Source organism: Mucilaginibacter conchicola (genome assembly GCF_003432115.1).
GTDB classification, from domain to species: Bacteria; Bacteroidota; Bacteroidia; order Sphingobacteriales; family Sphingobacteriaceae; genus Mucilaginibacter; species Mucilaginibacter conchicola.
The window spans coordinates 1-43,693 of record NZ_QWDC01000006.1 but is presented as its reverse complement, the minus strand read 5'-3'; the positions used below and the strand labels follow the sequence as shown (position 1 = coordinate 43,693).

Genomic DNA, 43,693 nt, shown 5'->3' with positions numbered 1-43,693 from the left:
GCGGAATGGACGGGTCCGTTTATTTTTCCGCAATGGCTTTATTATCAATAATTTGACGTTTCTAAAAATCAAAAGGTAACCGATTAGGTAACCGAATAATTTGATCTGTTTTGATTGAGTTTGAAAGAACTAATTCAAATATAACAATTAAAATAGTTTTTTGCCATTAAAACAACACCCCTATTTTTTGGGCATATTAGTAAATGCAGGGTGCATATTCGGCTATCCTTATTGTAAACTTTCTGTTGCGGCTACTATAATTTTTGCAACTTCTTCAGGCTGCGACATGAAAATCACATGGCTGCCTTTAATTTCGGTGATCTTAGCCTTAGCACGTTCATACATTGCTCGTTCTGTGGATGGGTTCAAAGCTTTATCCTGTGTCGCGATAATACCATAACTCGGCTTGCTTCTCCAGGCTACATTATGCACGGGTTCTTCAAAGCATTTGCCAATAATTGGCACTTGCGAAGCGTTCATAAAGTCGCTTTGTGCTTTGGTTAAGTCACCGGCAAAGCCCCCATGAAATTTAGCCGGATCGAAGTAAACATAACCGTACTGATCAGGCGTAGTGAAACCGGCATCATGTGAAGCAGGTGCAGCGGCTACCCACTTTCCTGTTGTCTCTCCTTTATCGGGCATAAAAGCAGCAACGTACACTAATGCAGCTACCTTTTCATTTACTCCTGCTTCTGTGATTACGGTTCCACCCCAGGAATGGCCCACTAAAATCACCTTTCCGTCTTGACGGTCAATTACGCTGTTGGTAGCATCTACATCTGCTTTTAATGAGGTTAAAGGGTTTTGTACGATACTTACGTGATATCCTTTATTTACCAAAATATCATAAACTGGTTTCCAGCCTGAGCCGTCAGCAAAGGCACCATGCACTAATACAATGTTTTTTATCCTCTTGGGTTGTGCATTCGCTACATGGGTTCCTAAGCCCACAAGTGCTGCAATAAACAGAATGGTAAAAACTAAAAAGCGGAGATTGTCTGAAAATTTAATTGATGTTTTCATGATTTTATAAATGTTTTAATTGTTGAACAAGAGTTAGAGAATAGCAGAAGGTGAAGAAACAGATGCTTTGGCAGCGGCTAATATTTCGCCTGTATCCGGGTTCTGTATAAAGCCGATAAGCTCCCAATTTTGTGAATCAAATTCCTTCGGCAAAGCAATTGTCTCGTCGCCTTGTCCTTGGGGGCCTAAAGAAAATGCATGTAACTCCCGTACTAGCTGAGCATGACTAAGAGTTCGACCTTCGTTTTCACCGGCTCTAACCTTGTTTACCGCATGTTTTTGTACTAAGGCAACAACCAGTTGACCTTGTGTCGGCTGACCGGCTAACTGATAGTGAATGTTAATGCCTTGAGGTTTTTGTAGCGCCTTTAAGTTTAACGCAGTACTTGCTTTTTGATTTAATACTGTAGATAACGAATTTCTAATTGCTCCTTCATCTGAACCTACAAACTCCTGCGAGCCATTCACTATTAATTGGGGTGTATACACCTGACTGGTGAACTTGTTATGGTACCAGTATTGCCTTTTTGAAAAATCAGGTTTGCTGAATATATCTTTCCAGCCCAACCGGTTCCAATAATCTACATGGTAGGCCAAAATATAAACAGGTTTATCGCCTGCTTCTTTTTGAACGCGTTCCAAAAGCTCTTCAGCCGGCGGGCAACTTGAACAGCCCTCGGAAGTAAACAACTCTAACACGGCAAAACCCTCGCTCGAATCAGAATTCAAAGCTTTGCTATTGGTAGAATTCTGGCGGCTTACATACACAGCTGAAGTAAGCATCAGCACAATGGCGGCGCACATGGCTGAAATTTTTATCATCTTCATAGTTCTCATCTTTTTGATTTGATTCAAAATTATGGGCAGAAAGAGGCTGGGAAGAGTGAAACAAGGCTGAACCGGACACAACTGATCCTCAACCCCGAAAAATAGAAGGTGAAAGTTACTATATACCAGTTTTGGTAGTGTGAATTTAAACAACCTGATCCAGTGATATAACATACGAGTTGAATGGCTTCATCAATATGTTATTTTGGATACTTACAAACTCAGTACGGATACATGTATGGCGTTTCTGCTGCTGAACTTTGTGTTATAAAATCATTAAAAAAATGAGCAAAACAATTTTTATCACAGGCGCCTCAACAGGCTTAGGGAAAGTAACCGCTAAATTATTTCAAAGGAAGGGCTGGAATGTCATCGCAACCATGCGCAATCCGGACAACGATACAGAACTGCGCCAGCTGGAAAATGTCACCCTGCTTCCGCTGGACGTAACCAACACCGAACAGATCAACGATACCGTGGCCAAAGCTATTGCGACATACGATATTGATATTGTATTTAACAACGCCGGTTACGGATTGGTCGGCCCGCTGGAAGCGGTAAGCAACGAGCAACTGGCTCGTCAACTGAACACCAATCTTTTGGGTGTCATACAGGTGACCAGGGCCTTCATTCCTTACTTCAGGGAAAAGCAAAATGGCCTTTTTATTACCACCACTTCTATGGGCGGCTTTTTAACTTTTCCCTTAAACTCAATTTATCACGCCACAAAATGGGCATTAGAAGGCTGGAGTGAAAGTTTGTCATTCGAGTTAGGCCTGTTCAATATCGGGGTTAAAACCGTAGCCCCAGGTGGGATTAAAACGGACTTTATCGGCCGTTCCCTTGATCCGGTAACTCATCCGGCTTATGAAGCAGCTATGCAAAAAGTGTTTGGTTTATTCGTAGAGGATAACCTGTCTTCTGCAGAAGACATCGCTGACGTGGTTTATGAAGCGGCAACAGATGGTAAAGACCAAATACGCTACGTGGCTGGCGAAGACGCTAAACGGTTGTATGAAAGAAGAAATGCAATTGGCGCGGAAGCCTTTCGCAAGGAACTCGGAAGCATGGTTTTTGGCGACGGAAAGTTTTAAATTAGCAACATGAAAAAGTCCAATCAGCCACCTGTAACGATCCATAGCATCACGGAACTACACCGGCTGGTTGGCCTGCCCGGTCCTGCCCATCCGCTGATCAGTTTGGTAGATAATACCAAGTTGAATATTGAGAGGGAACGTTTCCCGGAAACCTTGATCCTGGACTTTTACAAGATCTCTTACAAGCAATCGCTGAACGGCAGGATCGGTTATGGCCAGGGCTATTACGACTTTGATGAGGGCGGTATGATCTTTACTGCACCTCATCAGCTTTTAGCCATTGATAAGGATACGGAATACTATGGGCTTTCTCTGCTAATTCATCCTGACTTTTTGCGCGGATATCAGCTGGGTACCAGTATCAGTAAATATGGTTTCTTCTCTTACGATACTAATGAAGCGCTGCACTTATCGGAAAAAGAGAAGGAGACTATTGTATCGGTGCTGGAAAACATCGGCCAGGAACTCACCAATAACATCGACGATTTTAGCCAGGATCTGCTCGTTTCTTATTTAGAGGTATTGCTGAACTACGGCAACCGTTTTTATAAACGGCAATTTGTTACCCGCAAAGCTGTTAATCATGATCTGCTTACCAAACTGGAAACGATGCTTACGCTTTATCTGGACAGCCGTCAGGGTTTGCAAAGTGGTTTGCCTACCGTAGAATATCTGGCAGATCAGCTTAACTTATCACCGCGTTACTTAAGCGATATGCTGCGATCTTTAACGGGGCAGAGCGCTCAGCAGCATATTCATCAAAAAGTGATCGACAAGGCGAAAGAGTATTTGACCAACACGAAGCTTTCTGTTGCGGAGATCGCCTATGAGTTAGGTTTCGAGTATCCGCAATCCTTTAACAAGTTGTTCAAGAACAAGACGACGCTTACGCCGGTAGCTTTTAAAGCGCAATTTTTCACCAATTAGTTCAATAAAAAACCCGGCTCGAAGGCCGGGAAGTGTAAGAATAAAAAGTGTTCGGTATTAAACTACCGTCGCACCCCTTTAAAGTAAGCACAGCACCGGAGAGACTGATGAATGATGAAGTTGCTGATATTTAAAGACTCATCCCGCCGTCCATCACAATTTCTGCACCGGTAATGAACTTAGCAGCATCGCTTGAAAAGTACGCAACCATTTTAGCTACGTCATCCGCTTCACCAAGCTGCTTTAAAGGAACACGTTCCAGCATCCAGGTATCCAGGTTTTTTCTTGCTTCTTCATCCAAACCTAATTTATTCAAGATCTCTGTCTGAGTTGGGCCCGGACTTACGGAGTTGACCCTGATCTTCCTTGGGGCCAATTCAATAGCAGCAGCTTTCATTACGGAGTTCAATGCTGCCTTGCTTGACGAATATACCGATGCATTGGCACCATGCATACTGGCTGTGTTTGATGACAAGAACACCACCGATGCGCCATCATTGAGTAATGGAATGAATTTGCTTAGGGTGAAGTAAGCTCCTTTGTAGTTAATATTAATGACCTGATCAAATACATCTTCGGTAGCTGTTTCAATAGAAGCACCGCCAACTATCCCTGCATTGATGAACAGGATATCTACCTTACCGTATTGCTCGCCGACTGTCGCAGCTAACTGTTCGATCGCCTGAACGTTGCCTTGATCGGCCACTAAGCCCGTAACGCCTAATTGTTGTGCAGCGGTTTCAACAGCTTCCTGTCTGCGCCCGGTGATGATCACCTGAGCGCCTTGTGCTTTTAATTCTTTTGCGGCAGCGTAGCCGATACCGCTATTGCCTCCGGTTACTACAGCAACCTTTCCTTCTAAATTTTTCATGATATTATTTTTTGTTTCTGCAAACGTATGCTATATTTGGTATAATATTGATACCAGTATCACAGAGTATACCAATATGGATGAGCATTTAGTTAAAGAGGTTCTATCGGAACCCCGGAATCAGAAGGAAGAGATCCAGGCTTTGCAGGACACTATTTATGTAATAGGAGGCAAGTGGAAACTGCCTATCATCAATTCGATATGTAATGGCAACAGGCGCTTCAGAGAGATCGAAAGAAGCATACCAGGGATTACAACCCGCATGTTATCGCGCGAACTGAAAGATATGGAAGCTAATAAATTGTTGAAACGTACGGTTACTCCAACCAGTCCGGTGACGGTCGAATATTCGCCCAGCGACTATTGCCATTCCTTTGCTGATATCATTTTACATATGATCAAATGGGGTAAGGAACACAGGCAACGTTTAAGGGAAGATTAATATGCAGATAGATTCGGTAGCCTTTGCATTTGGAAGTGCTTTTTTACCCATTTCTTAAGCTCAGATCGGTAAATGTCTAACTGGCGTTTCAGTATGTCCGGTTGAACCATTATCTGCTCATGGCGGGGTTTGATTTGCCACAACTTTGTGTCAACAATCAAAAACAAAACGTCATGAACTTAAAAACATCAAAAACAATTTACTGGGTAGGTGCCATCTTTATTTCACTTTGGTTTGGCGCAAGCGGTTTCTTTGAGCTGACTAAAAACCCTATCGTATGGGACATCACTGTAAAGCTGGGTTACCCGCCGCACTTCATTTACATTCTCGGCGTAGCTAAGCTTTTAGGCGTAGCTGTACTGCTTACCCCTGGTCGTTTCCTTCGTTTGAAAGAATGGGTATTTGCAGGCATCTTTTTCGATATCACTTTTGCCTTCTTCTCCAAACTGGCTGTACTTGGATTTGCGCCAACTGTTGATGCCATCATCGCCTTCACTGCCATTTCCATCACCTACATCATGTTCAGAAAACTTTACCCGGCTACCTACACCAAAGCCGGTACAGAACACGTGGTTAACAGTTTCGAAAGAGCATAACAAAGATCTTCCAACACAATACTATCAATATCAATTGCCATGAAAGAAATTACCACCACAGGTCGCCGCGTTTTGATGATCGCAGCGGCCATTATGATCGCCATAATCTTATTTAGCAGTTCAGATCTGTTACAAGCTCAGCCTGTTGTTAATCAAAATAATTATGCAGATACTTCTAATGTAGCTTTCAAAAAAATCAAGCAAATCAAGGCCGGTGTGCTTGATGTGGGTTACACTGAAGTTGGACCGGCAAACGGAAAACCGGTTATCTTACTGCATGGCTGGCCATATGATATCAACAGCTATGCGAAAGTTGCGCCGATACTCGCAGCGCTAGGATATCATGTTATTGTACCTTACTTAAGAGGTTACGGTAGTACTTCCTTTCTTTCAGCAAAGTCAGTACGAAACGGGCAACAGGCAGCATTAGCTGAAGATGTGATCGCATTAATGGATGCCTTGCATATACAAAAGGCTACGCTTGGCGGCTTTGACTGGGGGGCGCGAACTGCTGATATTGTTGCAGCGTTATATCCTCAACGGGTTAATGCGCTGGTGTCAGTAAGTGGTTATCTTATCGGTAGTCAGCAAGGTAATAAAGCTCCCCTGCCGCCAAAAGCAGAACAAGCCTGGTGGTATCAGTATTATTTTTCTACTGAACGTGGAAAAGCGGGTTATGCAGCCAATACTAAAGCCTTCAACAAGTTGATATGGCAGACCGCTTCACCAGATTGGAAATTTACTGAGGCCGATTACAATCGCTCTGCCACAGCTTTTGATAATCCGGATCATGTGGCCATTGTCATTCATAATTACAGATGGAGGCTTGGGCTTGCTAAAGGGGAAGCAAAATATGATGCCTTGGAAAAACAACTGGCTTTAGCGCCCGCCATTACCGTGCCCACGGTGACATTGGAAGGCGATGCGAACGGCGCGCCTCACCCGGCTCCTGCAGATTATGCAAAGCGCTTTACCGGCAAATACATTCATCATACCCTGACTGGCGGCATCGGCCATAACCTGCCGCAGGAGGCACCGCAAGCATTTGCCAATGCAATTATTGAAGCAGATAGCCTTGCCAAATAACATTCAACCAGAAAACTCAAGTAAACTTTAAATAAAATGGAAAATCAAAATGTAGTGAGCAGTGAAAACACTGCCAAAACAGCCATCACCAAAGTGCTGTATACCGCCAAAGTGCATATTACAGGTGGCAGGGAAGGTAATGCTACCAGCAATGATAACCGCTTAAACGTGAGCCTTTCCACACCCGGCGGGCCGGGCAATGGTACTAATCCCGAACAGTTGTTTGCCGCCGGCTGGTCAGCCTGTTTTATCGGGGCGATGCGACATAATGCCTTAAGCCTGCAAATACCGCTGCCCAAAGACCTTGCTGTTGATGCAGAAGTTGACCTGGGAACCGGCGAAGGTGGTTTTTATCTGCAAGCACGCTTGAATGTGAAGCTACCCGGCTTATTAGCAGAGCAAGCGAAAACCGTGGTAGAGGCTGCACACCAAACCTGTCCATACTCTAAAGCTACCAATGGGAATATCAACGTGGAGATCAATGTAGCCCTATAAGCATACGATCAAGAAAAATGCGGCGCATCAATGGAATGCTCCGCATTTTTTATTTGAACATCGTTCGCGTGATCAATTCCCTGCGTTCAGCGATCAGCTCATCGAATTGATGTTCATTCATCCCAAAGAATTGCCGGTATATGGGGGACATCATAATTGGGTAGGATAGTAATGAGAAAAGGTTGATCAGAAAATGTTTAGGATCTGTTTTTTCAATCGTTCCCAAATGCATTTCTTTTTCAATTTCATTCAAAAAGGACGATACCGGACCCTCATCAATTTTCGTCACCAGGTCGTGCCCGGCAGTATTGATCTCGGTAACCAGGAACACTTCCTGAAAAGGGTATTCCATCATTTCGTTTGTAAATACTTCGATCAATCCCTGTATTTTTTCCCTGAAAGGTAGCTCAGCCGACATTACCTTTCCCAATCGCAGGCTCAAGGCTTGCATAGATTCAGCGAAGATCAAAGCGATCAACTGATCCCTTGTTCTGAAATAATAATGGACAGCCGACCTGTTCATGCCAGCAGCATCAGCGATGTCCTGCGTGGTAGCGTGTAATTTTCCTTCTTTAAAGAATAGCTTTTTTGCGGTCGATCTAATAAGTTCTTCGGTCCCTGTATCTTTTGCTGGCATTATAATTTATTGTACTTTTTAAGTTCTGTTATTTTATCTACGGCAACTTCCTTTACAAAGTACTCGTCGTGTGAGATCACTAACAAAGTTCCTTCGAAATCCTTAACGGCGGCTGTCAGTACTTCCAGGCTTTTAATATCCAAGTTATTGGTCGGCTCATCCAGGATCAGCATATCAGGCGCATGATCCGATACGGATAAGCAGCATAATGCCAACTTCATCTTTTCACCACCACTTAAAACATCGCTCTTTTTGTTCCAGGCATTATTATCGAACTGGGCATATATCAACAGCGACCTGAGCTCATGCTCCTGCAATTGCCGGCTGTTGAAGTGCTGTACCTGTTCAAAAACGCTTTTCTCGGTATCTAGCATGGTGTAATCCTGGTCGAGATACAAATAATTGAAATTTGCCCGTTCTAGTCGCCCGTCCGTTGGTGGCAGTACCCCGGCAATGATCTTGAGTAAAGTTGTCTTTCCTGCACCATTAGCACCTTTGATGTGCATGCGGTCGCCCGAACGTATTTGAAACGTCAGCGCGTCCCATAAAGGATGGTTGTCAAATCCATACGTGATCTCCCGTGCGTCAACCAACACCTTGCCTTCATGCATTCCTGATGAGGTAATATCTATTTTGAGAACCTGATATTGCTGAATTTGACTGCGTATTTGCCTGATGGTGTCGCTGATATGATCCAGTTTTTCGTTTTGGGCGTTCAAGGCCTTTGCTGTACTGCCTTGAGCCTGGCTTTTCAGGCCACCCGCAATAATGCGGGGCAGCGAGCCGGATTTGCCTTCTGCCTTGCCGCGGCTCTCCATCCGCTGTCTTTTTTCTGTAACCTCTCTTGCTTTTGCCTGGCTTTGCTTCATTGTTTTGGTCTGCTCGTGCAGGTCACCTTCCAGGGCGTTTAACTTTAAGACTTTCTGTGCCCGGTAAAAATCAAAGTTGCCGCCGTAAATTTCTACGCCTCCTGCACTCAGCTCAAGCGTTACCGGTAATAGGTTAAGCAGGGCTCGGTCATGGCTTACAACCAGCATTGTTGCGCGACTATTACTGATCAACCGGTAAAGTTGATCGCGGCTGACTGTATCTAAATGGTTAGAAGGTTCGTCAAGTAAGATGATTTCCGGGTCATGAAGCGTGATCCCTGCTAAAAAAACCTTTGTCTTTTCGCCGCCGCTTAATTCATGCAGTCTTTGTGAAGGCGATAGATGCTCCAAATGCCATTCCGCCAGAGCTGAATGTAATTTACCTTCGATCTCCCAGTCATCGTTCAGCTCGTTAAAGTGTTGAATGTCGACGCTGCCCTCAGTTATAGCTTTCAGAGCCGCTAATATCAGGTCGACACCTAAAGCCTGGGCAATGGTCATCTCATCATATTGTCCCAAATGCTGCGGCACATACCATGGCTTAGCCGGGCTGATCACCTGGCCTGTTGTCGGAGCAAGAACACCTGCTGCAATTTGCAATAAAGTAGACTTACCTACGCCATTATTACCTACCAATGCAACTTTATCACCCTTGTTGATGGAGAATGCAATATCATGAAAGAGTAGCGTTCGGTCAGTATGACTATAACTTACTGAGTTGACAATGATGCTCATAAGACGCAAAAATATGTCATCTTTTTTGTTCAACAAAATTGTTTAAATAAATTAGTATAAATATATATATGCTTGATTGTCTAGTTCAAGATCCGATATGTCCACTTCGTGCTAATATTAGTAGCCTAAATTGATGCTGGGCTATAGCTTAGTTAAAAAATTACGCAGCATGGTAAGTTCAAAAAAACTAAGGCTTTGGCCGATAGCCGGAATACTGTTAGTGGGGATCATTTCCATACAGTTTATACAGGTTCCGGTGCAAAACGATAAAGTAACGCACCCGATCAATGCATCGGAAGAAGTGGCCAAAATTTTCAGGAAAGCCTGCTATGACTGTCATTCCAACGAATCGAAATTCAATTGGTATGATAAGGTAGCTCCGGTATCATGGCTGGTCAATCATGATGTTAAGGTAGCCCGGTCGCGCTTCAACTTTTCCACCTTCGACACGCTTAGCGCAACAGATCAGCAAGTGCGTTTATGGGAAATGGTGAACATGGTACTTGCAGGTAAAATGCCGCTGAACAGTTATACCATACTGCATCCGGAGGCTAAGCTTACCCCGCACGATGTAGAAGTACTTAAAAACTACGTAGTGAGCATCAGCCCGACAAGATACCATGATAGTTCGCAGATCAAAAGTGCTGAAGAAGAGCAAAAAGTTTTGGTAGACAAATCAACTGCTTCTAAAAATATAGCTGTGGCGCCCAATGGCGTCCGGTTTATTCCGGATTACAAAAACTGGGAAGTGATCAGTACGACCAGCCGCTTTGATAACCATACGATGCGTGTCATCTACGGGAACAAAGTAACCGTTAACGCCATCCAAAGCGGGCGTATCAAACCCTTTCCGGATGGTGCAGCAATTGTCAAAGTAGTTTACAACATCATTGAGGAAAAGAATGGTGAAGTTTACCCGGGAGCATTTAACAACATCCAGATCATGATCAAGGATGAAAAGCGTTTTCCTGAGAGTAAAGGCTGGGGATTTGGTAGATTTAATGGTAAGGGTCTTAAACCTTATGGTGAAACGGCGGCATTCAACACCACCTGTTACAATTGCCACAAGATAGCTGATGAAACGGGCTATGTATTCAGCATTCCCTTAGAAAATAAAGATCTAAAATAAAATGATACGCATGAAGATATTTGCAATGTTACTATTCGTAATTGCCGGATCATACGGATGCGCCAATGATACATCCAATGATGTCCACAAAAGAATCATTTACAACGCTCATGGCCTGAGAGTGATCACCTCTTTTTCTGACCGCAAACAGCAAACCATATCCCTTTTGTATGGTAATGCCCTTGCCTTACAAAGCGCTAAAACAGGCATACACGATAAAGGTGAGGTATTTGAATTGGTAACATTTAAGCAGGCCAATAATAAATACTGGTATGGCAGTTACATTAATGGTGCGGTTCAAAGTATTGAACTGGTCACTTCATATGCTGCAGATAAAAATGCCATCGCCTTCAAATATAAGATACCCCAAGGCCAAGTTACGGGTAATGCCGATATAAGAATAAAAGGTATTACCTCGCACCGGGCCTTGCTGTTTCCATAGCAGTTCTGTAAATAAAGCTAAATAAATAGCTTTGTTCATCTTCAGCCCGTTGGCTGATCAATATAATGTTAATGAAAAGATCACCACTGCATATATCACATACCACTATCTGGGTTAGCGCTGTTACCCTGGGTTTGCTTTCATCAGTACCGCAACTGGCCTCTCATAAATTTAACGTTGCCGAGGCGGCGGTAAACGCCGGCATTACTGCTGCATTTGCCGTATTGATGTGGTATTTCAATATCTATATGCTGTCACGAAAAAAAGACACCAGGCGTATACAAAGTATATCGTACACGAAATTGCTGAGTTCGCTGTCTTTTGGGTTGGTGGTCATGTTCGGGTTGGCATGGGTGCAGCAGCTGATACTGTCTCATATCAATTTCGGCCCCACTATGCTGATGGTCGAGGTACGGGGTATACTCATCAACCTGGTATTCTACATGTTTTTAAATCTTTTGCAGCAGAACTACGAAAACCAGCATGTCAGTATGGAATTAGACAGGATCAAAAGCGATAACCTGGCGGCTCAGTATGAATTATTGAAACAGCAGATCAATCCACATTTTCTATTTAATAGCCTTAATACCTTAAAGGCCATGGTCGAAACGGGAGACAAAGAAGCGGTTGACTTTATCCTCAAGCTTTCCAACTTTTACCGGTTTACACTGGAAAGCCGTAAGCTTGACCTGATACATGTGCATGAGGAAATGGAAATTATGAATGCCTACCTTTTTTTGCAAAAGGCCCGCTTTGAGGAAGGATTAAAATTCACTTCAACGCTTACCGAACGAACGCTAAAGACCCTGATACCACCATTTACTCTACAATTACTGATAGAAAATTGCATCAAGCATAATGTTGTTTCCTTAAGCCGCCCTTTATACATCACCATTTACGAAGACGGAGAGTACATCATTGTAGAAAATGTATTGCAGGTAAAAAAAGGAGATGTGAGCTCAACAGGTGTCGGGCTGAAAAATATAGGTTTACGTTACAGTCACCTGCTTGATAAGAATATTGAGATCACAAACGATGATAAAAATTTTAAAGTAAAATTGCCACTTATTTATGAACATCATAATCATTGAAGACGAGCTGCGGACAGCCCGCTCTCTAGAAACTATCATTAAAGAAATAAAGCCAAATGCCCGCATTACCGGCCAATACCAGAGCGTCGAAGATTCGGTTGCAGCGCTTTCGGAGACTGCACAACCCGATCTCATTTTTATGGATATTCAGCTGGCAGACGGTTTGTCTTTCGAAATCTTTAAATCAGTAAAGATTACCTGCCCGGTAGTATTTTGTACGGCATTTGATGAATATTCAATGGAAGCTTTTAAAAGTAATGGCGTTGACTACGTGTTAAAGCCTTTTTCTAAAGAGAATATTAAAGAAGCCTTACGAAAGGTGGATGATCTGAAGAATTTTTTTCAACAGAAGATAACGCCTGACATCGAAAGTTTGCTTCAGCGGCTTAGCCCGCAAAGCGGCAAAACGAGCTTTTTGGTTTTTAAGAATCAAAAGTACGCCACGGTCCAAACAGATAATATTGCTTTTTTCTACATACGTAATGATTCCACTTCTTTGATGTGTTTTGATGGGCAGGAATATACGCTGAGCCAGTCGCTTGATAATATTGCCGCTTCTGTTTCAGCAAAGCGATTTTTTCGGGTGAACCGCCAGTATCTGGTCAACTTCAAAGCAATTAAAGAGGTCGAGCATTATTTTCTGCGCAAACTTTATGTTAAACTCGTAATTGATACGCCTGAAAAGCTGCTGATCAATAAAGAAAAGTCACACAGTTTTTTGACCTGGATGGAAGAGCGCTGAAATTCCATGTCTGATTGAATAACATCGCCAATATTTAGCTATGATTCGAGCCCAGCCCTTGGACAAGCCTAGATGTCCCCAGACCGGGCATAATCCGAACCAAATCGTTAAACAACTAAAATTTTTGAATGAACGAAAGACCAATTAACTGGGGTTCGATTCCCCTAGGGGCTACCGCGCCACTGATCGTAATTAATAACAACAGCAACGTTCTATAAAAAACAAGGACTGGAGTACCCTGCCAAAAACCACATTTATTTGATTCTTAAGAATCAAGCGGATCTAATCTCTACAGCCCAACTGCTTTCTTCAAACTCTCCTTGTCCAAACCTCCAATACTAGTGATACCAGACAATCTTATTTTACCATCAACATCCGTTACCACATAGGCAGGGAAACCCGACGATGCATTCAATGCTGATTTTAGTTTATCAATGATCTTATCGTTCACAAAAATATGTGTGCCGGGGATACCGAGATCTCCTATTCTGTTCTTCCAGGTATTGATGTTTGAGCCGCTTGAGGTGCACAGGTAGATATACTCAACCGGCAGATCCTTGTTGTTTTGATGCAGGTTTTTGCTGTAGGGCATATCTGCAAGGCAGGGCGCGCACCATGTAGCCCAAAAATCAATAATCAACGCTTTATTGGGGAATTTTGACCTAAGGCTTAGCAAGAAATTATCAACATTGGCCAGGGTATCCAATTGGTATAAGCTGGCATCAAAAGGCAATTGCAATAGTGGAGTACCAATATCTGCCTTCTCTAACTTTTTCGACAAGGCAAAAAGGCTGTCGACCCTTTTTTGGTTAGCATCAACCCTTGTTAACTCCGCCACCGCTATCTTTTTGCACCAGCCTGTTTTAATACTATTGATGATGGCCGGGTAGCTAAGCCTGTAATTATCCTTCTCTTCGTCTAACAAAAGCAGCTTTAACACGTCCGAGCGCTGTGAGGTATACAAACTATCAAACAGCTTTAGCTTACCTTTAAGTGCTTCTTCCTTTTTAAAACGCTTTCTGCTTGCCGTATAAATGCCAAGGTATTGATAATACAAAATGCCATCGTTACTTGTAAACAGCGGCAGGTGTGCGTTAAGCCTATTGAATACTGCAGCAGGCATATCACTATTCCAGTAAGCCACGCAAATATTTCCGTAAAACTGTGATAGTGTCTCATTTTTAACAGCCTTGCCATACTTGGGATGACCAGTAATAAACTCATCATCTATCTTCCCCAGTTGGCTTAAAACAGAATCTGTTTTTAAAGTGAATTTATCGGCATCATACATATTTCTGGAACTGCCTAAAGCACGGAGCTTATCGTACAAACTTCCCCGCTCTGCCTTTTTAAACAGCGTATTTTCGTTCATTGCGGTATTAAATTCACCATCGCTGCCAGAGTAGGTTACGCCTTCTCCTATCATATAAGCACCATCTTTAGGTATCAGGCGGGCATCTATGTTAACGGTTAAACCGCTATTTACATAGATACCGGCGTAAAGGTATTCGCCGGCTTTTAGCCATATTTGCTGGTAAGGCAGATTTTGGTCCAAAACTATTTTGGCAGACCCCGCCGCATTTGTTTCTGCATGTTTGGTAACCTGGAGAGGACCGCCTATTTGAACAAGGGTGTATTTAATATCAACTTTTTTTACGCTATCAGGCAGGTTATTTATCTGCACTGTAAGTGTTGCGGGTTTACGGTTGCGGAGATAGGCATCCATCTTCTTATCCTCAATGGCAAGAGGCGATACCTTTTGGGCCTGAGCATAGCCGCTGCAGCAAATTAGTGCTGCGATAAACAGTTTTTTCATGATAAGTGGTTTTTACTTTTTTATAGTATGTAAGGCTTTTATTACGTGCTCTTTTTTATTTCTTGAGATAGGGATGCGGGTATTGTCATCCATCAACAAGTAACCAGAATCTTCTTTTATCAGGCTTTTAACAAATTTTATATTCACCAAGTGCGATTGATGGCAGCGAATAAAATCATAGCCGGTCAATAATTCCTCGTACTCAAAAATTGGTTTTGATACCAGGATATCTTTCCCATCTGTAAGAAAGAATTTGGTATACGCATTTGATGATTCGCAACGGGTAATATCGCCCGTATGCACAAACCTTATCTCTTTAGTTGAGGCCAGGGCCAGTTTATGCTCTTTCTTTGCGTCCTTATCCTTAATAAAATCCATTAAGTTCTCCAGCTGCAGATTGGCTTTCCGTTGGTTAAGCTTGGCTTTTACCTTAGCAATGCTTTGTCTCAGTTCTTCGGGGTCTATCGGTTTAAGCAAATAATCAATAGCTGAAAACTTGATGGCCTGTATACCATAGTTGTCAAAGGCTGTAACAAAAACCACCTCGAACTGATGGTGTGGTAAGGCTTTAAGCACCTCGAACCCGTTTTTGTCCGGCATCTGTATGTCCAGGAACAACAGATCGGGGGCTGTTGAAGCTATCACACTAACACCGTCATCTGCATTAATAGCCCTGCCCACGATAGTAACCGGCAGTTCATGTTTTATTAGTAACTGTTCAATATTTTCAATATTGTTCTTTTCATCGTCGATGATAACGGCTCTGATCATATTAGCCAATTTTTAAAATGTACGGTTAACATTGTAATGTTATGCTTGCGCTCTATTAAAAGCGCTATTTGTTGCCCGATAAGCGTTTGGTTCAATAGCACTATCCGCTCCCTGGTTAGCTGCAACCCAAATCCTTTTGAGCCCGCATCTGGATTAAATCCTTTACCATTATCGCATACACTCACTACCATATCGTGGTTAAGCTTCTCAAACTGAATCGTTAACTGCCCTTTATCCTGTAAAACCGCGATACCATGTTTTATTGCATTCTCTACCAATGGTTGTAAAAACAAGGCGGGTATCTCAAGCGCGCTGGCATCGATGCCCTCGTCTACTGTTATCTGATAGGAAAACCCAAAGCGCAATTTTTCTAAAGCCAGGTAATTTTCCAATATCTTTATCTCGGTGTATATGCTCACAAACTCGCGGTCGCTTGCGTTCAACGAATCGCGCATCAGGTGGCTAAACTCCAGTAAATATTTTGATGCGTTCTGCGAATCGTTCTTGGTGACCAACCCCTGTATAGAGCTAAGTGCATTAAACACAAAATGCGGGTTAAACTGCGACCGTAATGATCTAAGCTCGGTTTGTACCAGCTGCTTTAAAATATTTTGTTCCTTCAGTTTCCCAGCCTGCTTTCTTGATCGCCATAGCAACAGAAGGAAACCGCAGGCCAGCAGCCCCAATAAGCTTAAGGCAACTTTTGCCAATACCGTTTGGTACCAAGCAGCTTTTACGTTAAAGCCATAGGTGTAAACGTTGTTGCGTTGTACACTGTAACGTATTTTCAGCTGGTATTTATCCGGCTGCAGGTTCTTAAGCCAAACCAAGTTAAAATCAAAATCATTTACCTGCCAGCCGGTACTATCATTGCCATTTACAAGCTTATATTCGATAATGTTTTTTGACTTGATGATATCATCCAGGTAAAAAATGAGGTTGTTCTCATTGTAATTAAAGTCCTTTTTCAATTTCAGCGCTTCATCCTCATTCCAGTCTACAGCTTTACCCAACTCAAACTGGCTTGTCCATTGCTTTTTAAAGACTTTAAGGAAATCCGGCAGTTGCGAAAAGGTAAAGGTCCCCACCACGCGTGGCTGCCATTTTACCCAGTAGGCCGTTACTTCAGCATTAATACTATCGGGCATGCTTAGTTTGCGCACTTGTATGGTGAGGGCTTTGCCATAAGTTGCCTTGAACTGACCTAAATAAGCAGACTGCTCATCAGCTTTGTTCGGGTCGGCAATATTGGTCATCAAATATGCCTTGCAAAATAGTCTTGGTTTTGTCCAGGGTAATATCACCTTTTGCTTATCCTCCAAAACCCTGAACTGATACTCATTAACATTATCAGGATTGATCCCATTAGCAGTGACAATAATACCTGATGAGTCAAAAATAGGGATGGCATACTTTCCGGGATAACCATCCATTGGATATATGTATGATTTAGATCCGGAGATGTCATACTCCTTTAACTTCGGTATCTTCTTTGCGGCCTGCCTGTAGTTCACAGCGAGCTTATTGGAATAAAAAGCATTGAGTGTTATGCGCTTATCCTTTCGGGCCGAATATTCATAGTTGAAATAGGTGCTCGAAAAATACTTGCGGATAGAGTCGCCATGGCTATCGTATTTGATAATGGGATTAATACTATCCAAATACATTTGGGACTTTTGTGCCGAGCAGCAAAAGCTCAAAAAGCATAAGGATGATAATATAGCTATAGCCCGCATCGGTCTTTTGAATTGAATATCTCAAAGTAATGCTTTTAATGCTCTATTAAGATATGCCAATTTGAATTGAACAGGCTTAAATTTGAATCGGTAGTTTTTAAGGTGTATGGTAGGAATTGCTGAAAAGCAAAAAAGCTGCGAATTTGATTTACGGCCTTTTTTCGGTAGCCCGTAGGGGAAACTTTTCGAACCTCTTCTTAGATGACTTGAGGAAATTAGCTAGCTAAGATTTGGTTCGAGTCCTGCTCCGGCTACCTAAATATTCAAGTTAATAGGCTTTGTTAGGTAGCCCTAACAAAGCCTATTAACTTGAACCGGATGATGGCAGATTTGCAATCTTTGCAACTATATAATTGTGGTTCGAATCCAAACGGGTTCTCTTTGGCTCCGTGAAACCTGTTGAATTTTTTTCCAACCATTTGTTTAACGATTTGAAAAACTTAGCTACAATTTAATGTGGGGTTCGCTTTCTACGAGCTAACTATAGAAGCCTCTGATTTTGATCAGAGACTTTTTTTTTATGCGGCGTCTCGTTGGTATTTACAGGATACAACGAATAGAGCGGGTCGAAAGAAACCGCCAAACAATTTTCAACAGATACCAAAATCTTTGCACATTGATAGAGCATTTATTGCAACACTTACACGAAATATTAAATTTGTAAACCTGATCCTTGTCGCTTTTGGTATACATACACTGTTCCATTCGAAATGGCCGTATCATGCTCACAGGGCTACCAGTAATAACCTTAATTATTTAAAATGCCTGAAAATTATGTTTTAGAAGTGGATCAATTTGTCCGCTCGGTAGAAATAAGCAGACAAGATTTTTTCACCGTACTTTTAGGAGCGGGTGCATCTATAACATCTGGAATCAAATCTGCTAATGAATGTGTTTGGGAATGGAAAAGAGATATCTATTCGACTAAGGTATCTACGCACAACAGCGGAAAATTAGATGACCGCTCCGAACAGGTCCGGCAAACAATCCAAAAGTGGTTAGATAATGAAGCGATTTATCCAAGGCTTAATTCTCCTGAAGAATACTCTGTTTATATTGAGAAATGTTATCCGATAGAGGACGATCGAAGGAAATACTTTCAGCGCCTAGCAGAAAAAAAGCAACCATCTGTTGGATATAAATTACTTTGTCTTTTACATGAATTGGGATTAGTGAAATCGGTGTGGACGACCAATTTTGATGATCTTTGCCGGGATGCAGCTATTAAAACCAACAATACCGTCATTGATATCACCCTGGATTCTGTAGACAGAATAATCAGGCCGATAAACTCTTCGGAACTGTTATTGGTCAAACTACATGGTGATTATAAATATGGCCCTTTAAAGAACACCGATAGAGAACTGAAGGACCAAGACGAAACATTCCGTAACCGGCTAGTAGAATATCTTAATGATAAACATTTGATTGTTTCAGGGTATAGCGGACGAGACGCTTCTGTAATGGACGCTTTGAAGGAATCTTATTCAAAACGGGGATCAGGCAGGTTGTATTGGTGTGGCTATGGCCACGATATTCCTGAACCTGTCAGAGCGCTTATCAAGACTGCTAGACAAAACGGCAGATCCGCTTTCTATATACCAACCGACGGCTTTGATAAATTAATGATCACCTTATCCAAAAATTGCTGCAAGGACAACCTTGAGTTAATGGGTAAATTTAATGGCTATTTAAAAAGTGAAAAGGAAAACCTGCTTAAAACACCTTTCACCTTTGAAAACGGCAAGGTCAATTCTATCATTAAGGGTAACCTGTTTCCTATTAAATTGCCACAGGAAGCTTTTCAATTTGAATCTGACATAGCCATTGAGCCTAATCCTTGGAAAACAATTAGAGAACTGGTTAAACCCTTCAGGATCGTTGCGGTACCTTACAAGGGTTGCATTTGGGCATTAGGTACATTGACAGACATTAATGAATGCTTCAACGGGAAAATAAAAGGGAGTGTCGTAAGAGTGCCAATTGCCGGAATAAATTTGTGGCGGGATACAGCTATTTACAGTTTACTGCTTTCTTCCCTGGTCCGGGCATTATCTGCACCACATGGCTTAAAGTCAAATGGCAAAGACCTGATCTGGAAAGAAACAGCTACCACCAATCGCATATTGCAAAATGTACTTTACAGTACGCATGAAGCAATCAGAATATCGCTAAGTACAGATGGAATACGCACATATTTGTCTATTCTGCCTGATTTCAGAGTTCAAACTTCCGACCCCGAAGCGAGGATCACTAAGGATATCAAGCAGGAAGTTGGCCGGACGTATTTTGATAAGTTACGGAACAATTATTTCGATGACTACATCTTATCCTGGAGGAAGCTCATCTTAAAGGGAAGCGATAAAAAGTTAAACATCGAATATCCTACTAACTCGGCGTCCGGCTTTATCTTTGAAATATACCGGCTCCCATTATTTGCAAAGATTGCCAAGCCTAGTGTAGGAACTGAGGTGAGATTAAATGACAAGTTTCCCAAAGCTGTATTACATTTTAACGGCATACAATATAAGGAACCAGAATTGGAATTTGGCGCCAAGCACCAGGGAATGCAACCGCCTTTTGATTTTCACCCTATGAGAGGCTTAAGTAAAAACAATCCGCATGACAGTAATTTGAACGGATTATTATTTGAAAATACTATCCGGCTTGGCGTGATCTGCAGTTCACAGGAAGCAGGAGTATTTTCAAGTTTCCTTAAAACTCATTTAGCCAAAGTCAGTTCAAATAATGTAAATCAGGATTACCTGATAGATTATCCGGGATTTTATGATACTTATGGCGTTAGCTTGAATGTGCCTGATATCAATTCTGCAAATTGGTTCAGTTGCCCTGAGCCGGAAACCAAGCAGACACTAAAGGAAACAGCCTTTGATTTACGCGCCAAAATCATCAACAGAATCGATCAAAGTTTAAAGGATGAAGTAAAAAAAGTGATTGTGATATTTATTCCAAACCGATGGTTGACCTATACGTCATTTGACGAGGAAAATGAACATTACGACCTGCATGATTACATTAAAGCCTATTGTGCTGAAAAGGGCGTGGCTACACAATTTATTCAGGAAGATACCGTGAAAAGCCCATTAAGTTGCCAAATCAACTGGTGGTTATCACTTTCATACTATGTAAAATCCTTACGAACACCGTGGGTATTACAAAACCTTGATAAAAATACGGCCTTTGCCGGAATAGGGTACAGCGTATCAAGCGCAAAAGCAGAAGTCGGCAATATTGTTTTAGGTTGCAGCCACATATACAATTCGGAAGGGCAAGGATTGAAATATAAGTTATCCAAGGTTGAAGATAAGCTCTACTGGGATAGACAGGACCGTCCCCACCTTAGTTATAACGATGCATTCCGTTTTGGACTTTCAATCAAAGAGTTATTTTTCAATGCCATGAATGAGTTACCTAAACGAGTAGTCGTTCATAAACGTAACTATTTTACGAATGACGAGATCAACGGTTTAAAAGACAGTTTACTTAGTAGCGGAGTTAATGCATTGGATCTGATTGAAATCAACCATGCCGATGATATTCGATTTATTGCCACAAAGGTGGATAATGATTCTATGCCAGTCGCAGATAACTTTGCAGTTCCAAGGGGCACTTGCATCAAGTTTGATGATCATACAGCATTTTTGTGGACTCATGGAATCGTTTCGTCGGTGAGAAACCCGGCTTATAAATTTTACTTAGGCGGTAAGTATATTCCAGGACCTCTGAAAGTCACCAAACATTATGGAGAAAGTAATATCGGCACAATAGCAAATGAGATCCTTGGCTTAACTAAGATGAACTGGAATTCTTTCGACCTTTACAGTCAGCTGCCAGCGACGGTAAATTCATCTAATGAAATAGCAAGGATTGGTCGGCTTTTGTCTAAACGGGAAGGTATCACCTACGACTACCGGTATTTTATCTAAGGACGGTTACGTTTTAGAATTTGATTCGTGCCCAGTCGGAAGCACCCAACCATGTGTTTCTCGAACCACTTTGCAGGTGATTTAGAAAAATTGGCATCCCTTGCATTGCGATAGAAAACTTGGTTCGAGCCCAGCCTCAGGAGCTCCAGTATAAATAAGCGGTAATGTCTATGTCCCCCGACTGGATGTAATTCGAACCATTTGGTGGAACAGTTAAAGCTTTTAAACGATTTAAAGGGTGCTTAAAGGGCTTTGCTCCTCCTTCCTGGCCCTTAATCGAACAAGTTTAAACAATTAAGTTTTGCGTGATTTTTTAAATTTACAGTTGTCAATGAATCGTGGTTGTATTTTTTGATATAGGCCAGTTAGTATAAATTCATAAAATCACAGCTTTCTGAGGCATGCTAACCGAATATTTCATTCTTACACGTTAGTTTGGAATTCGCATAATGCCATCCACTAATCAGTGGATAGTTTCCTAATTTCATCAAGTAGTTTGGATATCTCAGACAGACGTGGTAAATGAGAATAATAATCATTTACTGCCATTTGTGATTTTAGAGCATTGATAATTTCTAGATGTTGTTTTGTAGAGCTTCTTAAATCAACCAAGGCCTGTTCAGTCAATTTGCTATAAGCTGCCGTTGTATTGTTGATATAGAGCTTGTTTAACAGAATGTCATAGCTCTCAATGAATACTCCATTTCTTACAATAATAGCATCATTAATCACCTTTAGAACAATCTTATCCGCAACTGGAATGAATGATAGTCGTTGACTTAAAGGGTTATATACTTCGACTATATCGTCAGCTAAATTATTGATAACATAAAACGATGAGCCAAATGCGGCTAATATTTTGCCAGCACAAGGCAACGTTGAAATGAGTATAGATTGCTCATCATACACTTCAAAACACTGTTCTAATAATAAAACTTTCGAGATCATAAATTCGCTTATAAAATGATTATTTATGTGGTAGGCATTTAACCCTTTTAAAAGACGGATTTGAAGTTTACCCGAATAGCTTAGCGAACATTCAATACCCTTTTCAAGGTGTCCTGCATGGCCGCCTTGAAAGCCTCATCTTTGGAAACTAAACGATAGAGATCAAGCTCATCTTTGCGTTGTTTAGCCATTACTTCATCAAAGATTTTCCTAAAAGCAATCTCTCTGTTCTGAACGTCAGCATTTTCTTTGTATTTGTCCTGAAAGTCTGGGTGAGCTTGAATCTTTTTCGCAAGATTTACAAACTTAACTCGCTGCTCTTCAGGTGTTGCTTCCCATCCTTGAAAGAACCGTTCATTAAAGCTTCGTATGATAAGGTCTAAGGAATCTTCCTCTGTATCACCGCCATGAGCACCACGGGGATTTGAGTTTTGTGGATCAACTTCGGTTTCGGATTGATCTAAGCCAATGGAAGTATTCAGCTTTACTCTTTCTAAACCATAAGTCGATAAATCAACCGAATTTAAAAGCTCGTCTAAAGCATCCTGCTTAGGGTCGGCTATTAATAACTTGGGTATAAGGAATTTTAAAAACCAAAACAGCCTTTCCCAATTTAATACCTCATAAGGCAAAATTGCAGCCATCTGACCATAAATTTTAACAAACTGTTTAGCTTTTATTTTAAAGTCGGCTTTTTCGTTGTCCTCAAGGTCTAAACCTCTATTAAATCGCTCTGCTGCAATATCTATAATGGTACTTAGTTCTTCAGCGTTAACACCATCAAAATATTTCGTCACAAAATCCTCAACCTCGTGCCACTCGTAGACACCTACTGTATCTAAAACCCCTTTCAGGTCATGAAGGACGTTTACGTTTGTTGCTTTACTTAACGTAGTTGAGGTATAAAATGGGTCAAACGACGCTTTAATATCTTCTGTAGAGTTAAAAAAGTCCAATACAAACAAATCCTCCGTCTTCTTACCCAATTTATCAGCGGCACGATTTAGCCTTGATAATGCCTGTACAGCTAACACTCCCTGCAACTTTTTATCTACATACATTGCAGATAACTTTGGCTGGTCAAACCCGGTTAAATATTTATTGGCAACCACCAATATACGGTACTCATCCATATTGAAATACCGAGCTATTTTATCGCTTATATATCCAGGCTCAGTTGGTTTGGCAGTATCTAAATGTGGTGGGAAATAATTCAAAGTATCCTCTGAATATTCAATTCCGTCAATAGTCTTTTTTCCTGAAAAAGCAATTGCAATACTAAACGGATTGCCGCGCTTTTTAAGCAGGTTTTGTAAAGCAAAATAGTACCGTATTGCCGACTCAATACTTTGTGTTACCACCATTGCTTTAGCTTTACCTTTAAGTTTTTTGGTGTTTACCACTTTGCTTATAAAATGGTCGAGCATCAATTCTGCTTTCGTAGCTATGGTTTGCTCATGCCGCTCTACAAAGGCTTTCAATTTTTTCTGTGCCTTGGCTGTGTCGAATAGCGGATTATCTTCAATGGATTTCTCTATTTCGTAATAGCTTTTATAAGTAGTATAATTGGCCAGAACATCTAAAATGAAGCCTTCTTCAATGGCTTGTTTCATTGAGTACAAGTGGAAAGGCTTAAACTTATCATCATCCTGTTTTATACCAAATTTTTCAAGCGTAGTGTTTTTGGGCGTTGCCGTAAACGCGAGGTAGGAAGCATTGTCTGCCATTTTACGAGCTTTCATCGCTTCTAATATCTTGTCCTGCGGGTCCGGGTCTTCTTCCTCGGCGACTACGGCACCCATTGCACGATTTAAGTTGTCAGATGCTGAACCGCTTTGGCTACTATGTGCCTCGTCAATAATTACAGCGAAACGCTTGTGACTTAGATCGGCAATGCCATTTACAATGAAAGGAAACTTTTGAATAGTGGTTACGATAATTCTTTTGCCGCTTTCAAGGTTTTCTTTTAGTTCTTTGGCTGAATAAGCCGGAGCAACAATGTTTTTTACTTCCGAAAACTCCTTAATGTTTTCTCGTAACTGTTTGTCTAAAAGCCTGCGATCTGTAACCACAATAACCGAATCAAACAATGGGTTATTTATGCCTCTGCCGCCTGGCGTACTTTCGCTTTCGGGATAGGTTTCAATTAACTGATAAGCCGCCCAGGTTATGGAGTTGGATTTACCCGAACCTGCGGAATGCTGAATAAGATAAGTTTGCCCAACGCCTTTTTGTGAAGCATCTTTTATTAATCGGCGCACCACGTCTAACTGATGATAGCGCGGAAAGTATAGGTTTTTCTTGTTTAAAGGGTCAATCTCTTTACCGTCAAACCTAACAAAGTGCTGTATAATGTTGGCTACGCTTTGGCGGGTTAAGATTTCGTTCCACAAGTAAGTTGTCTTGTGTCCGAAAGGATTAGGTGGATTTCCCTTTCCAAAGTTGTTGCCCAAATTAAAAGGCAGAAAGAAAGTATTCGCGCCATCTAACTTGGTCGTCATGTACACCTCATCGGTATCAAGCACAAAGTGTACTATACACCTGCCAAAGTTTAACAATGGCTGCGTAATATCGCGCTTGAATTTGTATTGGTTTTGCCCGTGTACCTTAGCGTTCTGCCCAGTCCAATGGTTTTTTAGTTCCATTGTAGAGAAAGGCAGGCCGTTTACAAACAACACCATATCAATCTCTTCCTTTGGATTGGCTGCCGAATAACGCACTTGACGGGTAACACTAAATTGGTTGGATTCGAAATTGTCTTTTACATTTTGACTGCTGCTGGCCAGTGGTAACGGATATAGTAATGTGAAATAAGCATCGTCAACGTCCAGACCTTTGCGGAACAAACGGATTATACCATGCTTTTTGATCATCTTATCCAGCCGTTCTAATATCTTTAGCTTCCAATCGCTTTGCTTTTGGAGTTTGGCTAATTCATCCTTTTGGGTAGTGCTCAAAAAATCCCAGAATCGTTCCTCGTCAATAGCGAACCTAACATTGAAATCATGAGGTGAACCAACATAGTAACCTTTACCTGCGCGGTAAAGCTCATTTCTATCAGCAACAGCGTTGAAAACACTTGTAGGTTTGAGCTCCTCAACAGTGGTGCCAGTTAGATGTTTTTCAATGGCTGCCTCTAAGGCCTGTTCGTTAGTTTGACTTGGCATGAGCAACTTGATATAAATCGACTATGTATTTTACAACTTGTTCAGGTTTATCAGAGATGAAGTCGTCGTTACCTCTCGCCCTAACCAGGTATTGCTTAGCTCCGTTATGGTTGTAAATAACTTTTGTTTTTTTTGATTTGATTTGTGAGATGCCGAATTGATTTAGACTTTCAATAAATTCTAATTTAATGTCATCATGTTTAAATCCTTTTTTAACAAGCAGCTTTTTAAGCAAAACCGATTTTACTTCAGGATCGGCGTATTTATTATATTTCGACTTTCTTAAAACATAAATATCATCATTATCAAAGAATTTAAGGTATTTCTCGTATGACATTTCAATCAATGATGGGTTCTCAATAAAATCCTTACGCCAATCTTTACTATCGTGACTATCAATGATGCGTTTTAAACTACCATTTATATCATTGATGTCAAGTTCGTCGAATAATTGATGCAAATAGCCGCAACGAGGTGAATAATATTCGCTTGTTTTATTTCCGGTTTCCTTAAGTAGTCGTTTCCAGCTTATATCGCGATGATTATTTCTTAGCAACGACCAATTAGTTGAGTATAATAAATAATCTCCTTTAGCAAGTAATGCTCTTCTAAAAAGCTCTTTGTCAAATGTTCTTAAGCCGTTGTCGTCAAAAAGTTGAATAAACTTGTTGTAGTATTGTGTTATTTTATCTAACAAGGCCTCATCTGCCACACTTGTCCACTCTAATTCATTTTTAAGGTACCTGGCATATATTCCCGAAAAGGAAAGCAAAAACATAATTTGACCTTTTAAATAGGGATGTTCTTCTGCCTTAAGGATAAACGCTTCCCACTGCTCTGACTTAGCCATTAGTAATATTTTTAATTTTTCTTCCCTGATTTGTTGGCCATCAAAACCTCTAATGTCGAGATCCACAAAATCGCTGTATATATTGCCACTGTATGATTCAATAAGCCTGTCAACAGAAGAAATTGTGCTCACAAAATCCTTCGAGTCATTGTAAGTTGTGTTGGGTATTAAGTTTTTTATTAAACGATCCCATTTTTTCAACTCATTGGGTTTAACTGTATTTTGATGTTTGGCTAAAAATTTGAAAATAGCGTAAAACAAACTTCTTTCTTCATATCGAGCTTTGAAATCTTTTTTATAAGAACTGTATATGATATTTACTTTATCAAGATATTTTTTGTCTACTAGGTAGGTTTTAACAACTTCATTATCCGACACTAGCAGATCAAGTGTATCTATGTAAGTAATTATAGAGTCTTCGTCCAATAGTCCAAGAGATTGAAAAAGGAAATAAGAAAGGCTTCCTTCGTGACTGTCAAGTTTGCGAATAACAGCATCGAATATATAGTGGCCAAGGTGTTTTTTTATAACTTCATTTAACCCAATAAACGCTAACAAATTCAACAGCTTGTCATCAAATTCATTTGTTTCTTTATTTCTTACCGCCCAAAAGAAATCACTCCATAGCGTATCGGTTTGAGTAACAAAATAGGTTTCTACATCTACAGGCTTCGAGCCACCGCTATGTTTTAAAGCATAGTTATACTTATCATTGAAGGGAGATTGTTTAATAAAGCGCCCAAGCTCTGCTTTTAAATTTTCAAAATTGGTAAGAGGTTTGCCTCTCGCATTCATCTTTATATATAGATCGTCTGATATGCCAAAGTTTTTAATATCGAGGAAATTAAAAACAGCGCAAGGTTTGTGCTCATCTATTAAATGGTCTAAACCAATAGGTGAATCATTAAACACACTATGAATTTCATCAAGCATAGTTAAAGCTGACTGGATAGTAAGGTCGTATTTCCAACTTATAAAATACCAGTTCTTATTTGTTATTACCGACTCAAAGGTGTTTTTTTTATTAAAAATCTCATCATGGTCTTCCTTCGTTAATTCGGTATTTATCTTATTTAAAAAATCCAGTGATGATCGTCTTGTTTGATATTTGAACTTTGATAAAGGACTTAATATTTCATCTAAACGACCTTCTTTAAAAGCCATGTACCAATGTAGCAGGTATAAGGTTGTTAATCTTTGCTGTCCATCGAGCGGTATAAATGCGCCTGCGTCAATGTATCCGTATACAAAATCAAGCTCTAACGGTAGTTTATTTTCTTTTATAACACCTATTGCGCTTTCCTTTATTTTAGTTAAAAAAACAGTGCGGATCTCATTTGCTTTGCTATTGTTCCTTCCCTGAGCATAGTCCCTCTGTATCATGGGGATCTCAATGCCTCGCTTTATATCATGCCCGGGCAAGGCGTTATTTAATATATTCCAGATGGTAATAGTGCTCATGCTTGTTTTAGGTTAGATAGGTTAAAGATCTATTGATGTTTTCAACGTAAGCCTTTCTGTCTTTAAAAGTCCAGTAAGCTAAGTGAGCCGGTGTTTTTGTGTAGTATTTTAAGAATACCATTTTAGTTTCTGTAGGGACAAATAGACCCGCCTTATCTCTTTCCAGTATCATTCTTCGCTTTATATCAAAAAGCGAATTCTTAATAGCAGAATTGATCGATCCGTCTAATAAAGCGAGGTTGGCAATGGAGTGATCATCATTCATCCACTCATATTCACCTGCCGTTTCCTCGGTTCTCTCCTCTATAACTTCAGAGTCGTTTGCGTCAAGCGTTTGAATTACTTTTTGAATATAGTCTCGTATTTTAATGAAGCAGCTCTGAAAATCTTCACGTTCAATTTTTTTACTGCCTGCCGCCAATAAATCAGAAATACAAAGCGTAATGTCTTTGGCTAATTCATCGTTCTGCTTTGATTGAAAATAAGGTAAATGGTCTTGCAACCAGGCTTCATAATCCTCCTCGCGCAGTTCATCCGAATTTTGGGCGAAAACATGCTCCAGCGTCCAGGCTTTCCCTTTAAATTTATGAAACGGAAAATAAACGTTGGCATCTTTTACCTCCAAGCTGTTAATAACATTATGGAGTAATAAGATTTGATTAAGTTTAGCATTGTGGCTTCCGTACCGGAGAATAGATATATCCGTACAGTTAATTTTTCCTTTAATATGCCTTTTCAACAGCGAAAGGAAATCGCTTTTTTTGTTCCTTTTAAAGTCGGCTATCAGTTTAGATATATCTGCATTTTCTGCAATTAAAAAACCAATCAAATGATTGTATGTCTTATCATGATACCACTCGAGTAATATATCAAACAGCTCTTTAAGATTACTCCATTGGCGTTCTATAAATGACGTATCCGTATATTTTGATGCTGCTTCCTCATCGGCTCTTATTTCTTTAACACGGTCGTAAAAATACTTAAATGAGGCGTAAGGGTGCTTTTCGCTAAATGTTGTGCCTGTATATAAATTAAGAAGGTAATCTATCCGAGTTTCAAATTTCTCATTGCCGTTATAAATAAAGCCCCATAGCTGCGGCTCTTGTAACGCTTTTTCCATCTGATCCCACTCTAAAGCTATGGCGTTTTGCTTTAATGATAGTATTTTGGTATAATCTTTATCATCAGCACTTTCTGATATAAAACCTAATGATAAATTATTTTTACTTAGAAAAACGGCCTTTACCAGTTCGGCATTGGTAAGTGGTATTTTACCCACATTAATTCTTGTAAAAACGTCTATAGCATCAACAGACTCTGTTATTTCATACCAAATAAATTCAATAGACTCGACTATCGCATCAAAAATTTTTGTGTTAATATTGGCTTTCTTCTCTTTTGCTTTTTTTAACCACTCATTAATTGTTATGAAAGCGTTGCTCATATAATAGTAGTCCGGATTATCTTTGTTAAGAACCAGATCAAGGTTTTGAAGAAAGGTAGCGCTATTTGGCCTTGTTTCGTAAGCTAAGGAGAACAGGTCAATTTCGTCGTTATTTTGTTTTAAACGCGTTAACAGCAAAAAAATAGTAGTTAGCCGCTGCTGGCCGTCTAATACCTCATATCGTCCGTCAGCAAGTTTTTTAACAACTACAGGCTGCAGGCAGTATTTATCTTTTAGCGTTTTTTTTGTGTAAATAAACTCATAAATATCGTTCAGCAGGTCTTCCACCTGTTCATCATCCCAGCGGTAACCGCGCTGATAAGAGGGTATCAAAAACCGGTATTTAGGTGCATTGTTTTCTTGCCTTAGCAGGACTCCCACCGGCAAGGTCTCTAAAATGTTTGTCATTGAAAATTGTGTAGGTTTAGGATATCTATTTATTGTTATTTAACTTACTTTTATTTTACCCGTTACAGCACTGTTTATTAAGGTGGCCTTATATTCTTTTAGTTTTTCGATTTCATTTTCTTTACGGGATGTTGCCTTGGCTGTTTTTTTAGTGACGTTTTCAATATGAGACGCAATTTCACATTGTTCCTTATATGGAGGTTCTGATACTTTTAAATTTAGAAAATCGCCTTTCGAAATATTTTTCATGCTTGGGCTTGAACCGTTTGCTATTGAGGTAATACAGCGTCTAAAGCCATCGGTAATCAAAACCTTACTTAACCATATCACGTTGAGCTTAGTGTTTTTGTTAAAAACTGTCTGCCATAAACGATCTGGTAAAAACAAATTAGGATATTCCCTGTCCACATATCCAGAAGCGCCAACTAACTCAGGAGCGTTCATTCTGCTGATTATTATACAGTTTGACCTAACAGGGCAGTTCACTCGACGTAACTCAGATTGAAATACTTTTTTGTTTTCCCTGAAATCAAATGAATATTTATAAACCGCACTTGTTTTTAACACACCAATTTCACCTAAACCGGCTGCCTCTGACTCTGATGCATTAACGCTGACTCCTGATTCTAAATCCATAATAAAATTCTTCAATCTCTTCACCTCCCAATGTTCCGGTATCTCACCAATCCATTCCACACCGCTATTCTTTAAAGGGACATCAGGGTTAAGGCCACGGGTAACGGCTTTATTAACTAACACCTGCCTGCGTTCTTTTAAAAGCTCAATTTGTTTTTCCTTTTGTGCAATGGCGCGATCAATCAGTTCAATTTTACGGTCAAGAAAATTGGCAATGGCGGTTTGTTCGGCAATTGGTGGAAATACGATTTCGCTATTCCCTATATCGTTAAAATTAAGCGTCTGCCTTACGCCAGAACCCAACAGCTTCATGTACGCAACATCAAACCGATGTAGAAGCCATTTAAAATAATTTAAATCTAACGCTACTGAATTGTGCAAAACTATATAGCCCGAACTTACAACAACATCAATCTCTGACAAAGCAATTCGCAGACTGATCAAATCGTAATTAAGGTTTAATGGATTTACTAAAAAGTCTCCTTTTAAAACTATCTGATATGACTTTTTGGTTGCTTCTGGAATCTTCTCATCGTCTTTATAAACTACTTTCCCAAAACTTATAGATCCGCAACTTAACTCGGTATTTGTTCTTTTTTTTACCTCATAGAATATTCGCTTTAATTTAATTACCTCCCAATGTTCCGGCACTTCGCCCAGCCATTCTACGCCGATATCCTTATAAGCCGTGTAGCGCTCAAAATCTATTTTTTCTGCTGTTATTTCCATATCAGGCCAGGTTTAAAATTTGGCGTATTAAACCATCGCTTTCTTCTTCCAGCTTTAATATATCGGCACTTACCTCTTCTAAACTGCGCAGCGGTTTGTGGCGGTAAAAGTACTTGTTAAAGCTTACCTCGTAGCCAATTTTGGTGGCATCTAAATTTATCCAGGCTTCAGGTACGTGGGGCTGCACCTCGCGCAAAAAGTAGGCGTATATATCTTCTGCCAGTGGTACATTCTCGGTATCGCGCAGGTCGCTTTCGGTTTCGTATTGCAGGTACTCGCCTTTTTTGTCGGTAAGGTAATAACCGTAGTGCGGCAGTTGGACCTCGGTACAGCCTAAATGCGTCAGCAGGTTAGTTAACTTTTCGGCACTTAGCTTTACTACACCTTTTTCAACCTTTTCGGCATCAGCATGGTACCAGCTAACCGCGTTTAAAATGGCGTTTTTCTCGGTAGCAGTCAGTTTTATTTTAGCTGCTTTAAGTTCGGTATCAACTGCAGTCGTAAACAGGTTAAAGTTGTTGTACTCTTCATTGCCAATAGCTTGCATCAGTTGAGCAGCGATATTTATAAGGTCGGCACCCTTTTGCCAGGTAGCAGGGCTCACCAATGCTTTACTTTGTTTGGCGTTAAGGTTAAGGTCGTTTTTTTCGCACCAGTCTAAAATAGCTTTTTCGTGCGCGGCAAGGTTGGTATAAACTTCCTGTCCGTACTCTGTGTATGCCCATTCCATTGGTTCGCGCAGCGTTTTATCAAAACGCAGCTCTTCAATACGCTCGGCAGTAAATTGCGCTTTAAGGCGTTTGGGCCTTTCAATAGTTGCCTTATAATAACCAAAATCGGTATTGTTAAATATTTTTGAGGCAATGCCATCGTCGGTTGTGCGTTCAATAGTCAGCATCTGCTCATAAACGTCAACTATCTCACGTATGTGTTCGGGCGCGAACTCACAGTTTTTGTTGCCCAGGTTTTTACGCAGCTTGCGGTAACGTTGCCCTGCATCTATCAATTGTACTTTGCCCTTCCGGTTAGCTGCTTTATTGTTACTTAACAGCCATATATAGGTGGTTATACCGGTATTGTAAAACAGGTTGTTGGGCATTTGTATAATGGCTTCCAACCAATCGTTCTCAATAATATAACGGCGTATGTTGCTTTCGCCTCCACCTGCATCACCTGTAAATAAACTGGATCCGTTGTGTACCGAAGCTATACGCGAACCTGTGGTGTTTTGGTCAACAGGTTTCATTTTGTTCACCATCTCCATTAAAAACAGCAATTGCCCGTCGGATGAGCGTGGCGTAGCGTCTACCTCTTCCTCGTTGCCCCAATAATCTTTAACCCTAACCTGAAAGCGGGCATCTATAACGTCTTTGCCGTCTTTAATATATTTCTGCTCGCTGGCCCATGATTTACCATACGGCGGATTGGACAACATGAAATTGAACTGCACACCGGCAAACTCATCTGTACTCAAAGTTGAACCCACACGTATGTTTTCGGGGTTGTTGCCCTTTATCATCATGTCCGATTTGCAGATGGCGTACGTTTCGTCATTGATCTCTTTGCCGTATAAATGCACATCGCCGCGTGCTTTTATTTCGCCATCAGGGTCTTTAATGAAATTTTGCGATTCGGTAAGCATCCCACCCGATCCGCAGGCAGGGTCGTAAATGGTCATTACCGGTGGCAGGCTGTCTTTTATAGGTTCAAAAACCAGGTGCGTCATCAAATCAATCACCTCGCGCGGTGTAAAGTGCTCTCCGGCTTCTTCGTTATTTTCCTCGTTGAACTTGCGTATCAGTTCTTCAAACACGTAGCCCATGCCCAAGTTAGATAAGGCAGGGAGCTTACGTCCATCAGGATCGTTCTTTTCAAAAGGAGTTAAATTGATATAGGCCGACGTGAATTTTTCAAGCACATTTAAAAGCACATCCTTTTGTGCCATATGCCTAACCTGACTCTTTAATTTAAACTTGTCGATTATCTCTTTAACATTGGTACTAAAGCCGTTTAGGTAATCTTCAAAGTTTGCCTGGAGTATTTGCTGATTGTTGGTAGCGGTATCATGGAGACGCTGTAAAGTCCATTCGCTGGTGTTATAAAAAACGTAACCTGAGGCGTCCCGTAATCCGCTTTCGTCCCATTCGGTAAAGCCGGCTTCATCGCGCTGAAAAGCCAGTTCCTCTAATACGGCGGCTTTAGTTGGTTCTAACAAAGCATCCAACCTACGCAAAACAACCATCGGTAAAATAACGTCGCGGTACTTACCACGCACGTAAACGTCGCGCAGACAATCGTCTGCTATTGACCATATAAAAGAAACAAGTTTGTTGTGTACAGCTGTATTCATGCAGTAGCAGAGAGTTTGTGATATAGTTGGGTAAAGTTATAATAGTTGAGGTATTACAAGGTAAGGTGTGTTGAAAAACTAATTTGGGGGAAGTGGAAAGTTAAATATGAACACTGCCTAAATTCTCAAATTTAGGACTGGTAAAAAGCTTCATTTAAAACAAGCTACCCTGTATGCCGTTGACTGGCTGCGTTGAGCTAATTGGTTAAAAGGGTATGGAATAAACAAAAATTATTATCCTTAAAGCTTTTTCTCGCTTAAGGAATACTTTGCTGATCAAACTACCTTTAATACAGGCCCTACTTAACGCCTGTATTTGACTAAACCCGTTCCAAAATAATCGTTTTATTGATATTTGATAGTTCAAGCCGATGTCCATTTACAGCTTTAAATTTAAAAACACGCTGTTCGTCGGCCATCTGCATGGTAATCTCTGTTCCATTGTTTTGAAAAAACCACGCCCCGGTTTCTACCAGCTCGCTTTTAATAATTATAAGTGACTGAGCTTCGCCCAAGTGTCCAGATTTAAATAAATATTCCGTTGGTTCGTTGCCGCCCATTTGCTTCCAAAGAACGTTTTCCATCGGTAAAACCGGAGGATTGTTGACTGGCAAATGTAACTTTTTAAATTCAGCGAGCTTTCCTCGTGCGACCGCGCCCTGAACTTCTGCAATTTCTGTCAACAGGTTTTTATGTAGGCGGCCCTCTATTTTGATACGGTCCTCTAATTGCCTTTTTGTAGCCTCTTGTTCAGTTGATCGCAAAACAGATTGATGAGCTAGATAATCTGTAGTCCGTGCCATCATATCCTTTTCAATATCCAGTTCTTTGGTGCGGAGTGCAACGTCATATGCACCTATAGGTGTCGCAATTTTAGCTATTGTCGGTAAAATCTCAATCACGATAAATAATAGCCGGATAAGCCAAAGTAACCAAAACATAGTTGCCGAAGCAGGATTTTCTTTACTCTTAGTCAAACTAGCCAAATCCTCAAGAACCATAAAACGGGTTATAAAGCCTTTGTTTTCTTTGGTTAGACTGTCCTGCGTCGTTCGCCGTTGGGACTGAATATCTAACGCTGTATCGATCTGATGTTTATGTGCTATTTGGCTAGATTCTGCCTGTTCCAGGTTTTTTTTATTTGTATTTCGCCAATTAGTAAGGTAATCCGATTGGTCCTTTTCAGCTTTAATTAACAAACTCTGATTAAAACCATATAATTCCTTACGCTTCTTCAGTGAAATTTCTTTGCTTTGCTGATAACGTGCAGCTTCATTACTATTCATGTCCCGAACCCCATCATTGAATGGTATTCTTGCCCAATTTGTGTTGGTAATTGATTGGGCCCGGTTAAAAGATTCGCTAAGCTGCCGGTATTCTTCACGCAATTGTGTAGCGGTACGTTTCAAATTTATGTATTCCTGATCGCCTAAAGGTTCAGGCAACGCCAGCAATCTTTCTGCTTTTGCCTTTTCTGAACTGTCCCGAAGATATTGCTGCTGTTTGCTGGACATACCTGTGTTTTTCGCTGTCAGATCAATTAAATGACTGGTCTGTTTTTCCTTGTAAGTTGCAAGATTAGCTTGGATTTCTTCGTTAAAAATGAGTAACTCAAGGGGGATAGAGATGATCATTGCAATCAAAAATGCCAATATTGCCCTTGAGAGAAATGGAGCCCAAAATTTTTGATCATTCGCGGCGGGGTCTTTCTTCAAGGTCAAGACCATGCTTCTGTCAATACTAAAAATCAGCGCGCTCCAAATGCACCCAAATATAACGGCCGATGCCATTGTTTCTCCAAAATACCAACCCGCATAACTTCCTGAGCAAAAGGCCAACAATGTAGTCATGAAAATCGTAAAGCCAATTCCGGCTTGACGATTATAGTCGGTTGGGCAGTCTTTTAAAATACTGATTTCCACGCCAGACCACAGCCAAAAAAAGTATTGAATTTTAGAATAAGGTTTAGCTTCTTTTTGTAAATTTTTGCTCATAGAGAGATTGAACAGTTATGTGATAAGATTTTATGACTTGAAAGGTTAAAAGGTATGGCAAAATATAACAAAAGGTCAGCAATACAAGGGTAGAGATAAGTCCCCAGACAACAATACCTTGTTCTTCGGCTTTCGACACTGCGTACCAAAGGCCACGGAAATCACTGATTATACCATTTGTTACCATTAGGTTATTCTCGATGGCATACAACTGGTAATCAAAACTAATTACCTGCTGAAAAATTGCTAAGGAAAATCCAATTGTCATCAAAAAAGCCAGTAAACAGTTGACGATTGAAATAAATGTAAGGATCTGCCAGCCGTTATAAAGTTGCTGCCAACGTGTAAGACGCCGGAGTAATCCATAATACAGAAATGTAAACAGCAATGCTAATGTCAATGAGCAAATGACACGAAACGGCAGATTTATATACCTTAGCAGCACTATCCAACTTGCTGCAAAGAGTAAAACCATTTGCAAAAGATAGTGAAATCCAATACTCGCAATCCGATTTTGCAACGTCGGGCAGAACTCGATCAAGAAAGGATCAAAACCAGCAAGACGCCACAATGATTGCCGCAAACTGATCGTACTATTTACCTGACCTTCCATAAATCTTTAAATATTGATTTTAGACTATACCTTTTTTGGGGTTGCATTACCTGACGAAATAAATCCTGGCTATCTTGATTTAACTGCTCGAAATGTCCGTTTAAATTCAAAGGTAATTGGGGCAATATATCACCAGGCTTTAAGATCAATTCGTTTAATGCCGGAAGCGCTGGTAAAGGTTGGACGTTAAGCTGAATAGGCAGGCTCTGTACCTCGGATAAGGCGTTTGATGCTTTTAGAACATAAGTAATAGTTCTATTCGGCGAAAGAATGACTTTATTTTTCCCAGTAACATCCAGATCTGCCTGGAAAGCCGAGGTCAGTAATAATTTGTCAGCATGCTTGACTATCCAGCTCAAGGTTATCGGCATACCTTCTAATACCAAATAAGTATCTGTTGCAAAAAATTGAATATCTGTTCGCTGAAACACTTTAAGTTGTAGCGTTTGTTCCGTTTCGGTCTGGCCGTCGAGTCCCTGAGCCTTTAGCTGATAGTTGATGTCAGATTTCGGTGACACTACCATTTCTCCCGAAGAAGGCATTTCTTCCACCTCGCCACTTGCAATTAAGGTAACACGTTCCGCATATTCAACCGACCATTTCAATAGTGCACTTTCCCCGGAGAGTATTTTGACCCGACTTAGACCGAAACTTATTCGAGTAGCCGGTAGGACTTTTACGACCAGTTGGGCCTCCACTTTAGATATACTGTTTACTGCAGTTAAAATGTAAATCGTATCTTGCAACGGTGTCAACTGAAATTGGCCCAATGGAACGACGGTTCCAATTTTAGGTGCTATTGAAATCTTTGCAGCGTTTCGGACTTCCCAATTGAGTGTTACTTGTTGTCCGGATAAAATATTCAAGGCATTCGCATGGAAGTGCTTTATCACCGGAGGCCGCAAATAAGTATCCATGGGCTCCAGGTCTTGATAGCGGGTGATCGATAAATAGCGTTCGAGGATTGAGAGCAGTTCTGTTATCTCATCATTTAGAGCTGATAGGTCGCGATAGATGTCCGAGTGTTTCAAATTCGCCAGATCATCTTCGGTAAAAAGCAAATACTGTGTTGTCTCTACCTGGTATTTATCCCATAAATCAGGTCTGTAGATCAGCGACACGATGGATAGATAGATAATCAGTTCTGAAAAATAATCGGCTTTCAACGAAGCCTTGCTTTCTTGGAAGCGCGATGGATGCTGGTAACCTTTCAACCCGGTCACCACATCTGCTTGTCCGACTAACTCAGGAATACAAATGGAATCATAATCGATAAAATGAATTTCACCGTGATCGTTTACCAATATATTCCCTTCCTGCAAATCTCCGTGCGCAATTTGATGAATCCTCAGATCTTCACAGGCATCTCTAAACTTTTCGGCAAATGCCCTTAATGTTTTTGGATCGTTGAGGTGTTTGCTTAAATAATCTTTTAAGAGTAATCCGTCCAGCCATTCCATCAATACAATATCTTCGGCCTGCTGCCCGACAATGAGTCCCCCCGTTTCGTAGCGGAACTTAGCAAAATAAGGAAGGTTCGACTTTTGAAGTGTTTCTGATATCAACCGGTAACGCACCTGGTCGATTGCGGTCCGGACGTACCAAACTCTAAGCGCCCATCTTTTATCCAGCTGCGATAGCTGGAAGACCATATTGAAACCGCCCGAAAACAGGTAGGGCTGGCGTTGTTTATTTAACCTTAGAGTAGCGCCGCGCATGTCCGGCACTTTCAAACAAATGTCCAGGTTTTTGACGGCTGTTATTATCGCATCTTTATCCGCCATGATCAAAACTTATCAATTATACTTTTAGATTTCTGACCAGAAATATCTAAAGGTTTACTGTTCGGCAAATCGAATTTGTTTGTGATCGCATCAATATCCGGAGTTAAACGTTTCAAAAGTTCAGTTGGATCATCGTTTACCAACCATGCTGCTGCATTTACAACAAATCGTGCGGTTCCTGCTGAATCCCAGTTACAATACAAGCGCGTAAACCCCCCGTCAACGACTGCACGTTTACCGCCCGAATCAAAGTAACCTGCTACAACTTCTTTATCCGAACCCAATAGCAATGGTCTTAATGAACCTAGGTTTAATTTCAAAGCGGAGACCGTAATCCCTTCGTACAAATGTTCTATTCCCGTAAAAATAGGATGATTAGGTATTAAACCTGATTTTCCAGATTCGCTTTTTAAACCTAAGACCTGATCTCCGTGGTAGTCGCCATTCAGGGATGTCTGAAAAAGTGAATTCGTAATCTGGTTAGCATCGGCAAAAAATGGGTCATTGTCTCCCCAAATGTATAATCCCCGGCCTTGATGGAAAAACTCATAAATAACTTGCAAATGATCGCTGTCCAATTTTTTTATTTCGTCAGAAATAACCCAAAGCTGACAGCAGCGTTGAAGTTCCTTTTTTAAGATGCTTGCGTCAGGCGGTAGATCCTTCCAATAGATCAAGTCAAAACCTTTTTTTGTCAGGGCGCCACGAGGCAGTGTAAAATCAAAACCTTCACCTGTATATAGATGTAAGATGCCTATAGTTTTTCCGGTAAGTGCATAGTCCCTGGCGAGGTCGTATTCATCACCTTTGAAGTTTCCGAAACGGTCGCGTTCCACATTGCCCTGATAATTATTGAAATCGCTCATATCACATTTTTTGTATGATGCCTAAAGGATTCGCGATAACCGCTGACTTATTACTTGGGGGATTAGGCTGGTGATCCCATTTTGAGGCAATATGATCACGCACGGCGGCTAGCTTATCAACCAACAGCTCTTCCAGTGGTAAGAGATTCTTGATATCTTTCTCGGCAAGTTGATCCATCAGACTTTGAGTAAGTTGAGTTACAACCCGGTTTTTTGACCGGCGTAATAAGTTGAAGATCTCCGAGGTACTCGGACTGGCAAAATCCAATTTCGAAAACAATAAATCTTCGGTTTCAAAGTATTTTGGCCAAAGATCCGGCATCTCTGAAAAAACAAGCAGGGATAAGTAAATGACAGTTTCCGAAAAATAATCAAGCTTATTATGAACGAGCGTGTTGGTTAGACGGGCAGGATGCTGATATCCTGGTAAACCCTTAATACTATCAGGCATACCGTCTAAAGGTGATATATACATCGAGTCGTAATCTATGAGCGTTAGACTGCAATCTGGTTTTACCAAAAGGTTTCCGTGCTGTAAGTCGCCATGGGCAATTTTTTGAAGATGAAGGTACATGACCATTTCCTTAAACTTTTCCGCGAGCGTTTTGATTAACTCTGGCGTTCGTTTGATATGCTCTTCAATAAAGTCTTTTAAAGTCTTGGCCTCGATCCAGTCCATCAATACAACCGGATAGTTTTTCCCCTGCACCAACAAAGCTTGATCGACGTAAATAAAATCTACAAAATATGGACTTTGAAGTTGTTTTAAATAGTTGGCGATTGCCATACTCCTATGTTTTGCCTCGCCGATATCGGCGATCCAACAGCGAAGCGCAACCTTTTTTTGTTTTTTGGTTAAAAACGGAAATACGGTTGTGTAACCACCTGAGTATTGCAGGATACGATTATTTTTTTTAAGCACAGTGCCACCTTTTAACTCCTGGCTTTTGAAGCACTGAAGAGGATTTTGCATTGCGCCCACAATATCTGATAAGGTAGGATAATTTGCCATCGAGATTTATTACTTGCTAAAATTTTTCCAATATGCTCCCCAACCCTTTGAATGATTTCTTTTCGGACAATTGTGGAGGCGATACCTCCCCGACAGGGTCAGACTGTACAACTGGTGGACCTTGCCCTTCCAAAACTTCGCCAGATTTCTCGGCATCTGGATCTATTTCAACGTCAGGGTTTCGTTCAGATGCTTCCGCATTTCCGTCGGCAAAGGGTGGTTCGGCATCCGTTTGCTCAGCAGATAGATGATTGACCTCTTCTTTTTCAGCCAGGATCAAATCGTCCAATTTAGTTAGCGAGTTTACCGAATAATTTAAATCAGCAGTTTCCGCGTCAGAAACCTTAATAATTAATATTGCTGAATCATCGTCTCCAAGTTGACGGTCTCTTCTGGCAAGATCGACAAATCGTTCGAAGTCTTTTTGACCTTCCCAAACGTTGATCAGATGGATCGCATCTTCACCCTTTGTCAGAAACCAATCTGCCAGTGCATCAGTCATTAAATAAAATGTGCCATTCTGCAGCGGCGCTCCTCTCACATATTTGGGATCTCCCTTATGCTGACTGCCCACACTTGCCAAATAATCAGGGAAATTATCGAAGATTACAGGTTCGCTTTTACTCGATAAGCTTACTAAGTCCCCTTTAAAATCTGTATAGTTTGCCGGTATGAAAAAAAGAAAACTATCTCCCAAAGCGGATGCGATCCATAATCGCTCCTCAATTAAAAATTGCAACCCTACAAAAGTTGCCAGCGCAGGAGTCTTCCTATTGTACTCTACTCTAGTAAACCATTTTGTCTCCGGACGGCTGATGATTTCATCGATCTGGGATGTCCATGCTTGCTGGCATTCGCTGACAAATCTATCAACATCACTTGTGTCATGGTTAACGTAATGCTGCACTAAAATCGTCGACCAGATCTTAGGAAAAAATGACTTTGACACACCATCCGATATAGCGAACTTGTTAAGCGTGGTTCCCACGGCGTAGTTATCCGCGCAATCAGCGAACATCTCGGCGCCCTTACAGGTAATATAACCCTGAACACTTACTTCCATCAGTGAAATTTAAATTAGGCAATTCGATCCGTACCTCCGGACGAGCCGAAGTTGATAAATTTAATTAGTGTTTCTGCGCCTGCGTTAGAAACGAAGCCGCGGGATTCTGGCGCGATATTAAAGCCGTGCTTTTTAGCAGCGTCTCTGTATGAGTCGGGTACTTTACTTGAAATATTAAACAGCAATTTCGTTTCGTCATCAACCAATTTTGATTCACTCTCCTCGAATTGAACTTCTCGTCCACCATCACCTATGTGAATGTTAAATATCAGCGGATTCCCGTCAATCGTCGAAATGCCCATTACTTCTTTTGCTGATTTAAGCGTCTTGTTCGGCTCGTCACCATTCTGACCCTCGTAAGGGAAACCGTCAGTTACATTGATAATAACCGGTGCCGGGTTATCAGGTTTTTTGCCGTTCCAGCCCTCGATCAGTTGTTTACAGAAAATTAACGCCTCACCCATAGGAGTAAGTCCATTTGCTGTCGGCTCCACAAAAACGGGCATTTCTTCTTCGATTTCGACTAAACCGCCACCACCATCAGATATCTTTTTCTTAATGCGCTCTAACCGAAGCGGGGATTCTGCAAATGCGCTTAAATAATCTGATCGAATGTCTTCAACTGAATTACCTCCTTTTCCGCCGTATCCAATGATAGAGATAAATACTCGGTCTTTTATTTTATCGCCGGCACTGTTTGTAAAGATCAGATCATTAATGGTACGGTTTATTACCAAAGCAGTAAATGTGGCTTTGTTTTTATCGCCGGTAAAGCTTTCCGACATGGAACCTGATTGATCTACCAAAAAAATGATGTACCCCGGAGTTGCTGAACTCCATTGTTTAGAATTGTTCATTAGTGTTAAGGTTAATAGTGATTTTTATTTGCTGGTCAAAGCATACAGAGTACAATTTTATCAGAGCAAGATAAGAATAATTCAACATGATATTTTGGGGGTAAAATTTTTTTGAGAGATTATTTTTTTCCTTTTTCAAAAGGATAAAATTGAAGAGCAAGCAAGCAAGCAAGCAAGCAAGCCATGTTTTGGTCAGACCAAAACGACTTGCCGGATAGATCCGGAAGCGCTGCTTCACTTCGTTCAAACAGCTATATCAATTGAGGAAAATTTATCGGTAGTACCGAAGTACTCGTGATAAATAAAACATTGCATCCCTGAGTTTTGTGCTCATGGGACGACCGCAGTTAGAATCAGATAAAAAATTATCCAAACGATTCATCTTCCGCTTATCGGAAGCCGAGCTGCAGGCGTTGATCGCTGCTGCCGAGATGTGTGGTAAAACTGCAGGGGCACTTGTCCGTGAAAAGTTATTTAAAGGAAAGTTTCCTAAAGCCGCGACCCCTAAGCTGGACGTCACCCATTATGCTGAACTCAAACGTATAGGCGTGAATCTTAACCAGCTTACCCGCCTTTGCCATTCCGGCAGGATGCCTAAAGAACTGCTGGGTCTGCTATCTCGCCTTGAGCAGCGGCTTGAAACCACTATCGCAAAACTGATCCATGATAGCCATTCAGAAGATAGGTAAAAGCTTTATGGGAGCATTGAAATACAATATCAGGAAGCTGAACCACCCTGATGTAGCCAAGCGTGCAGAATTGCTGGATACAAACTTTACTAACCCTGATCTGGCACGTATCAAAACGGAGGTAGAACTGATCAGACAGCTGCGTCCCAACCTGAACAGGTATGTTTATCATACCAGCCTGAATTTCCCGAACGAAGATATCGCGAAACTGGGTAACGCTACGCTGACAGCAATTGCCCGTGACTATATGGATGCTATGGGTTTTACTGATAACCAGTACTTCGTCTTCCGGCATTACGATGCAGATCACCCGCACCTGCATATACTGGCAAACCGGATCTGCTTTGATGGCAGTGTGGTATCAGATAGTAATAACTATGTAAGAAGCGAACAAGCTATGAGGATAACAGAGCAACGGTATAATCTTATAACAGTAGAACCGAGCAACAAAGCAGCAGAACGGGCGCCGACAAAGAACGAAGTTGAAATGGTCAGACGTACCAATAAGGCTCCTGATAAAATCATCTTGCAAATGTTGCTGAAAGATTTTCTATCCCGTAAGCCCACTATGCAACAGTTACTGGACTGGTCGGAGCAGGCTGGAATTTACTTTCTTTTTAACCAGGCATCGACAGGCAGGATCAGCGGGGTAACTTATTTTTTCAGGGATTTCAAAGTGAAAGGTCAGTCACTGGGTAACCGCTACAAATGGGCAGAATTGTTAAAGCAGATCGATTATGATCAGGTCAGGGACGGCGCTGCTGTTACTGCCGCTAATATAAAGACAAGAGAAAAGTACGGAGAGCTGTCTGTAAGTCCTATTAAAGTGGAAATTCTTTCAGATGTTGCAGTTGAAGATAGGTCAGTTGAGCAAAGCGATAGAGAAGAAATGCAAACAGCGGAAACCATCGATACCATACCAGAGCACCATCAGACAATATCAGGTTCGATCAATATCAGCGATGATATTGATGATGAAGCGATACTTGGAAGAAACAGGCGGAGGCAGCAGAAAGCAGGAAGAAACAGCCGTTAAATAAAAGAGGCGCTCGATAAGCGCCTCTTTTATTTATTTCCCTTTCAGGATCTCATTTTTTTCTTTCTCAGCTTGCAGTAGACGTTCTAACAACGCAATCTTTTCATCGTATAATGTGACGATCTTTTCAATTGGGCTGAAATTGAAATAATGCCCGTAAGAAGCTGCATTGTCATTATAAGTATTAGCTATAAAATTAATGGTAGCTTCATCACTGTATTGTCGGATCGCATCAGCTGATACACCTAAAACATTCGCAATTTTTTCTAAAGCTGAATCTTCGACTTCCGCGCTCTGTTCAATCTTTGAGATTGCCTGCTGACTGATCCCTAACTCGGCAGCAAGTGTTTCCTGCTTCATGCCGCGCAGTTCACGGATGCGGCTTATCTTTCTTCCTATATGTAGTGTTTCTGACATTTGATCGATGTATTGGTATCGTAAAGTTAGCAAAGTATCGCTTTAAACAAAGAATACCCCTGAACACTCGCTGCCAGGGGTATTACCTA

35 protein-coding genes are annotated in these 43,693 nt (G+C 41.0%); 13 read left to right on the top strand and 22 right to left on the bottom strand.

All coding sequences use genetic code 11. The features are described from left to right. Positions 1–228 precede the first annotated feature (228 nt). Positions 229–1,023, bottom strand: coding sequence for an alpha/beta fold hydrolase (locus D0C36_RS23690; protein WP_117394217.1), 795 nt, complete (start codon positions 1,021–1,023; stop codon positions 229–231). A gap of 33 nt (positions 1,024–1,056) precedes the next feature. Further along, positions 1,057–1,851: a DUF1223 domain-containing protein gene (locus tag D0C36_RS23685; RefSeq protein WP_158557190.1), complete on the bottom strand. Its 795-nt coding sequence runs from the start codon at positions 1,849–1,851 to the stop codon at positions 1,057–1,059. Between the two features lie 284 nt (positions 1,852–2,135). Here D0C36_RS23685 and D0C36_RS23680 point away from each other — a divergent pair, with 284 nt between their 5' ends. Together D0C36_RS23680 and D0C36_RS23675 are read left to right on the top strand one after the other, a co-directional pair. Then, complete coding sequence (locus tag D0C36_RS23680; RefSeq protein WP_117394215.1) at positions 2,136–2,945, top strand: SDR family oxidoreductase; 810 nt, start codon at positions 2,136–2,138, stop codon at positions 2,943–2,945. A gap of 9 nt (positions 2,946–2,954) precedes the next feature. Continuing rightward, a complete protein-coding gene (locus D0C36_RS23675; protein WP_117394214.1) occupies positions 2,955–3,875 on the top strand; it encodes a helix-turn-helix domain-containing protein in 921 nt (306 codons plus the stop codon). A 130-nt stretch (positions 3,876–4,005) separates the two neighbouring features. Here the strand turns inward: D0C36_RS23675 and D0C36_RS23670 are convergent, their stop codons facing one another. After that, complete coding sequence (locus tag D0C36_RS23670) at positions 4,006–4,746, bottom strand: SDR family oxidoreductase (RefSeq protein ID WP_117394213.1); 741 nt, start codon at positions 4,744–4,746, stop codon at positions 4,006–4,008. Between the two features lie 76 nt (positions 4,747–4,822). Here D0C36_RS23670 and D0C36_RS23665 point away from each other — a divergent pair, with 76 nt between their 5' ends. The 4 genes from D0C36_RS23665 (at position 4,823) to D0C36_RS23650 (ending at position 7,365) form a co-directional block, all read left to right on the top strand. Then, positions 4,823–5,188, top strand: coding sequence for a winged helix-turn-helix transcriptional regulator (locus D0C36_RS23665; RefSeq protein ID WP_117394219.1), 366 nt, complete (start codon positions 4,823–4,825; stop codon positions 5,186–5,188). Positions 5,189–5,361: 173 nt separating this feature from the next. Then, positions 5,362–5,784, top strand: a complete 423-nt coding sequence (locus D0C36_RS23660; RefSeq protein WP_117394212.1) for a DoxX family protein — start codon at positions 5,362–5,364, stop codon at positions 5,782–5,784. A 39-nt stretch (positions 5,785–5,823) separates the two neighbouring features. Then, the gene (locus D0C36_RS23655) at positions 5,824–6,870 is read left to right on the top strand and encodes an alpha/beta fold hydrolase (RefSeq protein WP_117394211.1); all 1,047 of its coding nucleotides are present in this window, start codon (positions 5,824–5,826) and stop codon (positions 6,868–6,870) included. 36 nt (positions 6,871–6,906) lie between these two features. Then, complete coding sequence (locus D0C36_RS23650) at positions 6,907–7,365, top strand: organic hydroperoxide resistance protein (RefSeq protein ID WP_117394210.1); 459 nt, start codon at positions 6,907–6,909, stop codon at positions 7,363–7,365. A gap of 49 nt (positions 7,366–7,414) precedes the next feature. Here the strand turns inward: D0C36_RS23650 and D0C36_RS23645 are convergent, their stop codons facing one another. Both D0C36_RS23645 and D0C36_RS23640 read right to left on the bottom strand, forming a co-directional pair. Continuing rightward, the gene (locus tag D0C36_RS23645; protein ID WP_117394209.1) at positions 7,415–8,002 is read right to left on the bottom strand and encodes a TetR/AcrR family transcriptional regulator; all 588 of its coding nucleotides are present in this window, start codon (positions 8,000–8,002) and stop codon (positions 7,415–7,417) included. After that, complete coding sequence (locus D0C36_RS23640) at positions 8,002–9,639, bottom strand: ABC-F family ATP-binding cassette domain-containing protein (protein ID WP_199502127.1); 1,638 nt, start codon at positions 9,637–9,639, stop codon at positions 8,002–8,004. Before D0C36_RS23640 ends, D0C36_RS23645 begins: the two co-directional genes overlap by 1 nt. A 136-nt stretch (positions 9,640–9,775) precedes the next feature. Here D0C36_RS23640 and D0C36_RS23635 point away from each other — a divergent pair, with 136 nt between their 5' ends. The 4 genes from D0C36_RS23635 to D0C36_RS23620 all read left to right on the top strand — a co-directional run bounded on the left by D0C36_RS23635 (position 9,776) and on the right by D0C36_RS23620 (position 13,010). Then, entirely contained in the window at positions 9,776–10,735 is a 960-nt protein-coding gene (locus D0C36_RS23635; protein ID WP_158557189.1) for a heme-binding domain-containing protein, read from the top strand. A gap of 10 nt (positions 10,736–10,745) precedes the next feature. Further along, positions 10,746–11,177 carry a hypothetical protein gene (locus D0C36_RS23630; protein WP_147322091.1) on the top strand — a complete coding sequence of 144 codons (432 nt, stop codon included), beginning with the start codon at positions 10,746–10,748 and terminating at the stop codon, positions 11,175–11,177. A 71-nt stretch (positions 11,178–11,248) separates the two neighbouring features. Further along, complete coding sequence (locus D0C36_RS23625; RefSeq protein ID WP_117394218.1) at positions 11,249–12,268, top strand: sensor histidine kinase; 1,020 nt, start codon at positions 11,249–11,251, stop codon at positions 12,266–12,268. After that, positions 12,249–13,010 (top strand): LytR/AlgR family response regulator transcription factor, encoded by a 762-nt coding sequence (locus tag D0C36_RS23620; RefSeq protein WP_117394205.1) that lies wholly within the window; start codon positions 12,249–12,251, stop codon positions 13,008–13,010. Before D0C36_RS23625 ends, D0C36_RS23620 begins: the two co-directional genes overlap by 20 nt. 289 nt (positions 13,011–13,299) lie before the next feature. Here D0C36_RS23620 and D0C36_RS23615 read toward each other — a convergent pair whose 3' ends face one another. From D0C36_RS23615 to D0C36_RS23605, 3 genes are read right to left on the bottom strand one after another with little or no spacing between them, the layout of a single operon-like run. Beyond that, on the bottom strand, positions 13,300–14,826 hold the full coding sequence (locus tag D0C36_RS23615) for a TlpA family protein disulfide reductase (protein WP_117394204.1): 1,527 nt from the start codon (positions 14,824–14,826) through the stop codon (positions 13,300–13,302). Between the two features lie 12 nt (positions 14,827–14,838). Continuing rightward, a complete protein-coding gene (locus D0C36_RS23610) occupies positions 14,839–15,597 on the bottom strand; it encodes a LytR/AlgR family response regulator transcription factor (protein ID WP_117394203.1) in 759 nt (252 codons plus the stop codon). Beyond that, entirely contained in the window at positions 15,594–17,258 is a 1,665-nt protein-coding gene (locus D0C36_RS23605; protein ID WP_158557188.1) for a sensor histidine kinase, read from the bottom strand. The genes D0C36_RS23610 and D0C36_RS23605 overlap by 4 nt, the downstream gene beginning before the upstream one ends. Positions 17,259–18,094: 836 nt before the next feature. On the opposite strand from D0C36_RS23605, the gene D0C36_RS23595 reads away from it, so the two are divergent. Beyond that, the gene (locus tag D0C36_RS23595; RefSeq protein WP_117394200.1) at positions 18,095–21,280 is read left to right on the top strand and encodes an SIR2 family protein; all 3,186 of its coding nucleotides are present in this window, start codon (positions 18,095–18,097) and stop codon (positions 21,278–21,280) included. A 459-nt stretch (positions 21,281–21,739) separates the two neighbouring features. Here the strand turns inward: D0C36_RS23595 and D0C36_RS23590 are convergent, their stop codons facing one another. From D0C36_RS23590 to D0C36_RS23530, 13 genes are all read right to left on the bottom strand, one after another. Next, positions 21,740–22,228, bottom strand: coding sequence for a hypothetical protein (locus D0C36_RS23590; RefSeq protein WP_117394199.1), 489 nt, complete (start codon positions 22,226–22,228; stop codon positions 21,740–21,742). Between the two features lie 80 nt (positions 22,229–22,308). Next, positions 22,309–25,395, bottom strand: coding sequence for a type I restriction endonuclease subunit R (locus D0C36_RS23585; protein WP_117394198.1), 3,087 nt, complete (start codon positions 25,393–25,395; stop codon positions 22,309–22,311). Continuing rightward, complete coding sequence (locus D0C36_RS23580; protein ID WP_117394197.1) at positions 25,379–27,706, bottom strand: DUF262 domain-containing protein; 2,328 nt, start codon at positions 27,704–27,706, stop codon at positions 25,379–25,381. The genes D0C36_RS23585 and D0C36_RS23580 overlap by 17 nt, the downstream gene beginning before the upstream one ends. Positions 27,707–27,713: 7 nt before the next feature. Then, positions 27,714–29,558: a DUF262 domain-containing protein gene (locus tag D0C36_RS23575; RefSeq protein WP_117394196.1), complete on the bottom strand. Its 1,845-nt coding sequence runs from the start codon at positions 29,556–29,558 to the stop codon at positions 27,714–27,716. Positions 29,559–29,597: 39 nt separating this feature from the next. After that, on the bottom strand, positions 29,598–30,923 hold the full coding sequence (locus D0C36_RS23570) for a restriction endonuclease subunit S (RefSeq protein ID WP_117394195.1): 1,326 nt from the start codon (positions 30,921–30,923) through the stop codon (positions 29,598–29,600). A 1-nt stretch (position 30,924) separates the two neighbouring features. After that, positions 30,925–33,273, bottom strand: a complete 2,349-nt coding sequence (locus D0C36_RS23565) for a type I restriction-modification system subunit M (protein ID WP_117394194.1) — start codon at positions 33,271–33,273, stop codon at positions 30,925–30,927. A 320-nt stretch (positions 33,274–33,593) separates the two neighbouring features. Next, positions 33,594–35,267 carry a DUF4407 domain-containing protein gene (locus tag D0C36_RS23560; protein WP_117394193.1) on the bottom strand — a complete coding sequence of 558 codons (1,674 nt, stop codon included), beginning with the start codon at positions 35,265–35,267 and terminating at the stop codon, positions 33,594–33,596. Further along, entirely contained in the window at positions 35,239–35,880 is a 642-nt protein-coding gene (locus D0C36_RS23555; protein ID WP_117394192.1) for a hypothetical protein, read from the bottom strand. Before D0C36_RS23555 ends, D0C36_RS23560 begins: the two co-directional genes overlap by 29 nt. Beyond that, entirely contained in the window at positions 35,865–37,664 is a 1,800-nt protein-coding gene (locus D0C36_RS23550) for a protein kinase domain-containing protein (RefSeq protein ID WP_117394191.1), read from the bottom strand. Before D0C36_RS23550 ends, D0C36_RS23555 begins: the two co-directional genes overlap by 16 nt. Before the next feature lie 2 nt (positions 37,665–37,666). After that, positions 37,667–38,530, bottom strand: coding sequence for a hypothetical protein (locus D0C36_RS23545; protein WP_117394190.1), 864 nt, complete (start codon positions 38,528–38,530; stop codon positions 37,667–37,669). Position 38,531: 1 nt separating this feature from the next. After that, on the bottom strand, positions 38,532–39,542 hold the full coding sequence (locus D0C36_RS23540; RefSeq protein ID WP_117394189.1) for a protein kinase domain-containing protein: 1,011 nt from the start codon (positions 39,540–39,542) through the stop codon (positions 38,532–38,534). Between the two features lie 16 nt (positions 39,543–39,558). After that, complete coding sequence (locus tag D0C36_RS23535; protein ID WP_117394188.1) at positions 39,559–40,605, bottom strand: hypothetical protein; 1,047 nt, start codon at positions 40,603–40,605, stop codon at positions 39,559–39,561. Positions 40,606–40,619: 14 nt separating this feature from the next. Next, entirely contained in the window at positions 40,620–41,462 is an 843-nt protein-coding gene (locus D0C36_RS23530; RefSeq protein WP_117394187.1) for a vWA domain-containing protein, read from the bottom strand. A 332-nt stretch (positions 41,463–41,794) separates the two neighbouring features. On the opposite strand from D0C36_RS23530, the gene D0C36_RS23520 reads away from it, so the two are divergent. Both D0C36_RS23520 and D0C36_RS23515 read left to right on the top strand, forming a co-directional pair. Beyond that, positions 41,795–42,151 carry a plasmid mobilization protein gene (locus D0C36_RS23520; protein WP_117394185.1) on the top strand — a complete coding sequence of 119 codons (357 nt, stop codon included), beginning with the start codon at positions 41,795–41,797 and terminating at the stop codon, positions 42,149–42,151. Further along, positions 42,126–43,187 carry a relaxase/mobilization nuclease domain-containing protein gene (locus D0C36_RS23515; protein ID WP_117394184.1) on the top strand — a complete coding sequence of 354 codons (1,062 nt, stop codon included), beginning with the start codon at positions 42,126–42,128 and terminating at the stop codon, positions 43,185–43,187. Before D0C36_RS23520 ends, D0C36_RS23515 begins: the two co-directional genes overlap by 26 nt. A 33-nt stretch (positions 43,188–43,220) precedes the next feature. Here the strand turns inward: D0C36_RS23515 and D0C36_RS23510 are convergent, their stop codons facing one another. Beyond that, complete coding sequence (locus D0C36_RS23510; protein WP_117394183.1) at positions 43,221–43,604, bottom strand: helix-turn-helix domain-containing protein; 384 nt, start codon at positions 43,602–43,604, stop codon at positions 43,221–43,223. Positions 43,605–43,693: the final 89 nt, after the last annotated feature.

Bases quoted from the DNA above. Each gene is read 5' to 3' on its own strand.
- D0C36_RS23690 (WP_117394217.1), bottom strand. From the start codon at position 1,023: ATGAAAACATCAATTAAATTTTCAGACAATCTCCGCTTTTTAGTTTTT.
- D0C36_RS23685 (WP_158557190.1), bottom strand. From the start codon at position 1,851: ATGAAGATGATAAAAATTTCAGCCATGTGCGCCGCCATTGTGCTGATG.
- D0C36_RS23680 (WP_117394215.1), top strand. From the start codon at position 2,136: ATGAGCAAAACAATTTTTATCACAGGCGCCTCAACAGGCTTAGGGAAA.
- D0C36_RS23675 (WP_117394214.1), top strand. From the start codon at position 2,955: ATGAAAAAGTCCAATCAGCCACCTGTAACGATCCATAGCATCACGGAA.
- D0C36_RS23670 (WP_117394213.1), bottom strand. From the start codon at position 4,746: ATGAAAAATTTAGAAGGAAAGGTTGCTGTAGTAACCGGAGGCAATAGC.
- D0C36_RS23665 (WP_117394219.1), top strand. From the start codon at position 4,823: ATGGATGAGCATTTAGTTAAAGAGGTTCTATCGGAACCCCGGAATCAG.
- D0C36_RS23660 (WP_117394212.1), top strand. From the start codon at position 5,362: ATGAACTTAAAAACATCAAAAACAATTTACTGGGTAGGTGCCATCTTT.
- D0C36_RS23655 (WP_117394211.1), top strand. From the start codon at position 5,824: ATGAAAGAAATTACCACCACAGGTCGCCGCGTTTTGATGATCGCAGCG.
- D0C36_RS23650 (WP_117394210.1), top strand. From the start codon at position 6,907: ATGGAAAATCAAAATGTAGTGAGCAGTGAAAACACTGCCAAAACAGCC.
- D0C36_RS23645 (WP_117394209.1), bottom strand. From the start codon at position 8,002: ATGCCAGCAAAAGATACAGGGACCGAAGAACTTATTAGATCGACCGCA.
- D0C36_RS23635 (WP_158557189.1), top strand. From the start codon at position 9,776: ATGGTAAGTTCAAAAAAACTAAGGCTTTGGCCGATAGCCGGAATACTG.
- D0C36_RS23630 (WP_147322091.1), top strand. From the start codon at position 10,746: ATGAAGATATTTGCAATGTTACTATTCGTAATTGCCGGATCATACGGA.
- D0C36_RS23625 (WP_117394218.1), top strand. From the start codon at position 11,249: ATGAAAAGATCACCACTGCATATATCACATACCACTATCTGGGTTAGC.
- D0C36_RS23620 (WP_117394205.1), top strand. From the start codon at position 12,249: ATGAACATCATAATCATTGAAGACGAGCTGCGGACAGCCCGCTCTCTA.
- D0C36_RS23615 (WP_117394204.1), bottom strand. From the start codon at position 14,826: ATGAAAAAACTGTTTATCGCAGCACTAATTTGCTGCAGCGGCTATGCT.
- D0C36_RS23610 (WP_117394203.1), bottom strand. From the start codon at position 15,597: ATGATCAGAGCCGTTATCATCGACGATGAAAAGAACAATATTGAAAAT.
- D0C36_RS23595 (WP_117394200.1), top strand. From the start codon at position 18,095: ATGCCTGAAAATTATGTTTTAGAAGTGGATCAATTTGTCCGCTCGGTA.
- D0C36_RS23590 (WP_117394199.1), bottom strand. From the start codon at position 22,228: ATGATCTCGAAAGTTTTATTATTAGAACAGTGTTTTGAAGTGTATGAT.
- D0C36_RS23585 (WP_117394198.1), bottom strand. From the start codon at position 25,395: ATGCCAAGTCAAACTAACGAACAGGCCTTAGAGGCAGCCATTGAAAAA.
- D0C36_RS23580 (WP_117394197.1), bottom strand. From the start codon at position 27,706: ATGAGCACTATTACCATCTGGAATATATTAAATAACGCCTTGCCCGGG.
- D0C36_RS23575 (WP_117394196.1), bottom strand. From the start codon at position 29,558: ATGACAAACATTTTAGAGACCTTGCCGGTGGGAGTCCTGCTAAGGCAA.
- D0C36_RS23570 (WP_117394195.1), bottom strand. From the start codon at position 30,923: ATGGAAATAACAGCAGAAAAAATAGATTTTGAGCGCTACACGGCTTAT.
- D0C36_RS23565 (WP_117394194.1), bottom strand. From the start codon at position 33,273: ATGAATACAGCTGTACACAACAAACTTGTTTCTTTTATATGGTCAATA.
- D0C36_RS23560 (WP_117394193.1), bottom strand. From the start codon at position 35,267: ATGAGCAAAAATTTACAAAAAGAAGCTAAACCTTATTCTAAAATTCAA.
- D0C36_RS23555 (WP_117394192.1), bottom strand. From the start codon at position 35,880: ATGGAAGGTCAGGTAAATAGTACGATCAGTTTGCGGCAATCATTGTGG.
- D0C36_RS23550 (WP_117394191.1), bottom strand. From the start codon at position 37,664: ATGGCGGATAAAGATGCGATAATAACAGCCGTCAAAAACCTGGACATT.
- D0C36_RS23545 (WP_117394190.1), bottom strand. From the start codon at position 38,530: ATGAGCGATTTCAATAATTATCAGGGCAATGTGGAACGCGACCGTTTC.
- D0C36_RS23540 (WP_117394189.1), bottom strand. From the start codon at position 39,542: ATGGCAAATTATCCTACCTTATCAGATATTGTGGGCGCAATGCAAAAT.
- D0C36_RS23535 (WP_117394188.1), bottom strand. From the start codon at position 40,605: ATGGAAGTAAGTGTTCAGGGTTATATTACCTGTAAGGGCGCCGAGATG.
- D0C36_RS23530 (WP_117394187.1), bottom strand. From the start codon at position 41,462: ATGAACAATTCTAAACAATGGAGTTCAGCAACTCCGGGGTACATCATT.
- D0C36_RS23520 (WP_117394185.1), top strand. From the start codon at position 41,795: ATGGGACGACCGCAGTTAGAATCAGATAAAAAATTATCCAAACGATTC.
- D0C36_RS23515 (WP_117394184.1), top strand. From the start codon at position 42,126: ATGATAGCCATTCAGAAGATAGGTAAAAGCTTTATGGGAGCATTGAAA.
- D0C36_RS23510 (WP_117394183.1), bottom strand. From the start codon at position 43,604: ATGTCAGAAACACTACATATAGGAAGAAAGATAAGCCGCATCCGTGAA.